55 protein-coding genes (2 of these 55 running past the window's edge) are annotated in these 56,953 nt (G+C 41.6%); 32 read left to right on the forward strand and 23 right to left on the reverse strand.

The features are described 5' to 3' along the window. Both ACFSTG_RS11800 and bshA read left to right on the forward strand, forming a co-directional pair. Nucleotides 1–1,196 carry the final stretch of a glycoside hydrolase family 3 N-terminal domain-containing protein gene (locus ACFSTG_RS11800; RefSeq protein WP_380752953.1) on the forward strand. Its footprint begins 1,729 nt before the window's first position, so only the last 1,196 of its 2,925 coding nucleotides appear in the window; its start codon lies off the left edge, out of view; its stop codon occupies nt 1,194–1,196. Nucleotides 1,197–1,199: 3 nt separating this feature from the next. Next, entirely contained in the window at nt 1,200–2,360 is a 1,161-nt protein-coding gene (gene bshA, locus ACFSTG_RS11805; RefSeq protein WP_380752956.1) for an N-acetyl-alpha-D-glucosaminyl L-malate synthase BshA, read from the forward strand. 27 nt (nt 2,361–2,387) lie between these two features. On the opposite strand, the gene ACFSTG_RS11810 is transcribed toward bshA, so the two are convergent. After that, nucleotides 2,388–2,873 carry a hypothetical protein gene (locus ACFSTG_RS11810; protein WP_380752958.1) on the reverse strand — a complete coding sequence of 162 codons (486 nt, stop codon included), beginning with the start codon at nt 2,871–2,873 and terminating at the stop codon, nt 2,388–2,390. Between the two features lie 133 nt (nt 2,874–3,006). On the opposite strand from ACFSTG_RS11810, the gene ACFSTG_RS11815 reads away from it, so the two are divergent. From ACFSTG_RS11815 to ACFSTG_RS11830, 4 genes are all read left to right on the forward strand, one after another. After that, on the forward strand, nt 3,007–5,919 hold the full coding sequence (locus ACFSTG_RS11815) for an FAD-binding and (Fe-S)-binding domain-containing protein (protein WP_380752960.1): 2,913 nt from the start codon (nt 3,007–3,009) through the stop codon (nt 5,917–5,919). A 57-nt stretch (nt 5,920–5,976) separates the two neighbouring features. Beyond that, entirely contained in the window at nt 5,977–7,041 is a 1,065-nt protein-coding gene (aroC, locus tag ACFSTG_RS11820) for a chorismate synthase (protein ID WP_380752963.1), read from the forward strand. A 21-nt stretch (nt 7,042–7,062) separates the two neighbouring features. After that, nucleotides 7,063–8,373, forward strand: a complete 1,311-nt coding sequence (locus tag ACFSTG_RS11825) for a dicarboxylate/amino acid:cation symporter (protein WP_380752965.1) — start codon at nt 7,063–7,065, stop codon at nt 8,371–8,373. 221 nt (nt 8,374–8,594) lie between these two features. After that, the gene (locus ACFSTG_RS11830) at nt 8,595–9,752 is read left to right on the forward strand and encodes a flavohemoglobin expression-modulating QEGLA motif protein (RefSeq protein WP_380752968.1); all 1,158 of its coding nucleotides are present in this window, start codon (nt 8,595–8,597) and stop codon (nt 9,750–9,752) included. Between the two features lie 15 nt (nt 9,753–9,767). Here ACFSTG_RS11830 and ACFSTG_RS11835 read toward each other — a convergent pair whose 3' ends face one another. Beyond that, nucleotides 9,768–10,181 carry a thiol-disulfide oxidoreductase DCC family protein gene (locus ACFSTG_RS11835; RefSeq protein ID WP_380752970.1) on the reverse strand — a complete coding sequence of 138 codons (414 nt, stop codon included), beginning with the start codon at nt 10,179–10,181 and terminating at the stop codon, nt 9,768–9,770. A 13-nt stretch (nt 10,182–10,194) separates the two neighbouring features. Beyond that, a complete protein-coding gene (locus ACFSTG_RS11840; RefSeq protein WP_380752973.1) occupies nt 10,195–12,366 on the reverse strand; it encodes an endonuclease MutS2 in 2,172 nt (723 codons plus the stop codon). A gap of 44 nt (nt 12,367–12,410) precedes the next feature. Between ACFSTG_RS11840 and ung the strand changes: the two genes are divergently transcribed. Continuing rightward, on the forward strand, nt 12,411–13,076 hold the full coding sequence (gene ung, locus ACFSTG_RS11845) for a uracil-DNA glycosylase (RefSeq protein ID WP_380752976.1): 666 nt from the start codon (nt 12,411–12,413) through the stop codon (nt 13,074–13,076). Here the strand turns inward: ung and ACFSTG_RS11850 are convergent, their stop codons facing one another. The 7 genes from ACFSTG_RS11850 to ACFSTG_RS11880 form a co-directional block, all read right to left on the reverse strand. Further along, complete coding sequence (locus tag ACFSTG_RS11850) at nt 13,077–13,679, reverse strand: hypothetical protein (protein WP_380752979.1); 603 nt, start codon at nt 13,677–13,679, stop codon at nt 13,077–13,079. A gap of 9 nt (nt 13,680–13,688) precedes the next feature. Beyond that, the gene (locus tag ACFSTG_RS11855) at nt 13,689–14,543 is read right to left on the reverse strand and encodes a substrate-binding domain-containing protein (protein ID WP_380752982.1); all 855 of its coding nucleotides are present in this window, start codon (nt 14,541–14,543) and stop codon (nt 13,689–13,691) included. Continuing rightward, nucleotides 14,540–16,591 (reverse strand): polyphosphate kinase 1, encoded by a 2,052-nt coding sequence (ppk1, locus tag ACFSTG_RS11860; RefSeq protein ID WP_380752985.1) that lies wholly within the window; start codon nt 16,589–16,591, stop codon nt 14,540–14,542. The genes ACFSTG_RS11855 and ppk1 overlap by 4 nt, the downstream gene beginning before the upstream one ends. 66 nt (nt 16,592–16,657) lie before the next feature. Beyond that, complete coding sequence (locus ACFSTG_RS11865) at nt 16,658–17,533, reverse strand: nucleoside phosphorylase (RefSeq protein WP_380752988.1); 876 nt, start codon at nt 17,531–17,533, stop codon at nt 16,658–16,660. A 1-nt stretch (nt 17,534) separates the two neighbouring features. After that, nucleotides 17,535–18,470, reverse strand: coding sequence for a DUF1835 domain-containing protein (locus ACFSTG_RS11870; RefSeq protein ID WP_380752991.1), 936 nt, complete (start codon nt 18,468–18,470; stop codon nt 17,535–17,537). A gap of 14 nt (nt 18,471–18,484) precedes the next feature. Then, nucleotides 18,485–18,841, reverse strand: a complete 357-nt coding sequence (locus tag ACFSTG_RS11875; RefSeq protein ID WP_380752994.1) for a translation initiation factor — start codon at nt 18,839–18,841, stop codon at nt 18,485–18,487. Between the two features lie 6 nt (nt 18,842–18,847). Beyond that, entirely contained in the window at nt 18,848–19,795 is a 948-nt protein-coding gene (locus tag ACFSTG_RS11880; RefSeq protein WP_380753766.1) for an isopenicillin N synthase family dioxygenase, read from the reverse strand. A 128-nt stretch (nt 19,796–19,923) separates the two neighbouring features. Between ACFSTG_RS11880 and ACFSTG_RS11885 the strand changes: the two genes are divergently transcribed. The 13 genes from ACFSTG_RS11885 (at nt 19,924) to ACFSTG_RS11945 (ending at nt 30,720) form a co-directional block, all read left to right on the forward strand. Continuing rightward, the gene (locus ACFSTG_RS11885; protein ID WP_380752997.1) at nt 19,924–21,933 is read left to right on the forward strand and encodes an alpha-ketoacid dehydrogenase subunit alpha/beta; all 2,010 of its coding nucleotides are present in this window, start codon (nt 19,924–19,926) and stop codon (nt 21,931–21,933) included. Nucleotides 21,934–22,062: 129 nt separating this feature from the next. Beyond that, a complete protein-coding gene (locus tag ACFSTG_RS11890; protein WP_029033028.1) occupies nt 22,063–22,224 on the forward strand; it encodes a DUF1328 family protein in 162 nt (53 codons plus the stop codon). Nucleotides 22,225–22,304: 80 nt separating this feature from the next. Further along, the gene (locus ACFSTG_RS11895; protein WP_380753000.1) at nt 22,305–22,784 is read left to right on the forward strand and encodes a lipocalin; all 480 of its coding nucleotides are present in this window, start codon (nt 22,305–22,307) and stop codon (nt 22,782–22,784) included. 11 nt (nt 22,785–22,795) lie between these two features. Then, nucleotides 22,796–23,488: an OmpA family protein gene (locus ACFSTG_RS11900; protein WP_380753003.1), complete on the forward strand. Its 693-nt coding sequence runs from the start codon at nt 22,796–22,798 to the stop codon at nt 23,486–23,488. A 59-nt stretch (nt 23,489–23,547) separates the two neighbouring features. After that, a complete protein-coding gene (locus ACFSTG_RS11905; RefSeq protein ID WP_380753006.1) occupies nt 23,548–24,669 on the forward strand; it encodes an NAD(P)/FAD-dependent oxidoreductase in 1,122 nt (373 codons plus the stop codon). After that, the gene (locus ACFSTG_RS11910) at nt 24,666–25,376 is read left to right on the forward strand and encodes a methyltransferase domain-containing protein (protein ID WP_380753009.1); all 711 of its coding nucleotides are present in this window, start codon (nt 24,666–24,668) and stop codon (nt 25,374–25,376) included. The genes ACFSTG_RS11905 and ACFSTG_RS11910 overlap by 4 nt, the downstream gene beginning before the upstream one ends. A 6-nt stretch (nt 25,377–25,382) precedes the next feature. Next, the gene (locus ACFSTG_RS11915; protein ID WP_380753012.1) at nt 25,383–26,435 is read left to right on the forward strand and encodes a type III polyketide synthase; all 1,053 of its coding nucleotides are present in this window, start codon (nt 25,383–25,385) and stop codon (nt 26,433–26,435) included. After that, the gene (locus tag ACFSTG_RS11920; RefSeq protein WP_380753015.1) at nt 26,429–27,223 is read left to right on the forward strand and encodes an enoyl-ACP reductase FabI; all 795 of its coding nucleotides are present in this window, start codon (nt 26,429–26,431) and stop codon (nt 27,221–27,223) included. Before ACFSTG_RS11915 ends, ACFSTG_RS11920 begins: the two co-directional genes overlap by 7 nt. A gap of 79 nt (nt 27,224–27,302) precedes the next feature. Beyond that, a complete protein-coding gene (locus ACFSTG_RS11925; protein WP_380753018.1) occupies nt 27,303–27,740 on the forward strand; it encodes a 3-hydroxyacyl-ACP dehydratase FabZ family protein in 438 nt (145 codons plus the stop codon). Beyond that, complete coding sequence (locus ACFSTG_RS11930; RefSeq protein WP_380753021.1) at nt 27,733–29,013, forward strand: beta-ketoacyl-[acyl-carrier-protein] synthase family protein; 1,281 nt, start codon at nt 27,733–27,735, stop codon at nt 29,011–29,013. The genes ACFSTG_RS11925 and ACFSTG_RS11930 overlap by 8 nt, the downstream gene beginning before the upstream one ends. A gap of 59 nt (nt 29,014–29,072) precedes the next feature. After that, nucleotides 29,073–29,327, forward strand: coding sequence for an acyl carrier protein (locus tag ACFSTG_RS11935; RefSeq protein WP_380753024.1), 255 nt, complete (start codon nt 29,073–29,075; stop codon nt 29,325–29,327). Continuing rightward, nucleotides 29,324–29,905, forward strand: a complete 582-nt coding sequence (locus ACFSTG_RS11940; RefSeq protein ID WP_380753027.1) for a 4'-phosphopantetheinyl transferase family protein — start codon at nt 29,324–29,326, stop codon at nt 29,903–29,905. Before ACFSTG_RS11935 ends, ACFSTG_RS11940 begins: the two co-directional genes overlap by 4 nt. Before the next feature lie 80 nt (nt 29,906–29,985). Further along, on the forward strand, nt 29,986–30,720 hold the full coding sequence (locus ACFSTG_RS11945) for a hypothetical protein (protein ID WP_380753029.1): 735 nt from the start codon (nt 29,986–29,988) through the stop codon (nt 30,718–30,720). A 200-nt stretch (nt 30,721–30,920) separates the two neighbouring features. Here the strand turns inward: ACFSTG_RS11945 and ACFSTG_RS11950 are convergent, their stop codons facing one another. From ACFSTG_RS11950 to ACFSTG_RS11960, 3 genes are all read right to left on the reverse strand, one after another. Then, nucleotides 30,921–31,508 carry a hypothetical protein gene (locus ACFSTG_RS11950; RefSeq protein WP_380753032.1) on the reverse strand — a complete coding sequence of 196 codons (588 nt, stop codon included), beginning with the start codon at nt 31,506–31,508 and terminating at the stop codon, nt 30,921–30,923. Nucleotides 31,509–31,597: 89 nt separating this feature from the next. Then, nucleotides 31,598–32,149 (reverse strand): hypothetical protein, encoded by a 552-nt coding sequence (locus ACFSTG_RS11955; protein WP_380753035.1) that lies wholly within the window; start codon nt 32,147–32,149, stop codon nt 31,598–31,600. 178 nt (nt 32,150–32,327) lie between these two features. After that, nucleotides 32,328–32,894 (reverse strand): 3-hydroxyacyl-CoA dehydrogenase NAD-binding domain-containing protein, encoded by a 567-nt coding sequence (locus ACFSTG_RS11960; RefSeq protein ID WP_380753037.1) that lies wholly within the window; start codon nt 32,892–32,894, stop codon nt 32,328–32,330. 298 nt (nt 32,895–33,192) lie between these two features. Between ACFSTG_RS11960 and ACFSTG_RS11965 the strand changes: the two genes are divergently transcribed. The 3 genes from ACFSTG_RS11965 to ACFSTG_RS11975 all read left to right on the forward strand — a co-directional run bounded on the left by ACFSTG_RS11965 (nt 33,193) and on the right by ACFSTG_RS11975 (nt 35,593). Then, complete coding sequence (locus ACFSTG_RS11965; protein ID WP_380753040.1) at nt 33,193–33,747, forward strand: DUF4251 domain-containing protein; 555 nt, start codon at nt 33,193–33,195, stop codon at nt 33,745–33,747. 398 nt (nt 33,748–34,145) lie between these two features. After that, nucleotides 34,146–34,793: a DUF2238 domain-containing protein gene (locus ACFSTG_RS11970; RefSeq protein WP_380753042.1), complete on the forward strand. Its 648-nt coding sequence runs from the start codon at nt 34,146–34,148 to the stop codon at nt 34,791–34,793. Between the two features lie 155 nt (nt 34,794–34,948). Continuing rightward, complete coding sequence (locus tag ACFSTG_RS11975; protein WP_380753044.1) at nt 34,949–35,593, forward strand: WG repeat-containing protein; 645 nt, start codon at nt 34,949–34,951, stop codon at nt 35,591–35,593. Nucleotides 35,594–35,607: 14 nt separating this feature from the next. Here ACFSTG_RS11975 and ACFSTG_RS11980 read toward each other — a convergent pair whose 3' ends face one another. Both ACFSTG_RS11980 and ACFSTG_RS11985 read right to left on the reverse strand, forming a co-directional pair. Beyond that, nucleotides 35,608–36,078, reverse strand: a complete 471-nt coding sequence (locus ACFSTG_RS11980; RefSeq protein WP_380753047.1) for a hypothetical protein — start codon at nt 36,076–36,078, stop codon at nt 35,608–35,610. 92 nt (nt 36,079–36,170) lie between these two features. Beyond that, complete coding sequence (locus ACFSTG_RS11985) at nt 36,171–38,288, reverse strand: elongation factor G (RefSeq protein ID WP_380753050.1); 2,118 nt, start codon at nt 38,286–38,288, stop codon at nt 36,171–36,173. Nucleotides 38,289–38,598: 310 nt separating this feature from the next. On the opposite strand from ACFSTG_RS11985, the gene ACFSTG_RS11990 reads away from it, so the two are divergent. After that, nucleotides 38,599–40,470, forward strand: a complete 1,872-nt coding sequence (locus ACFSTG_RS11990; RefSeq protein WP_380753053.1) for a M61 family metallopeptidase — start codon at nt 38,599–38,601, stop codon at nt 40,468–40,470. Between the two features lie 92 nt (nt 40,471–40,562). Here ACFSTG_RS11990 and ACFSTG_RS11995 read toward each other — a convergent pair whose 3' ends face one another. From ACFSTG_RS11995 to ACFSTG_RS12005, 3 genes are all read right to left on the reverse strand, one after another. After that, the gene (locus ACFSTG_RS11995; RefSeq protein WP_380753056.1) at nt 40,563–41,009 is read right to left on the reverse strand and encodes a cold-shock protein; all 447 of its coding nucleotides are present in this window, start codon (nt 41,007–41,009) and stop codon (nt 40,563–40,565) included. A 264-nt stretch (nt 41,010–41,273) separates the two neighbouring features. Next, nucleotides 41,274–41,747, reverse strand: coding sequence for a cupin domain-containing protein (locus ACFSTG_RS12000; protein WP_380753059.1), 474 nt, complete (start codon nt 41,745–41,747; stop codon nt 41,274–41,276). 119 nt (nt 41,748–41,866) lie between these two features. Continuing rightward, on the reverse strand, nt 41,867–42,325 hold the full coding sequence (locus ACFSTG_RS12005; RefSeq protein WP_380753061.1) for a universal stress protein: 459 nt from the start codon (nt 42,323–42,325) through the stop codon (nt 41,867–41,869). A 172-nt stretch (nt 42,326–42,497) separates the two neighbouring features. Here ACFSTG_RS12005 and ACFSTG_RS12010 point away from each other — a divergent pair, with 172 nt between their 5' ends. Then, the gene (locus ACFSTG_RS12010) at nt 42,498–42,971 is read left to right on the forward strand and encodes a ferritin-like domain-containing protein (RefSeq protein ID WP_380753064.1); all 474 of its coding nucleotides are present in this window, start codon (nt 42,498–42,500) and stop codon (nt 42,969–42,971) included. Nucleotides 42,972–43,088: 117 nt separating this feature from the next. Here ACFSTG_RS12010 and ACFSTG_RS12015 read toward each other — a convergent pair whose 3' ends face one another. Next, nucleotides 43,089–43,751 carry a hypothetical protein gene (locus ACFSTG_RS12015; RefSeq protein ID WP_380753067.1) on the reverse strand — a complete coding sequence of 221 codons (663 nt, stop codon included), beginning with the start codon at nt 43,749–43,751 and terminating at the stop codon, nt 43,089–43,091. A gap of 194 nt (nt 43,752–43,945) precedes the next feature. Between ACFSTG_RS12015 and ACFSTG_RS12020 the strand changes: the two genes are divergently transcribed. Then, nucleotides 43,946–44,326, forward strand: a complete 381-nt coding sequence (locus ACFSTG_RS12020; protein WP_380753070.1) for a hypothetical protein — start codon at nt 43,946–43,948, stop codon at nt 44,324–44,326. Between the two features lie 57 nt (nt 44,327–44,383). On the opposite strand, the gene ACFSTG_RS12025 is transcribed toward ACFSTG_RS12020, so the two are convergent. Beyond that, nucleotides 44,384–44,770 (reverse strand): nuclear transport factor 2 family protein, encoded by a 387-nt coding sequence (locus tag ACFSTG_RS12025; RefSeq protein ID WP_380753073.1) that lies wholly within the window; start codon nt 44,768–44,770, stop codon nt 44,384–44,386. A gap of 291 nt (nt 44,771–45,061) precedes the next feature. Between ACFSTG_RS12025 and upp the strand changes: the two genes are divergently transcribed. Then, nucleotides 45,062–45,721 carry a uracil phosphoribosyltransferase gene (upp, locus tag ACFSTG_RS12030; RefSeq protein ID WP_380753076.1) on the forward strand — a complete coding sequence of 220 codons (660 nt, stop codon included), beginning with the start codon at nt 45,062–45,064 and terminating at the stop codon, nt 45,719–45,721. Here the strand turns inward: upp and tamL are convergent. Together tamL and ACFSTG_RS12040 are read right to left on the reverse strand one after the other, a co-directional pair. Beyond that, nucleotides 45,718–47,991, reverse strand: a complete 2,274-nt coding sequence (gene tamL / locus ACFSTG_RS12035) for a translocation and assembly module lipoprotein TamL (protein ID WP_380753079.1) — start codon at nt 47,989–47,991, stop codon at nt 45,718–45,720. The two genes, upp and tamL, sit on opposite strands and share 4 nt — an antisense overlap. Nucleotides 47,992–48,004: 13 nt before the next feature. Beyond that, nucleotides 48,005–53,029: a translocation/assembly module TamB domain-containing protein gene (locus tag ACFSTG_RS12040; RefSeq protein ID WP_380753082.1), complete on the reverse strand. Its 5,025-nt coding sequence runs from the start codon at nt 53,027–53,029 to the stop codon at nt 48,005–48,007. 306 nt (nt 53,030–53,335) lie between these two features. Between ACFSTG_RS12040 and ACFSTG_RS12045 the strand changes: the two genes are divergently transcribed. Continuing rightward, nucleotides 53,336–54,187 carry an OmpA family protein gene (locus ACFSTG_RS12045; protein WP_380753085.1) on the forward strand — a complete coding sequence of 284 codons (852 nt, stop codon included), beginning with the start codon at nt 53,336–53,338 and terminating at the stop codon, nt 54,185–54,187. A gap of 50 nt (nt 54,188–54,237) precedes the next feature. Here the strand turns inward: ACFSTG_RS12045 and ACFSTG_RS12050 are convergent, their stop codons facing one another. Beyond that, complete coding sequence (locus tag ACFSTG_RS12050) at nt 54,238–54,657, reverse strand: DoxX family protein (protein ID WP_380753087.1); 420 nt, start codon at nt 54,655–54,657, stop codon at nt 54,238–54,240. A gap of 263 nt (nt 54,658–54,920) precedes the next feature. Here ACFSTG_RS12050 and ACFSTG_RS12055 point away from each other — a divergent pair, with 263 nt between their 5' ends. The 4 genes from ACFSTG_RS12055 to ACFSTG_RS12070 all read left to right on the forward strand — a co-directional run. Further along, entirely contained in the window at nt 54,921–55,424 is a 504-nt protein-coding gene (locus tag ACFSTG_RS12055; protein ID WP_380753090.1) for a DUF4402 domain-containing protein, read from the forward strand. A 165-nt stretch (nt 55,425–55,589) separates the two neighbouring features. Next, the gene (locus tag ACFSTG_RS12060) at nt 55,590–56,078 is read left to right on the forward strand and encodes a DUF4402 domain-containing protein (protein ID WP_380753092.1); all 489 of its coding nucleotides are present in this window, start codon (nt 55,590–55,592) and stop codon (nt 56,076–56,078) included. Nucleotides 56,079–56,160: 82 nt separating this feature from the next. Then, entirely contained in the window at nt 56,161–56,655 is a 495-nt protein-coding gene (locus ACFSTG_RS12065; RefSeq protein WP_380753095.1) for a DUF4402 domain-containing protein, read from the forward strand. Nucleotides 56,656–56,722: 67 nt separating this feature from the next. Continuing rightward, on the forward strand, nt 56,723–56,953 hold the beginning of the coding sequence (locus ACFSTG_RS12070) for a molecular chaperone (protein WP_380753097.1). The gene runs 567 nt beyond the window's last position; only the first 231 of its 798 coding nucleotides appear in the window; the start codon lies at nt 56,723–56,725; the stop codon falls past the right edge of the window.

Here is a 56,953-nt window from a genome sequence, read left to right on the forward strand (position 1 = left end):
GGTTGCCTGAAAGTGTAGGAATGAATTCCTATAAGCTTAGAAAGATCGATTCCCTGGTAAAACAGGCAATCGATAAAAAGATGACTCCCGGCGTGCAGGTGATTGTGGCAAGAAAAGGAAAAGTGATCTATGAACTTAACGAGGGGTATCATACTTATGAAAAAGAATCTCCTGTTAGGTCTTCAGATGTCTACGATATTGCATCGCTTACCAAAATACTCTCGACTTTGCCGCTGGTGATGGAACTGGTGGAAAAGAATGAACTTGATTTTGATTCCACTCTTGGGCAAATGTTCCCCGAATTTAGAAATACTGATAAAGCCAATATTACCCTGCTGGAAATGCTTTCGCATTACGGTCGCTTTAAATCATGGATCCCTTTTCACAGTGTCACGATAGACCCAAAAACCAAACGGGGGAATAAAAATTATGTACGCGATGTGGAATTTCCGGGCTTCAATACCAGGATCGCAGAAGGCATGTATGTCAGGAATGACATTAGGGATTCAATTGTAAAGGTGATCAGGCAAAGTGAACTTAATAAAAAGAAGGAATACAAATACAGTGACCTCCCCTATTACCTGCTGAAAGCATACCTGGAGAACTCATACGGTACCTCCCTTGATTATCTCATTCAGGACCACTTCCTGCAATCTTTGGGAGCTAATAACACTTCTTATTTGCCTTTAAATAAATTTCCGAAGGAAAGGATAGTTCCCACAGAAGAGGATAAGATATGGAGAAATCAACTGCTGCAGGGATATGTGCACGATCAGGGAGCTGCCATGCTTGGTGGTATTGGAGGGCAGGCCGGCTTGTTTTCAAATGCCAACGATGTAGCCAAGATCATGCAGATGTACCTTAATGGTGGGGAATACGGAGGGAAAAGATTTTTAAAGCAGGAAACGATCAACAAGTTCAATACCTGTTACTACTGTGATGACGAAGTGAGAAGAGGGGTAGGATTCGATAAACCACAGCTGAAGGAGGCAGGTCCCACCTGCGGCTGTGTTTCCATGACCAGTTTTGGACATAGCGGTTTTACCGGAACTTTTACATGGGCAGACCCGGAGGAAGAAATAGTTTACGTATTTTTATCGAATCGTGTACATCCCTCTGCAATCAATAATGACCTGCTGAAAGAGGGGATTCGTACAAGGATACAGGAAGTTATTTACGAAGCCATAGATCAATAATAGATGAAAATCGCCATTGTTTGCTACCCAACCTTCGGAGGAAGTGGTGTGGTGGCCACAGAGCTGGGGATGGCTCTTTCAAAGAGAGGCCATGAAGTACATTTCATTACCTATAAACAACCCGTACGTCTGGAACAGTTATCCTCAAACATCCATTTCCATGAGGTAAATGTTCCCGAATATCCGCTTTTTCACTATCAGCCCTATGAACTGGCTCTTAGTAGTAAACTGGTTGATATGGTGAAATTGCACAAGATTGAAATGCTGCATGTACACTATGCCATTCCTCATGCCTACGCCGGATATATGGCTAAGAAAATGCTTGAAGAAGAGGGGATCTTTCTTCCCATGGTCACCACCCTGCATGGTACAGATATCACTTTGGTAGGGAACCATCCTTTTTACAAACCTGCGGTAACATTCAGTATCAATAACAGTGATGTGGTAACTGCCGTTTCCCAGAGTCTCAAAACAGATACTATGAGATTATTCAGGGTGAAAAAGGAGATCGAAGTAGTTCCTAATTTTATTGATACTTCTAAATACATCAATTCCCTGGATAGATGTCATCGTAACATGCTGGCAGCGGGAGATGAAAAGATCATTACCCATGTGAGTAACTTCAGAAAGGTGAAAAGGATCGATGATGTGGTCATGATCTTTTACAACATTCAAAAGGAGATAAAATCTAAATTGATCATGGTAGGGAATGGCCCTGAACGCGAAATGGCCGAAGACCTCGTAGCCGAATTGGGGATAGAGGACAAGGTACTTTTCCTGGGGGAATCCCATGAAATTGATAAAGTATTGAGCCTGTCAGATCTTTTCCTGCTTCCTTCAGAAAGCGAAAGCTTTGGCTTAGCCGCCCTGGAAGCTATGGTGAATGGGGTTCCCGTGATCTCCACCAATACAGGAGGTCTTCCGGAAGTGAACAAAGAGGCTTTTTCAGGATTTTTGAGCGGGGTTGGAAATGTGAAAGAAATGGCTGAAAATGGCATCTCTATTCTCAGGGACGAGGAGAACCTGAAGCGTTTTAAAGACAATGCCCGTAACCAGGCCTTTAATTTTGATATACTTTCTGTTGTGCCTTTATATGAAAACCTGTATAAAAAGGCATTAGACAAAACAGAAGGGCAAAAAAAGGCCGCTAAAAATATTTTTTAGCGGCCCTGTAATTTTTCTTTTTCTTATCTAGAATTGATAACGCAGCCCAAGTGCGATATCGAAACCAAGATCATCGTTATAATCATCGAAACCAATTTCAGGCCTGAAATCTAGCGAAATCAATAAAGGAAAATCGAAATTATATTCAATCCCTATATCTCCCGCAAGCAAAGCGAAGAAATCATCATCATTAGCATGGTCGTGTTCGTCATCAAAACTTCTTGTTCCAACTCCTGCACCGGCACCAACGTACCAGTTGAACCCGCCTTCAATATTCCATACCCACTGGTATAGTCCGGTCAATTTAAAACCGTCATAGTGATTACTGTCTCTCCAACCCAAATCCAATTCCAGCCTGTTATTTTCTCCAAGACCATGTTGGTAGGAGATCTCTGTTCCAAAACCATCATTATCACCTAAACGAAGACCAAGGGCATGGTCAGCGATTGTTTGGGCTTGTGAACTCAAAGCAAATCCGAATAAACATAAGGTTAGTGCAAGTAATTTTTTCATATCTTTTCTTTTATTAGTTTCCGGCAAAATTAGGCTTTCTCGACTCCCACTAGTTAGCTACCTTCGCCAATAAATTGTTAATTTTATTAAATGGCGTGTTAAGGGTGCTGTGTATTAATCGATTATCTATTGAATGCAAGATAAATTAAGAGAATTATCCGGAAAACTCGAAGGAGAACTTCATTTTAACTCCCTGTGGCGCAGTATTTTCGCGACAGATGCTTCTGTGTACCGCACTTTACCCCTTGCTGTTTCTTACCCAAAAACAAGGGAAGATATCGTCAGCCTTATCAAATTTGCAGGCAGGAACAAGGTATCACTTATTCCGCGTACGGCAGGTACTTCGTTGGCCGGTCAGTGTGTGGGGGAGGGGATTGTGGTAGACGTATCCAAATATTTTAACGCTATTCTTGAGCTGGATGAAAAATCAAGGACGGTTCGTGTGCAGCCGGGGGTGATTCGTGATGACCTTAATCGTTACCTGGAGCCCTACGGACTTTTCTTTGGACCAAACACCTCTACCTCAAATCGTTGTATGATAGGAGGGATGGTGGGCAACAATTCCAGCGGAACCACCTCGATAAAATACGGCGTCACCCGTGATAAGGTTGTAGAACTCAAGGTGCTTCTCTCAGATGGTTCAGAAGGTGTTTTCTCCAATATTTCTTCGGAAGGGTTCACGGAAAAAATGAATCTCGGGAATAGGGAAGGTGACATTTACAAAGGTCTTTGGGGCCTGTTGAAGGAAGATAGTGTGCGGGAAGAGATAAGGAAGAATTTCCCGAAACCCGAAATTCACCGGCGAAACACCGGTTATGCTATAGATGCTCTGGCTGCTTCGGAAGTTTTTACCCCTTCAGGACCAAAATTCACGATTACTGACCTTCTCTGCGGAAGTGAAGGTACCCTCGCCTTTACCACAGAGATCACTCTGCAGCTGGATGAACTGCCGCCAAATAAGGCCGTGATGGTAGCTGCCCATTTTGACTCGGTGGAGAAATGCCTGGAAGCGGTCGTTCCTGCGATGCAACATTCTTTGTTTACCTGTGAAATGATGGACAAGGTGATCCTTGACTGCACCAGGAACAGCCTGAAGTACCGGGATAACCGGTTTTTTATAGAAGGGGATCCGGCAGCCATTCTCATGCTCGAACTGCGTTCAAATGATGAAGACGAACTTACAAAACTAACAGCAGACCTTCTAAAGACCATTTCTCAAAGTGAACTTGCCTATGCCTTACCTGTTTTAAAAGGGGATTCTATTGATCTTGCTCTTGAACTTCGCAAGGCGGGGCTCGGTTTGCTGGGGAATATTGTAGGTGACCGTAAAGCGGTAGCCTGCATTGAAGATACGGCAGTGGCCGTAGAAGATCTTGCAGATTACATCACAGAATTTTCTGCATTAATGAAAAATTACGGACAAGAAGCTGTGTATTATGCACATGCCGGCGCGGGAGAACTCCATCTGCGACCCATCCTGAATCTAAAGAAGAAGGAGGATGTCGAATTGTTTCGAAAGATCACGATGGAAGTGGCTGCCCTGGTCAAAAAATACGGTGGCTCCCTTAGCGGGGAACACGGTGACGGGCGTGTACGTGCTGAGTTTATTGAATTCATGATAGGTTCGAAAAATTATGAAGTTCTAAAAAGGGTAAAAACAATCTTCGATCCCCACAACATTTTTAATCCCGGAAAGATCATTGATTCTCCACCCATGGATGAAGGCTTGCGTTATGAACCCGGCAGAAAGGAGCCCGAAATTGAGACCCTTATGGATTTTTCAGATTCTTTAGGTATCCTTCGGGGGGCAGAGAATTGTAATGGCAGTGGCGATTGCCGTAAACCGGTAGAAGCGGGAGGCACCATGTGTCCCAGTTACCGGGCTACCCGAAATGAAAAGGATACTACCCGTGCCCGTGCGAATGCGTTGCGGGAATTCCTTACCACTTCAGAAAAAGAGAATAAATTCGATCACAAGGAATTGAAAGAGGTACTGGACCTTTGTATCAGCTGTAAGGGCTGTAAGAGCGAATGTCCTTCCAACGTAGATATGGCAGCCTATAAAGCCGAATTTGAATACCAGTACCAGCAGGCCAACGGTAGCTCTTTCCGAAGTAAAGCCTTTGCGTACAACACCAGACTGAACAAAATGGCATCCCGGTTCCCGAAAATTTCAAATGCGGTTTTCTCCAACAGCACTACCTCGGGAATGATCAAAAGTGTTCTAAAAATCGCACCACAAAGACAAATGCCGCTTGTTTCTTCGGAAACCCTTTCTGAGTTCTATGAAAAAAATAAACGTGAAACTCCAGCTCCAAAAAAGAAGGTTTATCTGTTCAATGATGAATTCACCAATTATCTGGAATCGGAAATTGGCAAGGCAACACTTGATCTCCTGCATGGCCTGAACTATGAAGTGGAGATCGTAAAACATCCGGAAAGCGGTCGCACCTTCATCTCTAAGGGTTTCCTGGAACAGGCTAAAAAAATTGCCAATAAGAACGTTTCGATTTTCAGGGATATCATTTCCGAAGAAACTCCTCTTCTGGGAATTGAACCCTCGGCGATCCTAACCTTCAGGGATGAATATTTAAGACTCGCAGATGACCGGCAGGCGGCAGAAAAGCTATCAAAAAACACCTTTTTGATCGAAGAATTCTTTAAGAAGGAGATCATTACCGGGAACATTACTGCTTCGGCTTTCACTTCAGAAAAGAAAAAGATAAAACTGCATGGACATTGTCATCAAAAGGCTCTTTCGGCTATAGAAAACACCTTTTTCATGCTTAACCTTCCGAAGCAATATGAAGTAACAATTATAGCATCGGGTTGTTGCGGAATGGCCGGATCTTTCGGTTACGAAAAGGAGCATTACGATATTAGTATGCAGATTGGGGAACAAAGCCTGTTTCCGGCTGTAAGGAAGGCTTCCGCAGAAACAATTATTGCAGCTCCCGGTACGTCCTGCAGGCACCAGATATTTGACGGAACAGGTAAAAAAGCGCTGCATCCTGTACAAATAATGGCAAATGCGCTGCTGAGCTGAGAAATAACATTTTTAAATCTTACCTTAAAAAATTACATTTGCTCAAATTCAAACCCTATGGCCGGTAATTCCTTTGGAACCCTGTTTAAACTTACCACTTTTGGAGAATCCCACGGGGAGGCTATTGGAGGAATTATCGACGGATGTCCTGCCGGGCTGGAACTGGATCTCAATCTTGTTCAGCGGGAACTGGAAAGAAGGAAGCCGGGACAGTCGGCCATCGTGACCCAGCGAAAAGAACCTGATATGGTAAAATTCCTTTCGGGGATATTCGAGGGCAAAACAACAGGGACACCCATCGGGTTTGTCATTGAGAACGCCAACCAGAAGTCGGGTGATTATTCACATATAAAAGATGTGTACCGTCCTTCTCACGCTGATTACACTTACGATCAAAAATACGGCAACCGTGACTACAGGGGTGGCGGGCGTTCTTCTGCCCGGGAAACTGCCTGCAGGGTAGCGGCCGGTGCTGTCGCTAAACAACTCCTGCACGGTATGACCTTTACGGCATACACTGCTGCAGTGGGGGAAATAAGCCTTAATAAAAAACCCGGAGAACTAAATTTTGGGGAGATAGAAAATAATCCGGTAAGATGTCCTGATTCTGAAACTGCCGGGAAAATGGAAGCCTATATTAAAGAGATAAGGTCACAGGGCGATACCGTAGGTGGGGTGGTCGAGTGTATCATAGGAAATGTTCCCGCCGGACTCGGAGAGCCGGTTTTTGACAAACTGCACGCTCGATTGGGCCAAGCCATGCTTTCGATTAATGCCGTAAAAGGATTCGAATACGGTAGCGGATTCAGTGGCTCTGCCATGAAAGGAAGTCAGCACAATGACCTTTTCAATGAGGACGGAAGCACCCGCACCAACTTTAGCGGGGGGGTACAGGGCGGAATTTCAAACGGCATGGAAATTACATTCCGGGTGGCCTTTAAGCCGGTAGCCACTTTAATGCAAAAGCAGGAAACCATCAATTCTGAAGGGGAAAAGATAGAGATGCAGGGAAAAGGCAGGCATGATCCCTGTGTGGTACCAAGGGCCGTAGCTATTGTAGAAGCCATGGCAGCCCTGGTGATGGCCGATTTCTATTTACTGAATAAAACCTCAAAAATCTAAAACTACAGACAACTTTAAATTATGAAAAAACTTGCACTGCACTGGCAGATCTTATTGGGAATGGCTGCCGGGGTTCTTTTTGCCCTTCTGATGACAAATTTTTCCTGGGGATCTGAATTTATTAGTGACTGGATAAAACCATTTGGGAATATTTTCATCAATGCTTTAAAATTGATCGCAGTGCCATTGATCCTGGCATCCCTCATCAAAGGGATCTCAGACTTAAAAGATATTTCAAAGCTTTCCAAAATGGGTACCCGCACCATTTTGATCTATATTGTTACCACGGTGATCGCTGTTTCTATTGGACTGGGAATGGTAAACCTTATAAAACCGGGAAGTACAATTACTGAAGAAACCCGTAATGAACTTATTGCGAGCTATGAAGGTGACGCTTCAACACGAATCGCAGATGCTGAAAGACAAAAGGAAGCCGGCCCCCTGCAAGCTCTGGAAGACCTTGTGCCCAGTAACATTTTTGCCGCCGCGGGAGATAATGCCAACATGCTGCAGGTGATCTTCTTTGCCATTTTCTTCGGAATTGGCCTGATCCTTATCCCCGAAGAGACGGCCAAACCCGTTAAATCCTTTTTTGATGGCTTTAATGAGGTGATTCTGAAACTTATTGACCTTATTATGTTAGCGGCCCCTTACGGGGTGTTTGCCTTGTTGGCAGCTTTGGTCGTAGAATCACCCAGCACAGACCTGTTTGCGGCCCTGGCAATGTATGCAGTTACCGTTATTATTGGGCTGCTCCTTATGATTGGAGTTTACCTGTTGATCGTCTGGATATTTACCGGAAGGAATCCTGCATTTTTTGAGAATGGGATAGCACCTGCCCAGCTACTCGGTTTCTCTACCAGTTCAAGTGCAGCAACCTTACCTGTTACCATGGAAAGGGTCGAAGAACATTTGGGTGTACATGAAGAAGTAACCAGTTTTGTTCTACCTATTGGTGCAACAATTAATATGGACGGTACAAGTCTTTACCAGGCTGTGGCCGCGGTCTTTATCGCACAGGCCTTCGGAATGGACCTAAGCTTTGGCGCACAGCTGGGGATCATCGCTACAGCTACCCTTGCTTCCATAGGATCTGCCGCTGTTCCCGGTGCGGGTATGGTAATGCTGGTCATCGTGCTGGCCCAGGCGGGAATACCTGAAGCAGGTCTGGCCCTTATCTTTGCTGTTGACCGGCCTCTTGATATGTGCCGAACAACGGTAAACATCACAGGAGATGCCGCGGTATCTATGATAGTAGCAAAATCTATAGATAAACTGGGGGAACCCCATGCAAGGAATTGGAATGACAACCTTCCTAAAGGGCAGAAATAACATAATTTTTTCAGCGTACGAATGAAGGTTTTGCATTGAATTGATCAATGCTGCCGGAAGGATTTTCTTTTTTCATAATGTTTTCAGCTTATGGAAAATGTAGGAGAAGATAATTCAGGGACTTTTAACTGAAAAGATCCTGAAATATATTTGGCAGACAGATTTAATTTTCTTGTATTTGCCCCTATTTTTTAAATTTCACTACCTGAATCTGTGATAAGATGAATGCAAAGGACCAAAATACTTATTCCAACCTGTTTGAAATAGACAGGAATCTTGACCGATTGGTGCGGGAGATCGATGTTTTAAACTATTTGAATCCGCTAAACATCGAGCAGGAGAAGAAGAAGTTCTTTGCTTCTAAATTTTCAGAAGATCCTTCTTTCAATTACCGGAAGGTAAAATTCAATCCGTTTCAGCTTCAGCGTGAATTCTTCAGTCAACGGCTCGAGGATATTCCCGATGAGGGGATTAGGAAACTTTACCACGATACCATCTATGAATACTCAGGCCTGGTTCAGTGTATTGCTTCTGTGGGGCAGGAAAAGAAGTTTTTTTATAACTCCCTTCGGGTGTTTGGAACTCCGCAGGAGAAAGATGTCAAAAATGCCAAATTCATCCTGCATTTCCACAAGGAAGAAGATGCCGAAGAAATGGTACCGCGCTATAATGCAGACCAGGCACAGGCTTATTTTCAGGCTTTCGGGGAAAAATATCCGTTCCAGTTCAGAATAAAGCAAAGCAACAGTATTACCGCTGCGGCCATGGCTTTGGACACTACCAAGACCCTGGTGGTGAAAAAGAACCGTAAATTCAGCGACAATGACCTCAAGATCCTGTCTAACCACGAGATAGGGGTGAATATGCTCACCACCTTCAATGGACTCAATCAACCCTTACGGATATTTTCCCATGGACTCTCCAATAACAACATCACGCAGGCAGGGCTTGCTGTCTTCAGTGAATACATGAGCGACAGCCTTACTTTAAAAAGAATGAAAGAACTGGCTTACCGGGTTTTGGCGGCAGACAGTCTTATAAAGGGATATTCCTTTAGTGATACTTTTGACCTGTTGTACAGCCAGTATAAGCTGGACAAGGAAACAGCGTGGTCTATTACCATACGGGTACACAGGGGAGGAGGCTTTACCAAGGATTACCAGTATCTCTCCGGATTAAAAAAGGTGTACGATTATTACTCTTCAGGAAAAGATATGGGAATCCTGTTAACCGGAAAGGTTGCCATAGAACACGCCCCGTTGGTCAAAGAGCTTCAGAAGAAAGGCCTGGCAGAAAAGAACAAATTCTACACCCATTCTTTTGAGAAGAACAGGAACACCAATGAAAAGCTGGAATTCCTGTTAAGCAACCTTAAATAACACTCCAGGAGTTTCTTATTTCAGAAATAAAGACTGGAGTTCAGGGGTTGGGGTCATACAGGTTTCCTGTTTTCCAAACCAACTATAACGGTTATTGGCGATCAATCTATAGACGCCGTCCCTGAATCCTTCGGGAAGGGGTTTAAAAAACCGCAACCAGCGATAACCTTTAAGATGCTTCGCTATTTCAATGGCTGCAGTAGATTGATGATAATAGGCCACCCCGGGGTCAATAAGGATCACCGAGTCCAGATTTTCAGTATCAATACCACGTTCATTAACGATCTGTAAGCCAATATCGCTTTGCAAAGGGGCAAACCGAAACACATCCTTCTCATCATTCTTAATGATGGTTTGAACCGTTTTGTTGCACAAATTACATACCCCGTCAAACAGGATGATCTTTTTATTTTCGGGAAAATTCACCATAATTTTTCTTTTTCTATTTTTTTCGTTGTACCAGCTCCAATTGATCAACAGATACCGAGGTAGTAAAAATGCCGTAGTTCACCTTAGCATTTCCTTTCTCAATACTATCAATACTGCCTACGGCTTTCCCGTCCTGCATTCTCACCCGGTCACCAACATTCAAAACCGGTTTTGGTTTGGCTAATTCTTCTTTTTTTTGTTCTTCCTGTTTAACTTTTTTCTTTTTCCTTATTTCTTCTACCTTCTTTTCAGCTTCCTGGAGCACCTTCTTTTCTTTGGCTTTTTCAACCTTTTTCTCTTTAACGGTAACTTTTTTGCGCCTGGAATTCTCCATTTCCACGATCTTCATGAATTCTCCTATCAGCTCTTTTTTACGTTTATTGTTAAAGTATTTTTCACTTATATCATTGATCTTGTTCCCAAGGTATATAAGGCGTTGATTACTGTCATACAATTCCTGAAAATCCTCGAGTTTCTGCCTGATGCGAAGATTGGTCTCCTCCAGTTTCTTTTTCTCAGATTCAGTTTTTTGTTCTTTGTTTTGAAGGGAAGTGGTTGTTTTCTGCAATTTGGAACGTTCCTTTTGCAGATCGGCAATACTCTTGTCAAACCTGATCTTTCCCCGTTCCACTTTTTTCTTGGAGCGGTTGATCAGGCTGTAAGGAATTCCATTCTTTTGGGCAACCTCAAAAGTAAAGGAACTACCGGCTTCCCCCATATGGAGCTTGTAAAGCGGTTCAAGGGTGCGGGCATCAAACAACATGTTCGCATTGACCATGTTTGGCAGTTCATTTGCCAGCATTTTCAAGTTTGCATAGTGGGTGGTGAGTATTCCGAAGGATTCTTTTTCATAGAATACTTCCAGGAAGGTTTCAGCAAGGGCTCCTCCCAGTTCGGGATCACTTCCGGTCCCAAATTCATCTATCAGAAAAAGGGTCTTGTCGTCACATTTCCTGAGAAAATAATTCATGTTCTTAAGCCGGTAACTATAGGTGCTTAAATGATTCTCAATGCTCTGGTTATCTCCAATATCGGTCAATATTTTATTGAACAGGCAAACCCTGCTATACTCATGGACAGGAATAAGCATTCCGCTTTGCAGCATTAACTGCAGTAGACCAATTGTTTTAAGGGTGATACTCTTACCGCCGGCATTGGGACCTGAGATCACTATGATCCGCTTTTCCTTGTTCAACTCTATGGTCTGCGGAAACGTTTTTTCTTTTTTTCTGCGGTTACTTAGCAGGAGCAAAGGGTGATAAGCATCGATCATTTCCAACTCCCGTTCCCTGGATACTTTGGGAAGCACCGCATTCATATCCATAGCATATTTTGCTTTTGCTGCAATTACATCTATGTCACTTAACAGCTCCTGGTATTCCTTTAAAAGCGGACGAAAAGGACGAATGAAATTTGTAAGTTCCTTAAGGATCCTTTTGATCTCCTCTTTCTCCTCATACTCGAGATTGTTCAATTCACGGGTATAAATGTAAGTCGCCTCAGGTTGAATATAAACAATACTACCCGTTTTGGAGTTCCCAAGGATACCTCCCTTGACCTTTCGCCTGTGCATGGCAGAAACAGCCAGCACCCGAATATTCTCTACTACGGTTTCCCGGATATCATCGAGATACCCTAAATTATTATAATGGGTAAGGGCACTTCCAAAACTGCTGTTTATTTGCCCTTTTACCTTGTTTATCTTTCTTCTGATCTCCTGAAGTAGGGGAGAGGCATCATCTTTTACTTCTCCAAACCTGTCGATCACCCTATTGATCTTTTCAATAATGATCGGGGTGTATTCTATTTCCGAAGTGGTCTTATGAAGGGTGGGGTAAAGCTCACTGTATTTTTCAAAAAATTTTATCTGGGTATTCGCAGATTCTGAAATAGCACTTATCTTTCTCAAGCCGGCGGCTTCCAACATGGTATCTTCAATCCCCAGGTATTTTATTTCCTGGTCAATGGCATCAAACCCATGATTGGGTATCCTGCTTTCCTGTTGATAAGAAGAAACATATTCATTAGTTTGGTGAAGGGAGAAGAGTGTTTTATCGTAACTGGGAAAAGGCACAATTTCAAGTGCTTTTTCTTTTCCAGGTGCTGTAACTGTAAACTGGCTCACCTGTTGGCAAACGGTAGGGAATTCAAGATCGGAAAGTGTTTTCGCCGTGATTTTAATCATAGATAAATTCCCTATTTTTGGGATGCCGCAATTTAATTAATATTATGAAGGCCTACCTACCGCCAAGTTGGAAAAAAAAGTTAAATGACGAGCTTGAAAAGCCCTATTTTAAGGAACTTCTAAGCTTTGTACAAAAAGAGTACCACGAAAATATATGTTTCCCTGAAGAGGAGAATATCTTCAAGGCTTTTGAACATACTTCTTTTGAAGATACCCGGGTAGTTATAATAGGGCAGGACCCTTATCACGGATACGGACAGGCACATGGCCTCTGCTTCTCTGTACAACCTGAAACAAAAATTCCGCCCTCCCTGCTGAATATCTATCGTGAGATCGAAAAAGACCTGGGAAAACCCTTACCATCAAATGGACATCTTTCACACTGGGCAGAACAGGGCGTTCTTATGCTCAATGCTACTCTTACTGTTAGGGCAGGGGAAGCAGGGTCTCATACGGGTAAAGGATGGGAAAAATTTACAGATGCCGTGATCAAAGTCCTTTCTCAAGAACGGGAGAATCTTGTTTTTCTTCTTTGGGGAGGTCCCGCAAAAAAGAAAGGTAAAAAGATCGACACCTCAAAACACCTGGTCCTTACGAGTGGCCATCCCTCACCACTGGCTGCAAATAGGGGCTACTGGTTTGGGAACCGGCATTTTTCCACGACGAATGAATATCTTAAGACGGTGGGGAAAGAACCTGTCGACTGGTAATTAAAATCTGTACCCCACATTCACGGCAGGTAGAATAACAATATCGGGGGAATCCTTGTGGAAGAGGTTCCTCCCTAATCCAAAAGAAACATCTATCAGGAAACCTTGTTTGGCTACAAATTTCCCACCAATTCCAAAACCAAGGGCAAAATCTGTATACTCCAGTTCTTCATCAAGGTAAATAGTTCCTCCCGTGCCATCAACCTTTTCTACCTCCTTTTCATTGACCCCGTCTGAAAGCATTCCGAAGCCTTCAGCGTAAAACCCCCAGGCGCTATTCTCTTCTTTATAAAAGTATTTGAAGCCGGTGGTGACCGAAAAATCTTTTGCATAAACTTCAGAAAGATCTACATCATCATCCTCATTCTTATTGAATACCTTAGAGAAAACATCAATCCCAATAGTACTGTGATCATTGAGGACATATTCATAGGAGGCGTCCAGGGCACCAAAGATGAGTACATTCAGCACATTCAGGCTAAGTTCGTGTTTTGCAACATCCCTGGAATGAATACCTACTTCGGGTTCCTGTACCTGAGCCTTTGATTTGTTTGGAAAAATTAGTAAAAGGATTAAAAGGGTAGTAAAACTTAGATATTTCATATTGGTCTTTTAGAGTTCATTGTTGAGGAAAACAGCATTTTCTCTCTTTTCTTTGATAAGTCCAAGTTCCAGAAGCTGGTCCTGCACTTTTTCTAATTCGGTGACAGAGATCTGTTTCTGGCTCCAGGAAGTTATTTCCAGCCATTGTTTAATATCTTCCGGTTCCTGGGAATACTTTTTTGCCAGGGCTGACTGTATCCCTGGTATACTTTTAAATCTTCGGGTAACCCCATTCAGGGTCTTCAGCATATTTTGGACCGCTGCCGACTCCTGTTCCAGGAATTCTTCCCTTACAGCGATTACAAAACAGGACCAGGGCGTGGGGCAATCTCCAAGTCTTCGGAAAATACCATTATCCACCAGGGGTTTTGTAGTAAAATGTTCCCACATAAAATATCCCGCTTTTCCACTTTTTAAAGCGGCTACGGCACCGTCTATATCACCAACTATTTCAAATTCCAGTTCATGGGGATCCCAACCCAGATTCCTGGCATTGACATAAGCCATTAGATGAGATCCCGATCCCAGCCGACTTATAGCCACCTTTTGATGACGGAGGTCTTCCAGATTGCGAAAAGAAGATCCTGCGGCCACGTGGATCCCCCAAATGAGAGGGGAAGCAATATATTCCTGCACGATCTTTACACGGTTGCCGTAGAGGATATCCTTTACAATCCCTTCTGTAAGAATCACGGCAGCATCAATTTCTTTGCGGCGTAAAGCCATTGTCATAGCACCGGTACCATCAGGGAAATCCCGCCAAACCACATTAACTCCCTCTTTATCAAAGGTGCCGTCATCAATGCAAAGGTGCCAGGGTAGGTTAAAATGCTCAGGCACCCCTCCAACTTTTACTGTTTTCATACAGAATGTTTTTTCTTTAAGTATTGGTAGATCTCATATTGTGATCTTATGGGCTTTTCGTCAGGAAGTCTTTGAACAAATTGATTGGATTCCGTCTCATCCTGGATCCTTGCCTTTACATTATCTTTTAGTTGAATATCCAGAATGTCTTTGAACTCCCTGGCGATCTCGGGGTCATATATGGGGGCGATCACTTCGATTCTTCTATCGAGGTTTCTGCTCATCCAGTCAGCACTTCCGAAGTAGATCTCTTCGTCACCTTCATTCTCAAAAATATAAATACGGCCATGTTCCAGGAAGCGATCAACAATGCTGGTCATGTAAATGTTCTCACTAAGATTTTCTACACCAGGAATGAGACAGGTGAACCCTCTTACCAGTAACCTTATCTTAACCCCGGCATTACTGGCCTTGTATAACAGTTCGATGATCTCCTTGTCTTCCAGACTGTTCATTTTGGCGGTAATGCCTGCTTTTTTTCCTAAGAGTGCATTCTCAGTCTCTCTGTTGATCATATCAGTAAATGCTTTCCGGGTCGAAAAAGGGGAGATTAGCAAATGTTTGGACCTGGGAATGATCAATTCGCCTTCCAGCACCTCAAAAACCCGCGAAAGTTCAGTAGTGATCTTTTCTTGAGCAGTAAAAATGGCATGATCACAATAGATCTTTGAAGTTTTGCTGTTGAAATTTCCGGTACCTATATAAGCATAGCTCTTAATTTCTCCATCTTCTTGCCGGTTTATCAAAAGTATCTTCGAATGGACTTTAATTTTAGGATAGCTGTAAATGACCTTGGCACCTTCTTCTTCAAATTTTCTACCCCAGTCAATATTGTTCTTTTCATCAAAACGGGCTTTTGCTTCAATAAATACGGTAACGTTTTTTCCGTTTTTGAGAGCTGTAAGAAGGGCAGAGGTAACCACAGACTCATCTGCGATCCTGTAGATGGACATTTTAATATCCTTTACCTCTTTGTCAACCGCAGCCTGCTGTAAGAACCTTTCCACATAATCAAATGCCATGTAGGGAAAATGAACCGAAATATCCTTTTTTAAGATCTCTTTGAAGTAATCCTGTGACTTCTCCAGGATCTTATGTTTGACGGGCGGTAGGTTTTCGTAATGAAGCTCAGGATTATTCGTGGGATCCGGGAAGGAAAAGAAATCACTGAAGTTGTGATATCTTCCTCCGGGCATCATATCAATTTTTCCCAGTTTAAGGGTCTTTCTTATGATCTTTTTATCCTTTTGGGGCATATTGGAATCATAAAGGAGCCGGGTAGGCTGTCCTTCTGATCGTTGCTCCAGGGAATCATAGATTTTTTCTGCAAGGATCCCGTCCAGGTCGTCATCAATATAGAGTTCGGCATCACGGGATAGTTTGATCTCATACATGCCATCAACCTCTCGTCCCTTAAAAACTTCAGAAATACGGGCCTTGATGATATCATCCAAAAACGTGATCTTATGTTCTTTAGTTTCAGAAGAAAAATAGATGAACCTTCCGCATTCTTCCACTGGAATATTTACGATACCAAAATCGTCCTGCCCCTTAAAAGTGACATATAAATAAAGGGTGTTGTTCTCCAGGAAAAGGTCTCCGTCTTTTTCAGATTCAACCACCACGGGTTTAATGCATGAAGAGATCTTGTAGAAATACTTTTTGGCAAACTCTTTCTGCTCATCATTGTACTGATCATAATGCACCAGGAAAATATTTTTTTCCTCCAGAAGCGGGATGATCTCTTCCCTGTAAACTTTTCCGAATTTTTCCTGCTGCTTTTTTACTTCTCTCAGGATCTCCTTAACTGTTTGATTGGGACGTAGAGCAAGTTTCTTACGAATACTTTTCTCCACCCGTTTCATTTGCCGAAGTTGCGATACCCTAACCCTGAAATATTCATCCAGGTTCATGGAGAATATTGCAAGAAATTTCAGGCGTTCGTAAAGGGGAGTGGCAGGATCTTCTGCCTCCTGGAGTACTCTGTTATTAAAACTTAACCAATTTAGATCACGGTGCCTTATTTGTATATCATCAGGCTTCAGCATATATGGGGTATTTACTCAAAAATACAAATATGCTGTACCCTTGGTTTTAATTTTCTGTTAAATGACCTATGAGCCCGCGAGCCGCTCTAAAGTGTACCTTATCGTGGTATCAATAGCTTTTGCGCCGTCTTTGGTAAAATCTCCCGTTGCTCTGTTGGCAATGATCGCGTTAAGGGAAACCGCCCGGTGGCCCAGGAGTTTTGAAAGACCAAAAATGGCCGAGGTTTCCATCTCCAGATTGGTGATCTTTTTACCTTTAAAATTGAAAGAAGCGATCTTTTCACGCATTTGGGTTTCCCGTAAAGGAAGTCTTAGAACCCTTCCCTGGGGTGCATAAAACCCGGCGTTGGAACCGGTGAATCCGTCATAGGTATTGGGACCGTCAAAAATCTCTGCCAGATCTGTATCACAAGCAACTACATAGGGTTTGCTGTGTTGCGGACTCATTTCCAGGTGATCTGCAAGGGCCTCATTGAAGTCGGTTAACTGGACGTCATCACTTTGATAGAAATGAAGGACCGTATCAAAACCCACTGCCAGCTTACTTACCACAATGGAATCTACAGGAATATCAGCCTGTACAGACCCCGAAGTGCCTATTCGTATGATGTCAAGCTGTGTTTTTTCCTCCCTGATCTGTCTGGATTCAAAATCAATATTTACAAGAGCATCCAGTTCATTGAGAACGATATCTATATTGTCAGTCCCAATCCCCGTAGATATTACGCTGATTTGTTTGCCTTTGTAGGTGCCAGTCTGCGTATGAAATTCCCTTTTTTGAACAGTATGTTCTATAGTATCGAAGTATTTTGTGACTTTGCCCACCCTGTCCTGGTCACCAACCACGATAACGGTTGGGGCTATTTGTTCGGGACGAAGATTAAGGTGATATATACTTCCGTCCTGGTTCAGAATTAATTCTGAAGCTGCTAAATGATTCATATTATAATTTTAGGAGGTCATGGGTGTCGGGGTCATAGAGGAAGTCATATTTTCTCACCCCGCCGTAACATTCATTGTCTTTTAATATTTGGTAGTAGTTTTTGGAGGCTTCCAGAGCTTTTTGTCCATCTTCATTGAGCTGTACGCCGGTTTCTGAAGCGGTGTAAAAAGGCGCCATTTTGTCGATCACACGTTGCATCTGAACGTCCACATACCCGTAATAACCCTGGTATTTAAGGGCGTAACCCAACAGATGATTAAGAGATTTGATCTCATGACGTTTAATTAGCTTGAGCACATTAACTTCAAGGGTATTAAGGCCGGTCTTTGCACTTGGGAAGCGTTCAATATGAGCTCTTATACTACTGGAGAGATACTCGAAATTGGTGGACTTTTTGATCTCAGATATGAGCCTTTTAGGATTGGTGCTGCAGTATAGTTCCCAAATGAGTTCGGCATTACTAATATCGTCCTCTGTCAATGGGATGCGATGTTCGTAATGTTGTTCCAATTGCTCTTCGGAAAGTTCTGACAGGGGAATCATTTCTTCTTCTCCTTCCAGTTTTCGACTACAAACAAGTGATAAAGGATCCATTTTTTTGTTCTGAAGCAGAAAAGAAATAACCCCAAGCATATTCATATGGGAAAAAAGGTCGAATTCGAACCATAGAACTATTTCGTCATAATTATTGACAGCAGCCAGTTTCTCGAGCTCACAAACAAATTTTTCCCGGTAATCCTGTTTTGAGATCCCGTAATTTTCCTTTAAGAACTTCTGGCGCAGCTTAATGAATTCATGATCCCCTACATCCTGCGAAGCAGGACCTTCACATAACATTTCCCGCCAGGTAATAATATCCCCCGGCAGATCAAGAGCCGTAATCTTTTCTGAAATGTCATCCCCGTGAGCGATGTGCAAGAAACTCTTCTCCTCCATAGATTCTTTGTTTTTTAACCGCCAACCCGCTTCACATTGAAGCCTTTTTCACGGAGATGATCGATTATCTTATCTCTTACGTCTCCTTGTATGATGATCTCACCGTCCTTTACAGAACCGCCAACTCCACACTTCTTTTTAAGTTCCTTTCCAAGATCTGTAAGATCTTCCGGGGTTCCCTCAAAACCTTTTATTACCGTCACGGTTTTCCCGCCACGGCCTTTGGAGCTGTAATGAGCTTCCAATCGTTGATCAGAGGGCTTCAGAGTTTCCCGGTTCTCGTCTTCAGAATTCAGGTTCGGATCGAAATTATTATCTGTAGAAAAAACAAATCCTCCAAGATCTTCCAGCCCCAGTTTTTTCTTAGCCATAAATTCCTATTTTTTAAGACCTATTTCCACCAGGCGTTGGTGTAAAAATTCTCCTGCTGTAATATCAGGATACGCCTTTGGGTGATCTTCATCAATACATTCCTGCAAGCAGTTTAAAGGCATCTCACTGCGGGGATGCATAAAAAATGGAATGGAATATCGTGGGGTTCCCCATTGCTCTTTAGGAGGATTAACTACCCTGTGAATAGTAGAACGGAGTTTATTGTTGGTGTGTCTTTCAAGCATATCACCAACATTGATAACCAGTTCATCTTCCTGCGGAATGGCATCGATCCATTGTCCGTCTTTTCTTTTCACCTGAAGACCACCGGTTGATGCTCCCATTAAAAGGGTAATAAGGTTGATGTCTCCATGGGCTCCCGCACGTTCAGCACCTTTTGGTTCTTCCGTGATAGGAGGGTAGTGAATAGGTCGCAGAATACTGTTTCCGTTACTGGCCCAATGATCAAAATAATGTTCATCAATACCAATATAAAGAGCAAGAGCCCTCAAAACATATATTCCGGTTTTTTCAAGCATGCGATAGGCTTCCATTCCGGTGTGATTGAAATCCTTCAGTTCTTCAACATGCACGTTGGGGGGATATTCCTCAGTAAGTTCAGCGTCCTTGGTAGGTTCCTGTCCAAAATGCCAGAATTCCTTAAGGTCACCTTCCTTTTTACCTTTTGCGTGCTCTTTTCCGAAGGAAATATATCCACGTTGCCCTGCCAGGCCTTCTATTTCATATTTCTTCTTGGTTTCCAGAGGCAGGTCAAAGAAAGATTTAACTTCCTTATAAAGTTCCTCTACCAGGTCATCACTCAAGAAGTGGTTCTTGAGGGCCACAAAACCAATCTCTTCATAGGCTTTCCCTATCTCATTCACAAATTTTTGCTTTCGCTGTGGATCATCAGATAGAAAGTCGGCCAAATCAACGCTGGGAATGTTGTTCATTTCCATAAAGTTCTTTATTTATTACTTCACAAAGTTAAATAATTTCTCAAGAGTTATGAGTGGATTATATAATTCTTAATACTCAGGAAGCCTATTTTAAGTACATTTGGGGAAGCAATTCATTTTTTATGGAAACCAAAATGTCCCCGACAAAACAGAATATAGAGTACAATAAAAAAGAACTTTCTTCAGAAGAATTGATAAGATTGTATAGGGCAATGCTTAAGCCCAGGATGATCGAAGAAAAGATGCTGGTGCTGCTGCGCCAGGGCAAGATTTCCAAATGGTTCAGCGGAATAGGCCAGGAAGCTATCTCGGTGGGGGTCACCCTTGCCTTGCAGGAAGATGAATATATTTTGCCCATGCACAGGAACCTGGGTGTCTTTACTTCCCGAAATATCCCTCTTTACAGGCTTTTCAGCCAATGGCAGGGAAAAGCCGATGGTTTCACCAAGGGTAGGGACCGTAGTTTCCATTTTGGAACCCAGGAATACAGGATCGTGGGAATGATCTCTCATTTAGGACCACAGCTTGGAGTTGCAGACGGGATCGCCCTGGCGCATAAACTAAGGAGAGAAAAAAAGGTAACCGCAGTTTTTTCGGGAGAAGGAGGAACCAGTGAAGGAGACTTCCATGAGGCCCTGAACATTGCTTCGGTATGGGACCTGCCGGTAATCTTCTGTATTGAGAATAACGGATACGGACTTTCAACTCCAACCTCAGAGCAATTCAAGTGTGAACATATCGCCGACCGTGCCATAGGTTACGGAATGGAAACCATAATTGTGGACGGAAATAATATCCTTGAAGTAAACACCCGTATGCGGGAACTGGCTCAAAGTCTTCGGGAGAATCCCAGACCAGTCCTTGTAGAGTTCAAAACTTTCAGGATGCGTGGTCATGAAGAGGCCAGTGGCACCAAATACGTTCCCTCTGAACTAATGGATGAATGGGCCAAAAAAGATCCGTTGCACAATTATCGTGAATTCCTTATTTCTGAAGGAGAGCTTTCCGAGGAACTTGACGACCAATTCCGTGAAGAAATAAAGACCGAGATCAATGATGCCCTTAAAAAAGCAAATGCTGAAGAAGTTGTTGAATTTGATGAAGCAACAGAATTAAAAGACGTTTTCAAGACCTATGAACATGAAGTTGTCCAGGTTGGTCCCGTAAAGGAAGAGATACGTTTTATAGATGCTGTTTCTCAGGGGCTGCGGCAGTCAATGCAGCGACATGAGAACCTGATCCTTATGGGGCAGGACATTGCCGAATACGGTGGTGTTTTTAAGATCACAGAAGGTTTCCTCGAAGAATTCGGGAAAGAACGCGTTAGAAATACTCCTATTTGCGAATCAGGGATCATTGAAACGGCCATGGGATTATCTATTAACGGTTTGAAAGCCATGGTGGAAATGCAGTTTGCCGATTTTGTGAGCTCAGGATTCAATCCTATTGTTAATTATCTTGCAAAATCCCATTATCGATGGAACGAAAAGGCAGATGTTGTGGTGCGAATGCCATGTGGAGCAGGTGTTGGTGCCGGTCCTTTTCACAGTCAGACCAATGAAGCCTGGTTCACCAAGACGCCGGGACTAAAGGTGGTGTATCCCGCATTTCCCTATGATGCAAAAGGATTGCTTTGTACTGCAATCAATGATCCTAATCCTGTGTTGTTCTTCGAACACAAAGCCCTGTATCGTAGTGTAAGGCAGGAGGTGCCGGTTGATTACTACACTATTCCTTTTGGAAAAGCAGCAAGGTTGAAAGAAGGAGAAGACGTTACCATCATAAGTTTTGGGGCAGCGGTTCACTGGGCACTGGAAACTTTGGAAAATAATCCCGGGGTGAACGCAGATCTTCTGGATCTGCGCAGCCTTCAGCCTTTAGATAAAGAAGCTATTTTCGCCTCAGTCAAAAAGACCGGAAAAGTGATCATCCTTCAGGAGGATTCGGTATTTGGTGGAGTTGGTTCAGACATTGCGGCTATGATAAGCGAGGAGTGTTTCGAATACCTGGATGCACCGGTAAAAAGAGTGGGTAGTCTTGAAACCCCAATTCCGTTTTCCAAGGCCCTCGAAGAAGGATATCTTCCAAGGACAAAATTTGAGGCACAATTAATGCAGTTGTTGCAATATTAGGAAAGTTTTAGGTTCTATGCTTTCATATTGTTGTTTCTTTACAAAAGGTTTGTTAAAATATTAATAATCTTTTGTTTAGCGGAAGCGCGAAATGTAATTTTAGAGGAACTAATCACTAAAACTTTTATTATGATACGACTGATCGTTATCTTTCTGATCATTGCAATTATTGCGGCTATCTTCGGATTCGGAGGAATAGCTGAGGGCGCTGCCGATATTGCACAGATTATTTTCTACATTTTCCTTGTCTTACTGGTGATCGCATTAATAAGCCGCTTATTCAGAAGATAATTGTAGAACGTACCATCCAGTGTCAATATTCGGTTTATTTGAAGTTGGCATTGGATTTTTTTATTAACTAAAATGAACTTATGAAAAAGATTGCAATTTTATTTATGGCGTTTGGTTTTCTGGTATCCTGCAAGTCAAGTGCAGTTGTAAATGAAGCCAGGAAAACCATGAGAGGGGATTGGACCCTTAACAGTATCGAATATCCTGAAGGACAGGAAAATCTGGAAGTAACCCTTTTTAACGATACCTCTGCCGAATGTCTTGAAAACAGCGTTTGGAACTTTGTTTCAAACAACAACCGCGGAAGTTATGTTCCTTCAAATATGGGATGTAGTAATGAACCGCGATATTTCATCTGGTCTGTAGCTGAAATGGATGCCTCAGGAGGTAACTATGACATGATGCTGAAGCCTACTAACGAAGATTATAAATCTACTACCGGTAACCAAGGGTTCAGGATCAATCTAACCACTCTGACCACTGATGTAATGGTTTGGGAACAGACTATAAATTTTGAAGGAAGGCCCTTTACTATACGAATGAACTTTAATAAACAGTAATAAATAAAAAGATGAAAACAACGATAAACAGAATATTTGCCGTTCTATTTGCCGCCACCCTGCTTATTGGGTGTGATGCGACAAGAAATGCGAGTAACAAACAAAAAGGAACCGTAATTGGAGCCACAGGAGGTGCCGTACTTGGTGGTGTTGTGGGTAACCAGGTAGGGGAAGGTAATACCGCTTTGGGAGCCATTATTGGTGGAGTTGTAGGTGGTGCAGCCGGTGCTTATATTGGAGATCGAATGGATAAACAAGCCCAGCGAATTGAAGAGGAGATTCCGGGAGCTGAAGTAGAAAGAGTAGGTGAGGGTATCAATGTGACCTTTGACGAAACCAGTGGTGTTTATTTCGCCACAGATAAATATAATATTGAAGGACAATCCCGTGAAGCCTTGTTGAAATTGGCTAATATCTTTAAAGAGTATCCTAAAACCAATATTTTAGTAGAAGGTCATACAGACAGTACCGGTAGTGATGCCTACAACCTAACCCTTTCCAAGAACAGGGCACAGGCTGTAACTAATTTCCTTGTTAACCAGGGGATCACAGCGGGAAGGATTGATACCAAATGGTATGGTGAAAGCCAGCCAAAATACGATAACTCTACTGTTGAAGGGCGTTCTAAAAACCGTAGGGTTGAGCTAGCCATCGTTGCTAATGAAGAGCTTAAGGAAGAAGCAAAAAGAAATGCTGAAAACTAGTTCAGAAATATATTAAAATTAAACCCGGTTCGCCGGGTTTTTTTGTTTCCGGGTGAAAAATGAATAAAAGGGAGGTCATAATTGTAGGAGGTGGTATCGCCGGCCTAACTGCAGGGATCCATCTTGCCGACAGGGGGGTGGAGGTACTTCTTTTTGAAAAGGAGAGTTTTCCGCAGCATAAGGTATGTGGGGAATATCTTTCCAGGGAAGTATTGCCTTATTTTGATGAACTGGAAATTCCTTTATTGGAGGCAGGCCCAAAAAAAATCTCCCGGTTAATTTACAGTACAAAAAAAGGTAATTTTCTTGAAACCTCTTTGGAGCCGGGCGGCCTTGGGATAAGCAGGTATGCACTTGATGAATTGTTGTACAGGACCGCGCTTGAAAGAGGAGTGGAGGTGAAGCAGGAGAAAGTGAAAGACATACATTTTGGGGAAGGTCATTTTAGTGTGGAAACCTCTTCTGATTCGTACCAGTCGAAGCATGTATTAGGAGCTTTTGGAAAAAGATCGAACCTGGATAAGGAACTGAACCGTGAGTTCTTCAAAAACCCGGCCCCGTGGGTGGGTATTAAAAGCCATTATTATCTTCCCGATTTCCCTGATGATCTGGTTGGACTACATAATTTCAAGGGTGGATATTGCGGCTTGTCCAAAACCGAAACCGGAGCGGTCAACGTTTGTTTCCTGGCAACCTATAAAAGTTTTAAGGATTATAAGAATCCGCAGGTTTTCACTGAAAAAGAACTTCGGAAAAACCCTTTTTTGAATACCTTCTTTACCGAAGCGACTCCGTTGTTTGAACAGCCCTTAAGCATTGCCCAGATCTCCTTTAGTTCAAAAGAAATAGTGAAGGATCACATCCTGATGGTTGGCGACTCTGCAGGCTTGATCCATCCACTTTGTGGAAACGGGATGGCCATGGCAGTGCAAGGAGCAAAAATCGCATCAGAAGTTTTGCTTTCAGCATTTAATAAGGCTTATGCCGGCAGGGAACAAATGGAAACCGATTACAGGAAAAAGTGGGAGAAGGAATTCCGTAGCCGTTTAAATACCGGCAAATGGCTTCAGAAGATCCTTTTAAAAGAGAACCTGGCAGAAGTTTCCCAGGCACTCCTTTCTAAAATGCCATTTTTGCTCCCAGAAATAATTAAAAGAACCCATGGAAGAGCGATAGGATGAAAAATATTGATACCCGCAAACGAAGTACCCGCCATGAGATCATGGACGATTTTGACCTTCAGGGACCTGAATTGGAGAAGACCCTGAAAGATCTTGACAAAGTTAATAAATGGCTGGGAGGCAACAAATTGACTCTTGAAGGGATAGAGCAGGTACTTGAAAATTATACATTAGAACGACCTGTAAAAATAGTAGATGTTGGCTGCGGAAATGGGAGCGTATTGATGGAAGTTGCGCAATTGGGAAGAAGAAAAAAAATTCCCATGGAACTTGTGGGGATAGATGGTAATCGACACACTATTGCAATTGCACAACGGTTAAATGAATATCCTGAAATAAGCTTCCAAAGCACAGATGTCTTTTCCCGTAATTTCAAAAATGAGGAAGCAGACATATTTTTATGTACCTTAACCTTGCATCACTTTAAAGATGATGAAATAGAGGACCTTTTAAGGATATTCGTAAAGAACAGTTCTATGGGCGTAGTCATCAATGACCTCCACAGGAGCCGGATAGCTTATTATCTTTTTGAAGCATTTTGTGCGGTCTTCATTAAAAATGAAATTGCAAGAAGGGATGGTCTAATATCAATTTTAAGGGGATTTAAGGAAGATGAACTGGAATGGTTCGGGAGGAACTTAAAGGTAAGGGCCCAGAAAATTAAATGGAAATGGGCTTTTCGCTACCAGTGGATATTGTTCAAATAAATTTTTATGAGTGTAAAGGTTACAACAGTTGCGACAGAGTTACCCGAATTTTCCCGAAAAACCACAGAGGTTATCCCATTTGTTGAGACCTGGCTTGAAAGCCAGGAGGAAAGGTTCCGTCGCAAGGTCATTAAGATTTTCGAGAGTGCCGCGGTAGATAAACGTTATTCGATCATGGATCCTGCGGAAGTTTTTACGGCTACCTCATTTGAAGACAAGAACAATATTTATTGCCGCGAAGTTAAAAAATTAGGTTCCCGGGTCCTTCAAAAGGCCCTTACAAATGCTGGATGGGAAGCTGATTCCCTTGACTATATCATTACGGTAAGTTGTACCGGCATCATGATCCCTTCTCTGGATGCCTATCTCATAAACGAGCTGGAAATGAGACAGGATGTAGTACGCCTGCCGGTTACCGAAATGGGATGTGCTGCAGGGATCTCAGGTATGATCTATGCCGGGAATTTTCTGAAGGCTGAAAAAGGGAAACGTGCGGCAGTGGTGGCAGTTGAAAGTCCCACCGCGACTTTACAGCTGGATGACTTCTCGATGGCAAACATGGTAAGTGCGGCAATATTCGGAGATGGAGCAGCCTGTGTTTTACTTTCTTCAGAAGATGAGGCCGAAGGTCCCGAGATCATTGGAAACGGAATGTATCATTTCTTTGATACTACCTATCTCATGGGATTCGACCTGACTAACCATGGGCTAAAAATGATACTTGACCCTGAAGTTCCCGGTGCAATAGCCAGGCATTTTACAAACATCATTTATCCTTTTCTGGAAAAATACAACAGCAGCATTGAACAGGTAGACCATCTTATCTTCCATCCCGGTGGAAAAAAGATCGTGCAGGTGGTTGAAGATCTTTTTGGTAACTTAGGAAAGGATATTGAGGACACTAAGGAAGTATTGAGGTTGTATGGAAATATGAGCAGTGCAACAGTACTTTATGTCTTAAAGAGATTTATGGATAAACCGCTTTCCCCGGGAGAGCAGGGACTCATGTTAAGTTTTGGCCCCGGTTTTTCGGCACAAAAAATACTCTTACAATGGTAAAAGAATTCGAAGACAAAGATTATTGGGCCCTGATCCTGGGTGGAAGTAGTGGCCTTGGTTTTGCATCTGCAAAAAAACTTGCCGCACATGGCATGAACATTATCATTATCCATCGCGACCGCAGAGATGACCTTCCCGAGATAAAAGAATCGTTTGGAGAGATCAAAAAACTGGGGGTGGCCATCCATACTTTCAATGTAGATGCCACACGGCGTGAGAAAAGGGAGGAAATGGCAGAGGAGATCAAAACAATTCTGGGAGAGAATGGCAAAATAAGGACCCTGCTGCATAGCATTTCCAAAGGGAATCTAAAATCCATGTTGGGAGAGGAACCAACGTTAAAGAATGATGATTTCCAGCAAACTATAGATGCAATGGCCATTAGCCTTTACGACTGGACAAAGATCATCTTCAACAGCGGACTTTTTGCCAAAGATGCCCGAATTCTTTCTTTTACCAGCGAAGGAAACACCAAGGCCTGGAAAAATTACGCTGCAGTTTCTGCCGCAAAGGTGGCTTTGGAAGCAATAACCCGAAGTATTGCCCTGGAATTTGCCCCAAAAGGGATCAGGGCCAACTGTATTCAGGCTGGGGTGACAGTTACCCGGTCTTTCCAGATGATCCCGGGTTATGAAACTTTAAGGGAACACGCGGTGAAAAGAAATCCATTTAAACGGCTTACTACCCCTGCAGATGTAGCGAATTCGGTTTATCTGCTAAGTAAGGATGAAGCTAGCTGGATCACCGGCACTGTGATCCCGGTTAATGGAGGCGAACATCTAAAATGAAAATTTTTAATTGATCCTGAACAGAAGTAAATCCACAAAATGATAAAAAAATGACTATTCCCACCCGTAGAATCAGACTATGGAAAGAAATGAGATCATAAAATATCTTCCGTATTCCTACCCGTTTTTATTTGTAGATGAATTAGAAGAGATCAATGAAGACGGAGTTAAGGGAAATTACACCTTTGCTGAAAGTTCCTTTTTCTATCAGGGACATTTTAAGGATAATCCCGTAACACCCGGAGTAATCCTCACCGAATGTATGGCTCAGATAGGGGTTGTAAGCCTGGGTATTTATTTACTTCGGAATAAAGATCTTTCCAGGTTAAAAGTAGCGCTTAGCAATATTGATATTGATTTTTATATACCTGTTTTACCCGGTCAAAAAGTGATGGTGAATTCCCAAAAGGAATATTTTAGGTTTCAGAAGTTAAAATGCAAGGTAGAGATGCGTAATAAAGAAGGTAAACTGGTATGCAGGGGAGAGATCTCCGGGATGATCATAGAAGATGAATAGGAGGGTAGTAATAACGGGAATGGGGGTGGTAGCTCCCAATGCGGTAGGTCTAAAGAACTTTGAGCAGGCTATCAGGAAAGGGGTAAGCGGTATCAGGTTCATCCCCAAACTGGAAGAACTTCAATTTAGCTGTCAGATAGCCGGGCAGCCGGAAATTTCTCCCGAAATGTTACAGGATTATTTCACACCCCTTGAACTGCGCGGACTCAACAGCAGCGGGATCGTCTATGGGGTCATCGCCGGAACAGATGCCTGGAAAGATGCAGGTCTGGCTTTCGAAGAGGATGAAGGAACACGGTGGGATACTGGGATCATTTTTGGAACGGGAATTCTTGGAGTGGATAAATTCAGGGAGGCCATTCATTTGATAGATGAAGGCAAAACCCGGAGGTTAGGCAGTACCAGCGTGGTACAAACCATGGCCAGCGGTATAAGCGCCTATCTAAACAGTAAATTGCATTGTGGGAATATGGTTAGCACCAACTCCTCTGCCTGCACTACCGGTACAGAGGCCATTTTGATGGCTTATGACAGGATAAGAACGGGCCAGGCCAGGAGAATGCTGGCAGGAAGTTGTGGTGACAGCGGTCCTTATATATGGGGCGGGTTCGACGCAATGAGGATACTTCCGCAGAAATACAATAACAAACCAACCTCAGGATCACGCCCTATGAGTGCAACCGCATCTGGGTTTGTACCGGGAAGTGGGGCCGGGGCACTGCTCCTTGAAGATCTGGATTCTGCTTTAGAAAGAGGTGCTAAGATCTATGCCGAAGTTTTGGGTGGCCACATTAACAGCGGTGGTCAAATAAATGGAGGCAGTATGACCGCACCAAACCCTGAAGGAGTTAAAAGATGCATTTCACATGCTCTTGAAGATGCAGGGGTGATCGCCAGAGAGATAGACACTATAAATGGTCATTTAACAGCCACAGGAATGGATACCGCAGAGATCTGCAACTGGAGTAAGACTTTAGGACTTTCAGGTAAAGATTTTCCTTATGTAAACAGTCTGAAAGGTATGACAGGTCATTGTTTAAGCGCGTCTGGAAGTATTGAGAGCGTAGCATCTGTCCTGCAGATCACCAATAACTTTATTTTTGGAAATGTGAATTCTGAAGACCTTCACCCTGGGATCGAAAGTGTGATAGACAGGGAAAAGGTCCCTGTGGATACCATTGAGAAAAAGGTCAACACCGTGGTAAAAGCGAGTTTTGGATTCGGGGATGTGAATGCTGTAGTGGTGTTCAGAGGAATGTCAAAATCTGGTTAAAGGCATAAGCAGTAAAAGGAAAAAACAATACCTTAAGAACTATAACAAATTGTAAAGGAATGGAAACGAAGGAAATAGTTTACTGCTTAAAAAAGATCGTGGAACCGTATGTTCAAAATGATCCTGCATTTCAGAGTTTTAACCTGCAGACAGATTTTATTAAGGACCTGGAGATAAATTCTGCTAACCTGGTGGATATTGTACTTGATGTGGAAGATGAATTTAATATCGCCATTGATAATGACTCCATGGATAATATGATGACTGTACAGGATGCAGTGGCGATCATAAGAAACAAGCAAACAGCGGCATGATTGGTAATGATGTGGTAGACCTGCAGGTGGCTGCATTGCAAAGCAACTGGAGGAGGAAAGGCTTTCTTGAAAAGGTATTCACCCCTTCAGAACAAGCTATAATAAAATCTACTTCCCGGCAAGACTTAATGGTATGGTTGCTCTGGAGTATGAAAGAGGCCGCTTATAAAGCCCATCAGCGCAGAATTTCCCTTCCGCGCAGACTCAACTGGAAAGTTCAGCAATGTAACATTCTTTCTATGGATCACCGGGCCGCTTCAGGCGAAGTAAAGATTGGAAATCTCACCTATTTCACCACATCAGAAATACTTGAGTCTTATATACATACTTCAGCGGGAACAAGTTATTATCCGGCTCTGAAAAGATCTGTTTTTGAAGCTCCTTCAAAAACAGCAAAAAACCGGCTTCTTATGGAAATTGCAAATCATTTTTCAATTCCTTCCGAAGAACTTGAGATTGGAAAAAATACTCAGGGAGTGCCTGTTATACTTCAAAAGAACCATATTGTCTTCACCCATTTTTCATTGAGTTCTCATGGAAAATTTTCAGCCTTTACCTCGTCGTTAATAAACTGCTAAATGCCAGTTAAACACTCCTAAATGACTTGCTCCAATTTTAGTGGGGTTGTATATTTAATTTCACTCAAAAACAAAACTCCATGAAGGAAGTAGATAAAAAGGAAGTAATAAGCAGCCAGTCGGCTGAGTTTATTCAACAGGCAGAGGAAGGAAAGTTTTTAAAACTTGTTTCTGACACCTTTATCATTAAAACCGCAGACGGTACCCAGGGTTATGCGATAAGACATTTGAATATGAAAGACATGCTTCTTATTGATACAACGGGAAAAGGAGCAAAAGACGCCGTAAAACATCTGGTAGAGGAAGGGTATAAGATCAAAGGTATTATTGTTACCCATAAGGATGCCCTTCGCAATTCTTACGATTCCTTAAAGACCATTTCTGAAGATGCCGGCGGTGCACCCATTTTCAGTCATCCCGTTAATAATACAGATTCCTCCTTCGAGGTAAAAGACATTAATTCCAAAAACAAGGTTTTTGAACATTTCTCTGTTACGGTAGACGATTTCCCATCAGCTTCAGGAGAGAGTGCGGTAGTTCATTCTGAGATCAACGAAGGAATGGTTTTCGCCGGAAACAGTGCACAAGGGGCACCTTATGATCAAGAAGGGGATGAATTGATAAGACCTGATATTGGCAGTGAGAACAAAAATCTAAGTCTTGCCGAAAGTTGGAGAACCTACATTAAAGATTTCATGTATTTTTTCCCATATAAAGGCAAGCCTAAATTTAATATTCCGGAAGGGAGCTCAACAGATATTATTCAGAAACTGGGAAATGCTAACTCCCGCGGTGGACAAAACCCAAATCTTTAGAAGATTAAAGTAAAAATTAAGCTTCCAGGCCGCCGGAAAAAAATTTTCTGCTTTTTTTGCGGTTTATATTAATTGCTTTGAAAAAGAAGATCAGGACTATTCCTGAAGTGGTTTCACGTTAATCTCGATTTTTTGCATTCTGCAAGGATCCAAAAAGTTCCGGTTAGCGTAACAGAAATCAATTCTCGGGTAGTCCTTTTTTATTCTATTTCTTTTTCCGCCTTTTTCACCTTCTCTTTTCTTTCTTCTTTTTTCCCGCCTGAAGGTCCATCTTCGTCATCCTGTTCTACCAATGGATGATCTGTCATACGAAAACCAACGATCTGGATAACATTTGCAATAGTACCGTACAACATGGTTATCACTGCGATAAAACCGCCACCAAGAAGGGCTGCCATAGCAAGACTTATATAGTAAATGATCGAGAACCAGGAGGAGGGAAGTTGATCTGACTCTGTTATGGGGAGGTTTAGGAGCAGGAATGCAATGACTGCCGCAATTATTAAAACGGTATCTGCCTTGGCTACGATCAATACATGCTCATAATGAGAATGGGTGAGTTTAGACTTTGCGGCCCGGCTAAGGCTTATTAAGGTTAACATCAATGCCAGAATGGTTGAGGAACCAAGGATCACCGTGTTGCACAGCATATTGATCCCGTTAAGGGAGCTGGATAACAATTCTTTTGCCTGGTAGCCCGATACCTCCCCCAAAATATATGTACCGGCACCCATAATTACAGTAGAAACAGCTCCACCAAAGATGGCACGTTTTACAATATCGTTCATGAAAGTTTATATTTTTACAAACTTTCTCAAATTAAAGAATCAAAATTTAATTCCTTCTAAGATATTGTTAAACAGCAGAAGCAGAAATTCTATACCGGATTTTCTTCGGAAGGAGAGGTTTGGTTCATTTTTATTTTCCGGTTTCTCTTTCTTCTTTTAGAGCCATCTACTTTCTGGTTAATAATTGTCCTGATAGTGTGGTATATCATCGTAATGACCGAAATAAACCCACCTGCAATGATTGAGGCGACTCCCAGGATAACATAATAGATCTTCAGGTAATGGGAGTCAGCTACTCCTCTAATTCGGGTAAAGGGAATATTAAGCAATAACAGGACAGTCACTGCAGAGATAATGAGTAGCGTTGAAAAACGGGCTATATTCAGTAAGAGATGGTAATGTCTCAATCTTAATTTGGTAACCCTCGGAATAGGAACGCTCAATAGGTGAAGGATGATCACCAGAATATATATTGTCCCTATCACTACAACGTAACAAAGAGATATTATACCAGATACAGAAGTTTCCAGCAGTTCTTTGGCTTGTATTCCAGTTATTTCCCCAAAAGTAAAGATGGATATACCCATCGCAACAGCGAATACAAAACCACCCATAATAGGACGTCGTACACTTAAATGCATTTCTCCAATTTTAAGAAACTCACTGAATTGACCTATTAAATTAATTGATTTTGAGGGAATTATCGTTTTACAGGTGTTAAAAATTCAGAAGCAGAATATTAAAAAATTCATAGGTGTATATACCCGGATAATCCCCCTAAGCATAAGAGACAAATTAGTACTCTGCAAGAAATAATTTTTAAATTTCTGAGGTCATTTTAATGGTCGTGACTTCCATCCCGGCTTCTTGAATAAAAGCAGCGACCTTTTCAAGAATTTGGGGATCAGTAGAGGAGAGGCCAATAACTTCGGCAGAATCGGTTTTGTCTTTTTGGCCGGTTAGATGAAAGACCACGAATTTATCAGGTCTGCCCAGGGCTCTGGACAGCTCTTCAGGATCAAGGCTGGTTGTAGTTGTGGCAAAAAGGGCATTTTGAGGGGCGGTTTGACGAAGCTGGTTATATATTTTCTTTTTTACTCCCAGGTCTTCGGTTACCGCTTCAATAACCAACTGAGCATTTCCTACAGCTTCGGTAAGGTCCATGGAGTATGCTATATGGGCCATTGCGGCTTCAACATTTTCGCTTGTAGTATTGAACTGTTCCAAATATCGATCACCCATTTCCCTGAATTTGGTCCGTGCTTCTTCCAGGAGTCCGTAATCCCGGTCATATACCGTAACGTCCACCTTGTTAAAGGCGAGATGGAAGGCTATCCTGGCTCCAAAGGAGCCGGTGCCGAAGACGGTTATCTTTTTAAATATCATAGCAGCTTTTTATATCAAGATCAGATTTTATTGGTGTACTGCTTGTGAACATAATCCTAAATTTCACGACCTGGCTCAAGAATTATAACCGCTTTAACCTTAAAGAATGAAATTTCACATTTAATTTTATAACCATCTTATTAAATCCATAATAGGTTAAAACCCTGGACGGTATGAAACTGATTTTCAATTTATAAGATCAATTAAAACCCGGTAGGGAATATGATGTTGACGTAAATTTTTGTAAATTAATGTGGTGATCATTTTTATGGAAAAATGGTCTTAAAAAGAACTTCCTATGAAAGCAACAAATAATCGAAGTGGTAATGTGGTGTTTCAGGATCATTTAAGGATTTTCCTGGTTCTTATGATCCTGGGGATATTTTTGGGCTGCGCAGGAGGTAAGGAAATTGAAAGTGCAGAAGAACTTCAGAAATATGAGGACCTGAGGGAAAAGATCATCAGTCGGGAATTTGAAATTGAAAGTGATTGGGCCATGCCTCAGTCGGGTAACAGGGTTAATTTACTTGGTAACGCTAATTTCATAAGATTTAAAGGGGACAGCGTAAATTTGTTCCTGCCATATTTCGGAGTACGACATTATGGAGGAGGATTTGGCACTGAGGGTGGTATTACCTATGAGGGTCTTGCAGAAGATCTCCGGATTGAAGAAAACAAAAGGAGAAGTAGAATTGAACTTAGGTTTAAAGGTGAAAGTGGCAGCGAAGACCTGACTTTCTATATCACATTATTTCCAAACGGAAATGCGAATACCTCAGTGACCAGTTCACAACGGAGTTCTATTTCTTACCAGGGAAAACTTAGGGAACCTAAAGGATCCCGTACAGATTAAAAAGTACTTGTATAACCGGTAGGGTAACCTAATATAATGGTGAGATAGGAGTTGTGGCATTTCTGTGTCTCCTTTCTTATATTTCCTATTTTACATAATATAAATTATAGTGCAAAAGTATATATTGAGAATATTACCTGATTAGGCTTAATTTGTTCCTGAGGGCTATTTCTTTATGAATTGCCCAATCTTATTCAGAAATCATTTTTTTAGCACTATTCAATCTACCCCTATATCAAACCTATAATGTTACAAAATTATTTAGAACGTCGGGGGTTTAGATCCATTATTCTCCCTGAATAGTATAAACACGACAAAAATCATTTTTCGTGTGCAGAAATAATCTTAATTTAATTCTTTGAGCATGATCTGGTTTTCGCAACTTTATTTTTTATAAAATGATTTTCACACTTGCAATATCTGAGACCAGGATTCCTTTTCGAAAGAATATCTGGCTTCTCAGCTTTTCCTTGATATTCCTGCTCGTATGGATCAATTCCCTGGTTGGCACAACAGATATTTACAACTGGATGTTGGAAAATGCACTATCCTTTCTTTTCCTGATTTTTCTGATTTCTACTTATAAGAAGCACCAGTTCAGCGATCTGAGTTATTTTCTTATATGTATTTACCTGTGCCTGCATGTGTATGGATCGAAATATACCTATGCTGAAAATCCATTCGGTTACTGGCTTATGGATGTCTTTGATACTTCAAGGAATCATTATGACCGTATTGTTCACTTTGGCTTCGGTTTTCTTCTTGCGTATCCCATGCGGGAAATGTTCCTCAAATGGCTTAACTTTCCCAATTGGGTTGCATGGGTGCTTCCCATTGAGATCACTCTTTCCATTAGCGCCTTCTATGAACTCATTGAATGGGCAGTTGCCGATCTTTTCTTTAGTGATCTGGGAGATGCCTACCTTGGTACTCAGGGCGACATCTGGGATGCTCAAAAGGATGTTTTTCTTGCTTTTTTAGGAGCCATTGTTGCTACCAGTCTGGTTTCTGTAATCAAAAAGACCTTCAATAATTCTGAGACCTGATTAATTTTAAGCAGCTTTCCCCCTACTCTTCTATCCCTTATCTACGTGAAGATCACCACGGAATAAAAATGATTTATTCAACAAGCATGATGTTTATCATGGGAAAGATGCCTTATAAATAATAGATTTAATATTCAGCTTAAATTAAATAAGAGATGAGACGTCTACTTATAACCATAGTTGCCATTTTACTCCCATGGCTATCATTTACACAGGTCATAAAGGACCTGGAGCTTATTGGCCCCGAAAACGAAGGGTATATTCCTGTATATAAGAATCAGCAATGGGGATTTATCAATACCAATGGAGACCTGGTGGTAGATTTCCGGAAGGACCTGTTTTCCAATAAGGAAGTGACCCGGGAAACAGATTTAGGTATTGCCTCCCAAAAATATCCGGCAATTTATGATGATCGAGGCATTATAAGAAAGACCATTAATAAAATACCTTATTATGGCTTTATTGATACCACAGGGAAGGTTGTGATCGAACCCGAATTTCTCAATGTTTCCCCTTTTCGAAATGGATATGCTCTGGCCCTTAAAATTGAAGAAAAATTTATAGGTCGTAATGACCTGCTCGATATCAAGATCAAATCTTATGCTTATGATGTGGTGTTGATCGATAAGAATGGTGACGTAATGCAATATCTTGCAGGTCCGTTCCCTGTAGGTGTTTCAAGGGAAAAGTTAAGGACTGCTCCTAAAATAGAGGCTAAATACCTTAGTGATGATTTAATAGGTGTACGTACTCCCGAAAAAAAATGGGAAGTCATTAAATTAGATCCTTCAGGAATTTAGGCAAACTAAATCTTTCATGTTTTTAAAATATCCCTAACGATCTTCAGGTGGTGTTCTGTATGGATCACTACAAAACGTATTGCCTCTTTCTTTTTGAGATGACTAAAATATGGATGGTCAAAATAAGCTTTTTGGGGCAAGGAATCCATTTTCTCCACATGATGACGTGCAAGGGAGATCTGTAATTCAAGATCTTCGATGTTGAGATTATCAGGCGGTAGAACTACTGAAGGCGACCGGGCCTTTCCTCGGGGAATTTTTCCGGACAGGAATACCAGGCTTTTTCTGAAACTGAATTTTTTCTGATATTTCATCTGGTCCGATTCCTCCATGGCTGAGACCGTTTTGATAATGACCCTGAGACTATGATCTATGTGCCAGGCTACCGGAGCAGCAGAAACAGCAGGAGAGAATTCATCCAGAAGGGGTACATATTTTTCTATTTCCAATAGTTGTTCTCCAATAGTTACCGTACCAATTCCCATATGAGTAATTAATTTTGATTGCGTAAGATACTATATAGGGTTCAGAATGAATAATAAAATTAAGCCCCTAAAGCTTTTAGAGGCTTAATTATTTATTTAACCAATTCCTTTTTATTCACCAGTTCATTCTGGATGTTTGGTGGAACGGGCTGATAGGAAGAAAATGCCGTGGTAAAAGTGGCCCTTCCCTTGGTGAGTGAACGTAATTCCGTAGAAAATCCATAAAGTGCTGCTTCAGGAGCAATACATTTAAGGATCTGGTAATTTTCTGCACTTTCAACGCCCTGAATGATCGAACGGCGAGTCTGAAGCTCGGTCATGACATTCCCTACCATATCCTCAGGTACTTTGACGGTCAACTCCATAGCAGGCTCCAGTAATTTTGGATTTGCATTAAGAAACGCTTCTTTAAAAGCATGAGCTCCGGCAATTTTGAAAGAGATATCATTAGAGTCGACCGAGTGCATTTTACCGTCGTAGACCATCACCCTGACATCCCTGATATAGGAACCGGTAAGTGGCCCATTCTCCATCACTTCGAGTATTCCTTTCATAATGGAAGGCAGGTAACGCTGGTCTATAACCCCACCCACAATACAGTTGTAAAAAACGAGTTTGCCACCCCATGGCAGGTCAACTTCCTCTTTTCCGCGGATGTTGAAACCATCAGGCTCCTCCATTCCTTCCTGCCAGGGCTCTATTTTCATATGTACCTCTGCGAACTGACCTGACCCACCAGATTGTTTTTTGTGGCGGTAGTTAGAAGCTGAAGATCTTTGAATGGTTTCCCTGAAAGCTATCTTTGGGTTCTCAAAGCGTGCTTCAACCCCATAAATATTCTTCAGGATCCAGTCAATGGTAGACAGGTGAAGTTCGCCCTGGCAGGAAAGGATAAGCTGCCGGGTCTCGTTCGAAAAAGAAACCTCTACAGTGGGATCCTGACTTCGGATCTTCTTAAGCGATTCACTGAGTTTCTCTTCATCTTTTGTATTTACCGCAAATACTGCTCTTCTTATACGTGGCGGAGGATAAAGAGTGGGTTTGAGGGTAACTTCGTTTGAAGGATCGCAAAGTGTATCATTCGTCTCAGTATATTTAAGTTTTAATGTTGCACCAATATCACCGGTAGTTAATTTCTGCACAGCATGTCGCTCTTTTCCATCCATAATGAACAGCTGGTTCAGTACCTCAATCTCCCCGTTCCTGGGATTCAGTAACTTATCGTTCACTTTGACCTCCCCTCTTTTCACCTTGAAGAAGGTGATCTGACCCAGGTTGGGCTGGTGTACAGTCTTAAAAACAAAGAGTGCTGCGGGAGCATCCTTTTCGGGAGAAATGATCTGACCTCCCAGACTCTGCTCAGGATTAAGATCTGAGGCTGCCGGGGCCACATTATCAATAAAGCCCATTAACCTTCCGCTTCCCATATCATTGAGGGCAGACATGCAAAAGACCGGGAAAAGGTCGTAATTCAACATTCCTGCTTTTATTCCCTTTCGCATTTCATCTTCATTAAGACTTCCTTTTTCGAAATACAGCTCCATTAATTCTTCGTCATTTTCGGCTGCCTTCTCTACTAATTCGTTATGCAGGGCTATGGCTGTTACCTTCTGATCATCAGGGATCTCAAGTTTTTGAGGCTTCCCTCCTTCCGGAGAAAATTTATACATCTTCATCTTCAGTACATCTATGATACATTGAGCCCCTTCCCTCACAAGAGGATATTGGATCTTTACCGCATTATTACCCACAAGGTTCTTTATCGTTTTAAAGCTGTTTTCAAAGTTAAGACCCGGGTGATCTATCTGGTTAATGACAAAAAGTGTGGGTTTATGGTACTTGTCTATATAATTCCAAATGATCTCGGTTCCTACTTCCACCCCGTGCTGGCCATTTAGCACAGTCACGACGGTATCTGCCACCCTTATAGAGGAGATTAATTCACCAATAAAGTCATCGAGACCCGGGGTATCAATGATATTGATCTTATAATTTCGCCATTCTGTATGCAGGGGCGTTGCAAAAACTGAATTTCCTTTTTCATGTTCGATGTCGTGATAATCTGAAACGGTGTTCTTCGTTTCTACCGTTCCCCGCCTGTTGAGGAGTCCGGCCTCAAAAAGCATTGTTTCAGCCAGGGTTGTCTTTCCGGAGTTATGAGCGCCTACAAAAACGACGTTCTTGATGTGTTTGTCGTCATAAATTTTCATTGGAGTGAAGTTTTAATTGCACATTTGATGAGAGATAAGCAGCAAAAGCCTGGAAAGGAAATTTGGGAAAAAGAAGCTAAAGAAAACATTCAAAGAGGTTTTTGCGCCTCTTAAATTTAGCGATTTTCAATAAAAAACTGAAGATATTTCAGCCCATATTTTAATGATTTGTCTAAAAATTCATCAAAATATGAGCAGCGTCATAAATTCTCCTGTTTGAGGAGATCATGAACTTATTTTTAAACTGTCGATGGATAAAGTGTAACTTTTTCAAAAAAAACCAGTCTTACTATAAATCAAGTATTTCAAAATGAAGAAAATAATTTACACACTGGTGGCATCTGTCCTGTTGATTAGTTGCAAAACCACGAAAGAAACAATTTCCGAAGAGAAGACGGTGGTTACTTCCCTTGACCTCATAAATATTCAGAATGACCGGGTAATGGTCTCTATTGATCCCCCCTCTTTCAGTACAGATCAAGTAGGTTTTTACCTGCCCAAAACAGTTCCCGGCACCTACTCTACTTCAGATTTCGGACAATACGCAGATGATATCAAAGCCTATGATCATGAAGGGAATGAGCTGGAAGTCGTCAAACTCGACGATAACAGCTGGAGCATCGCCAATGCAAAAGAGCTCGACAAGGTAACTTACTGGGTGAATGATACATTTGACGTAAAAGGAGAAGGAGGAATTTATTCCATGGCTGGCACAAACATTCTTGAAGATCAGAATTTCCTGCTCAACCTTCATGGTTTTGTGGGTTATTTTGATAACCTGAAAGAGGAAAAATATAGACTGGAGATAAAAAGGCCTACCACCCTCATTCCCGGCAGCGCCCTTGATGTTAACCAAACAATTGCCTCGGAAGAAGCAGATTTCACTACAGATGTTTTTTTACTTGACCGGTATTTCGAAGTGGTAGATAATCCTATCATGTATGCCACACCAGATACCACCGGATTCATGGTTGAGGATATGAAAGTCCTTTTGAATGTTTATTCCCCCAATAAAGTTCATTCAGCTGAAACCATTAAACCAAATATGGAGAGAATGGTCACTGCCCAGAAGAAATTTTTAGGGGAGATCGACAATACAGATAAGTATGCGATCCTGCTTTATCTTTCGGCCACACCGGGGGACAATGATGCCGGAAATTTCGGTGCTCTTGAACATCACACTTCAACAGTTGTGGTTTTGCCAGAGTCTATGGATGAACAGTCCCTGAACCAGACCATGACAGACATCGTAGCCCATGAGTTTTTTCACATTATCACACCTTTGAACATTCATAGTAAGGAGATCCATTATTTTGATTACAACGATCCAAAAATGTCTAAACATTTATGGCTTTATGAAGGAGTGACAGAGTATTTCGCCAACCTGTTCCAGGTGAACCAGGGGTTGATCAATGAGCAGGAATTCTATGACAGGATAAATGAAAAGATTACTGTTGCGAGCAATTTTGATGATACCATGCCTTTCACAGTAATGAGCGAAAATATTCTGGAAGATAAATATAAAGACAGCTATTATAACGTGTATCAAAAAGGTGCTTTAATAGGAATGGCTTTGGATATTCGTCTGCGGGAATTGAGTGAAGGGAAAATGGGAATCCTCGACCTTATGAAAAAGCTTACCACCAAATATGGTAAAGACAGGCCTTTTAACGATGATGAATTGATATCAGATATCGTAGATCTTACTTATCCCGAAATACAGGAATTTTTTGATCTATATGTTGCGGGCTCTACTCCTATCCCCTATTCAGATTTCTTCGAAAAAGTGGGACTTGAGTTAAAAGAGGACAGGATACCTGTAGGATATTTCCTAAAAGATCAATCTACTCCTTATATTACCGTAAATGAATCAGGAATCATCCTTGTAAGGAATGATATTGAGCTAAATTCATTTATGAGGGAGCTGGGAATGCAGGGAGATGATGTCATAAAAAGCATCAATGGAACTGAATACAGCGTTCAAAACGTATATGACCTTGTGACTACCTCAATGAAATGGAAAGAGGGTGAAAAGGTCTCTGTTGTGGTTGTAAGAGATAATGAAGAGATCACCCTGGAAGGGATTCTGGCACAACCCACTGCAATGGGAGTGCGGCTTTCTGAGAAACCTGATGCAGATACCCAACAGAAAGAACTGAGACATGCATGGCTTAAATCATAATTTGTAAAAATACAGGTACAAAAAAAAGCGGTGAAGATCTCACCGCTTTTTTTCGTACTGCCCGCAGGCAGCAAATATTTGAAACTATATGTTTAAAGCTTTTTAACCCTTACGGCATTCATTCCTTTCTGGCCGCGCTCAAGTTCAAAGGTAACTTTATCGTTCTCCTCGATCTCATCAATGAGCCCGCTTACGTGAACAAAATACTTTTCCTGGGTTTGACTGTCAAGGATAAAACCGAAACCTTTGGAATGATCAAAGAATGAAACTTTTCCTTCTTTTCCAAAGTTGTTGTCTTCCTCTTCTGAATCTTCTTTCTTTGGAATCCCTATTTCAATACTTTCGGCATCCACTTCAACTTTCTTCGAGGGATCTGGCGGGGTATCTGAAAGATTTCCAAATTGATCGACGTAAGCAAATTCGGAAGCTGTTTCTCCACTTGCTTTACGCTCCTCTTTCTTCTTTTTCTTTTCCTCGCGCTTCTTTAACTTCTTTTTTTCCTTTTCAGTTTTGTTGTATGTCTGCTGTGATTTAGCCATTCGGTTCTTTTGTTCGTTTTAATGAATATATAAAAAAATTTGCTGAAATACCAAACACCTTATTGGAAATATGACCCGGAAAGAGAGTATGCCTAAAAATTTATTCAGTAAATGCAATGCGGACAAAGTTAAGATTTCTTTTCCATGTTTTTATGCATGGAAGAAATATTTAAGAACTTAATTAATATTCTTTTTCAGATCCCGGCGGAAAGGTGTTCATAAAAAGAGCTGTTATGGGCAGATCTTTTAATTTGATATAGGGGATCATTCCTTTTCCACAGCGTAAGCATCCAGGGGTTCCTCGAAGGCGATAAATAGCACGCACGGTCCTTTGTCTCCACACCTGGCCTTGTGAGGTTTAGCGGCCGGTCCATAGGCGTAAGATCCTTTGGTAAGGAGTTGTGTTTCCTCTCCCTCATAGGTAACCTCCATCTCCCCTGCAACCAGGATCATCCTTTCTGCCGAAGTATGCCAGTGCTCAGGAATATCTGAATTAGGCTCTACCTTGAAAAAGACATCTACATTATTTTTCGTTGGATCTCCATGCAGGATAGCTATATTACAACCGGCGGGCATGAAATCAGGGCAAGGGCCCCATTCAAGGGCACTGTCCTCCCATGAGCTCGTCTTTGACAGCTCTGTAATTTCTGTATCCTGGGCAATTAGAGGAAACGTAATAAATGTCAGTAATAAAACCAGCCAATGGTTTCGGTACGGTGGTGAGATCTTCTTTTTCATAGCGCTGCTTTTTTATAGTTATTCATAAAAATTTCTCCTTCAAAAATGCATTCTAATACGTTTAATTTCAGCCTTTTGAATTTACGTATATATCTTCGGAAAATATTGGTTTGCAAATTTTATTTCTTAACCGGCACCATATAAACAGGAATGGTAGTCTTTTCCAAAACCTTTTGGGCTACAGTACCCATTAGAAGTTTCTCAAGTTTTGAATGACTGTGGGTTCCCATCACGATCATATCTGCACCCCATTCCCCGGCATATTCAAGAAGGACATCGGCAGTTTCCCCTTCTGCCAAATGGGTTGTGACTTTGGGATCATTCAGATGTTCTGCTGCTTTTTGAAGGAATTCTTTAGCCACATTCCTCATTTCCAGCGCCATGTCAAGATCGGGGCCTAGATTTGTATACCCGTCATACCCCATAAAGGTGGGGAATTGGGTTCCGTAGTAAGCAACATCGGCCAGGACATGTATCAGGCAAATCTCGGCATCCAGTTTGTTTGCCAGTTCATAACCTGCATGGGCCACTTGTTCAGATACCGGATGGTAATCAATTGCGATCAAAACTTTTTTCATAAAGGTTGGTTTTCCATCTAATTTACAAAAAAAGATAGTAACAGAGATTTCTCTCAAAGGAGAGATATCATCTATAAATCAGTGCATTACATAACGAAAAAATGACCGACATCATTTAAAGATCCATAATTTCATCGTATATTAAGGGAAAGAATTTTAAAGACAGGGAACCATGAAAACTACAAGAGAATCTGTCCACGAAGACAGCCACAAGAAGCTGGTAAATGCTTTACAAGAACTTCTCGAGAAGAATTATGATTCCGAGAAAGCCTACAAGACTGCTATGGAGCGCACTGAAAATGCTCATTTGAAGAACTTTTTCAAAACCCAGGCAGCTAAAAAAAATCATAACGCTACCCAAATTGACAGGCATATACATTCCCTTAATGAAAAGCCTAAAGAAAGTGGAAGCGCACTGGGGACTATTCACAGGACCTGGATAAACCTTAGATCTTCCATTGGAGGTAATAAGGATAAAGTTTTGTTGGAAGAATGCATGAGGGGGGAAAAGAACAGTATCAGGGAATATGAGGAAAAGCTGAAGAAAAACCGTTTCCCGAATAAGATCGAGGGAGAATTACACGAACACCTGGAAGAAATGAGAACTACTCATACAAGTGTGAAATCTATTGATGATCTGAAATAGGTATTTCTTTTGTATTGCTTTTTAGAGACTTTCTGAACCCGGGTATTGTCTGTAAACTGCTGTGGTTGAAAAATTGTTTTGATAAACCATTACTAATCCCGTTTTCGGGTTCAAACCTTATTGTTTAACTACGATCAAACTCGCTTTTGCGCCTGTAAGAAGGTTCCATTCCTTTTTGGCCACTTCAAGACCTTTGTCATCAAAAACTTTTAATTCAGCCGTATTTGGACCGGAGGTTCCCTGGTTCAATGCTTCAAATTCAATCTGGTTGAATCCGCGGTTTAACCTCACAAGAATTGGATGATATCCTGAACTCAAAGTGACGCTATTATGGACAATTTCCCCGTTCAGGTAGACCCTTACAATATCCCCGTCAACATATTCATGGTCCCGGCAATACAGTTCTACATATTCCCCTCCTGTTTTGATGTCTCCCAGGTATTGATCCTTACGATACTCTGCTTTTATATCTTTATCTTTAAAAGCCTTAGGGGCAAAATCTTCTTCCTTGTATTTCATCAAGCCATTATCTGTGGTCATGTTTAATGGCTTCTTCTCCTCCACTCCCAGCCCCACAGGCTCTTTGGTAGTACTAAAGATCCCTTTTTTGTTGCTCAGGCTATGATTACCGGGTTTTCTCAACAGGGAAGAATTCTCACTGCCCGTCTGGGGGCTCTTCAATCCTTCCGGGGCTTTCACTGTTGTGGTAGGATTATCGATCTGAGCCATGGCGGCATGTGAAAAAAAGATAATACATATCAGAAAAAATACGTTTTTCATTTTAACTGTTTCTGAAGTTTAATGACTGGAATGTATATTAATCAAAAACCTGACCTAATTTACTAAAATCTAAACTTACCATCTATAATTTTTAAAAAGGCTAATCTTCTTGCAGGATATTTAACCGGATTTTAACCCGTAAAACATTGTGATTCGTGAAGTTAATCCTTAAATTAAAAATAAAAACAATTGCTATGTCAAAGAAAGAAGAACAACCGAAAAAGAATCATAAAGACCGGGAAGATAATCAGGAAGGGCTTTCTTATGATCCCAAAATCACTTCTGAAGATAAGGAGATCCTGAACAACCAAAGTCACGAAAAAAAGGGAGATTATTTTAAGGAACGCGAAGAGCCTATTGATTATGCCGGGGCAGATCTCGACCTTCCGGAAATGGATGACAAGCAATTTAATCCTACCAAAAATAAGGCAGATGATTCCGAAAAGGAAAAGCGACCAAAGGAATCAGCCAATTCTAATGAAAAAAAAGAACCGGGAGCTGAGACAGTATATAAGGGTAAAAAAGCTGAACAATACAAGGATCCATCCCGGAAGAACAAGAAAGACCGCAGCTAATTTATTTTTTTACAACAAAGAAAAAGGGATCTACGAGATCCCTTTTTTCGTGCTTTTCTAGCAGCTTTCCTTGTATAATTTATGTTTACTTAAATCAATCACGAAAGAGGTCATTTCTGAGATCTTTGGCGCTGCGGGATTTGTCACCCTGTACAGATCACAGAAGCCAAAATGTTTCTTTTGCCCGTTTTTGTTCTTTCCGGTTACTTTCCCTTCCACCGAAGCAGAATTTCCCTCCATAATGATGTTATCGATCTCTATTTTCATAGGAGGCAGTTGTCTCATTTGTTCCAGGGCTTCAGAAAATTCAGTTTTTCCACTTACCGTCTTCTCTCCCACTATGAACCAGCAGAAATCATCAGTGACATTTTCCAATAGATACTGAGTATCCCCTTCAGAAAAAGCCCGGTTAATTTCCCTGAGAAATTTTTCGAATTCGTTCATACTGTAATATTTTTTTGGAAGATCCAAAGTAAATGAAGAAAAGGGGCTTGCGTTCAATGGTTTGTACAATAAACACTTAGCCTTCTAAATTTAAATATTAAATCCTCATATTCCTAATTTATTTCGGGAATTTAATACCCGTCGCTACTTCTCCGAAATAATCCTTCATATTTTTAAGACGTAAAAAACAGCTGTTTTTAGAAAGGAAGCCCCAATTATTTTTACCTTTGAACTACCCGGCAGGCTGCCGATAACCTGCTTCGGTTTAATTTCTATCAAGACCATAATATCATGCACATTCATCACCTTTTAGAACAAAATTCTGTCGCTAATAAATTCATTTCCCAACTGCGGGATGTAAATATTCAAAATGACAGAATGCGCTTCCGAAGAAATATTGAAAGACTTGGAGAGATCATGGGTTATGAACTGAGCAAGAATTTTTCTTATGAAGCTAAGGATATTCAAACCCCATTAGGGACTGCCTCCTTAGGACTTCCCACAGAAGAGATCGTAGTGTGTTCCATTTTAAGAGCAGGTTTACCTTTACATACAGGATTGCTCAATTATTTTGACGATGCTGAAAACTCTTTTATATCGGCTTACCGTCATCACCCGAACAATGACGAAGAATTCGAGATCCTGGTAGAATACCTGGCTTCCCCTTCCCTTGAAGGTAAGACCCTTGTCCTGGCAGACCCTATGTTGGCAACGGGAAGATCTTTTGTGAACGTGATGAAAGCGCTGGAGCGAATGGGTACCCCTAAACACATTCATCTTGTTTCGGTGATTGGTGCTACAGAAGGGATCGAATATATCAAAGAATACTTCCCTCAGGATTCACATTTATGGATCGCTACTATTGATAATAAACTAGATGAAAGGGGTTATATAGTGCCCGGTCTGGGCGATGCCGGTGACCTTTGCTTTGGAACAAAATTGCAACACTAAAAAGGATAACCTATAGCAAAATTCAGAACAGGATCCTTAAATCTGAAATCCCAGCGTTCTCCTGCAGGTTTCCACGGAGTTCTTACCGGGAAAGCCAGATCCAGCCTTATGACAAAACTTTGAATGTCCACCCGGAGCCCCGTTCCTACTCCTACTCCGAATTCCTGTAGAAAATCACCACTGAACTTCCCTTTAGGATTATTCTGCTCATCACTATTCCAAACGTTTCCCGCGTCTGCAAAAACCGCCCCTTTCAGGAACTGGTATATTGGAAAGCGGTATTCCACATTTGTCTCCAGTCTAATATTCCCGGTTTGATCGTAATAGGAAAGATTTTCCTCCCCTTCGGGCCTGTAAGTACCCGGTCCCAGAGATCTTATTTTGAATGCCCTCACACTGTAAGGACCTCCCGCAAAATATTGACGGCTGAATGGCATGATCTCAGAATTTCCATAAGGAATACCATACCCGGCAAAGAGCCTTGTCGCTATCTTTTGTTGTCTGCCAATTTTAAAATGGTATCTAAAGTCGGCATCTATTTTGGCATATTGCGCAAATTCCAGCCCAATGAACTCCCGGGGCCGATCGCCGCTGCTAAGAAGGTTCAGGATATTACCTGCCAGGTCAAGGTTGGCATTGATAAAAAACTGGTGTTTTTTATTCACATCAACCATCCCGTTGTACAGGAAGGAATAGGTTATCCCAGCAATGAATTGTTGATCAAAACTAGATCTTAAATAAGGGTTGTTTTCCAGTATCTCCTCAAATTGGGTAGTAGTCTTACTCAATTTAACGTAGTTTACAGAAAATGGATTTAGTTCATGGGTTATATACCGGTTCGCTCTCCAGATATACCCGAAACTTCCCGACACAGAGAACAGGCTAAAAAGTTCACTTCGGTTTAAGTACTCGAATCCTAAAGCTATTCTTGTCTTAGGAATGGAATATTTAAACCAGTCATTGTTCACCGCGATGGGGAATAACATGCGGGGAAAGATTAGATCTGTATCTACTCCAAACTGGGTACTGCTCAACCCCGGTTCATCCTTGCCCGAAAGTTGCTTTTCATATCCCACTTTTCCCGTAATATTCAAAATTTCCCCTCCATGGAAAAGGTTCCTGTTGGAATAGGTTATAGCCAAATGAGGTCCGGCGAAATTATTGGATTTTGTAACCGCCTGCAGTTCTGCTCTTATGGCACGCTTATTTAAAGGAGAGAGGAAAATGTTGGCATCCAGATAGCCTAAGCTATCGGTAGCCAGTGAATCGAGTTCATCATACCTTACATTCACGAATTTATAGGCTCCTATAGAGGTTAACCTCCTGCTGGTTGCTGCTGAAGCTTCAGGGTCATACAGCTCCCCTTCCTCCAAAAGGACATAAGGATCCAATCTTTTAGGTTTGAAAAATTCTTCGTTCTGTATATAGTTTTTTCCGTCATAGCGAACAGAATCACGGGCAAGGGAGTCTGAGCCAACCACGTAATTAGGATAAATATTGATATTTTTTACTCTATAGGGTTTGATTCCCTCTTCGGGTACGTCTTTTTTAAGCCTTAAATAAAGATCGAACTTCTTACGCTCGTATTGATTGGTGTCTGCCTCAAAAAGAAGAAAATTGGAACTGAAATTATAATAACCCCGATTTTTAAGTTTCCGGTCAATTCGTTCCCTCTCCAGTTTCATTAGGGCAAGATTGAAGGGATCACCTTCTTTTAACAATGCATCGGGTAAAGTTTCATTTATTTCCTGAAAAACCTGGAGGGAATCATTATCAAGTATGTAGTTCTCTAATACATAGGGTTCCTCAGGGATCTCTATTTTATAAAATATTCTCGCAGTTTTTTTCTTTTCATATTCTTCGATAATATGATCCAGGCGGTTAAAAAAATATCCCCGGTTTTCCAACCTGTTATTGAGGATATCCTTGGTAAGGCCTGGATCTGTATCTGAAAGATAAACCGGTTCTTCCCCGAATTTTTTATTGAAAAATTTATTAATAAAGCCCGGGTTCTCTTTCTGGGCCTTATAATGAAAATAAAGTCCAAAGTGGCTTCCCAGAAATTTTGAATTTGGTTCAGGACGAATAAGCCCTTCCAGCTGTGACTGCAGGGACTTTTTATTCTCAATTTCGTCCTGTGAGGTGAGTTCAAGTTCAGCACCGGTATACAGGAACTCATCTTCGGGAATAAATTTTTTCACGCTGCAACTCTGGAGCAAGACCAGGATCATTCCAGTGATAAAAATTTGTTTCCGTAATTCTTTTCGCATGCCTGTCGCTGTTTTATTTATCTTGTTCTTCCTCTTGTTTTTTCTCCCGCTGTTGGTTTTGCTCATCCCTTAAAATAGCATTCCAAAGTTCCCTGAACCTGTTAAATTCCTGGGTAAAGATCAGCGCAAGCCCGCTTACCACCAGCTGTCCATCTATCACATTCTCATAGGAATTTCTCCGGAAAGCTTTAAGTCTGAACCGGCCATCTTCGGTCATTAAGTATTCAATGCTAACATTTCCTATGACAGGACTGCTCTCTCCTGATCTTGGACTGCCCTGCAAATCTACTTCACTGCCCACACTTACGATCAACCTGTCATCCATTAGTGTTTTGCGGGCGGTTATGTCAAGCTGTGTCCTTTCCTCAGGGTTCTCCCCCTGATAATCTGTATAACTGTCTAAACCGAAATTAAGATCGATCCCGGTTTCTCCCATTAATTTGTCTGAAAACAGGTTCATTTGATCAGATAAGGCTTCATTGAGGTTATCGCGGGCGAAAGAAATAGTTCCTCCGGCACTACCGTCACTTCCACTGTCCGGGAAGAACCGGTTAAGTACCAGAAGGGAAAAAACCTGCTTATTCAGTTCATTCTCCTGGGTATTGATCTGTTGAACCCTTCCATACACCTGTCCCCCTATTGCCCCTTGTTCACTTTCGGGCATATCCAGTCCAAAAGAGAGTATTGGCTGGGTGATCTGTCCGTCAATATTAAGATATACCAGGAAAGGAAGTTCTTGCCGGTAGCGATTCCTTACATTGACATCTGCCCCGGTGATTTGAGGAGCCATTAGAGCTGAAGCCGAAGCATCAACCCGGTAAATGGCAGTTATATTAAGATCTGCATCAAAAGGATCACCGGCCCAGGTTATACTGCTTCCCTCCATTAGGTCAAATCTTCGGGTGACAAGATCATATAGGTTCATTTCATAATACCCGTCGTTTACCACATACCTCCCCGCAAGGGTGGTGCGCCCGTTAGGATATACATTGAATAACATATCTCCCTCACCCGAGGCTTGAAAATGATCTCCAGTTTCTTCATCGAGAACTACTGTAAAGGTGGCATCCTCTTCCACAGATATTGTAGCATCGAGGGAAATTCCGGAGAAATCAAACCCCCTTTCAATTTCCGAAGTTTGAGTGAGTATCCTGTCCGGATTCTGCTTGTTCACGAAAACGACTACTCCTTCCCGCTCTTCAAGTTCAATACTGGCAGCGGGAATTATATAAGTTACATTGGTGTTGGAACCAACATCCAGATCCACGTCAAGTATAGGGAGTTCGAGATCGCCTTTTAAAGTGGCGGTAGCATCAAAAATTGCAGTTCCGTAGAACAAATCATTATCCTCTTCGGTAGAATTCAAAGCCATAAAATCATTTGCTCTCAAACTCAGATCGAAACCGGGATTCAAAAGGGTTTCAGTGGTGATACTTCCGTCCAGGACCAGGGAATTCCGGTTTTGATCAAGAATTTCAAAATCATTTAAGGTAATACCTTCATTGTTTACCTGCAGGGTCTCATCAGCGATCACAAAATGGGCATTGAGGGTAGCAATCGTAAAGCCGGCATTATCAAAATTGAGGCTACCTTCATACACCGGTTCAAGAGTAGTACCCGTAACTTTCACCTGGCCTGAAAAACTGCCTTCTCCTGAATTTAAGGCTCCCTGAGAAAAACTTTCAACGGCGGTCATTTTTATCTCGTTAAGATCCAGGTCAAGGTCCAGGTTTGCACCTTTTTCCGTTGCCAGGTAATTCCCCGTAAGATCGAGATCGACGTCCCCTCCTTTCACGGCCATGTCGAAATCGTAAGACCTGGTTCCCACAGCCTCTCCCTCAAGGGTGAGGGTACCCATGGGAACTTCCATAATCCCAAATTCATTGATCGTCAAATTCGCCAGCATACCGGTACTGCCAAACGGTTCTTCAATAATGAAATCGCCATTAAGCCTGCCTTCTGCCAGGACTCGTTCAGGATTGAGATATGAAAATAAGGCCCCAAGGGTGAAGTTCTCAAATTGGAATGCAATATGCTCTTTCTGAACACGGGCCAGATCGTTCCTTATCCGCATTAACTGGGTGTTTCTCCTAAGTTCAAAATTATTGAAGATCCATGCCTTCTCGCCTATGATGATCTCATTTGAGGTATCAATTTCCCATGCCGCCTTATTGAGAATAAGGTCATCTGGTACTATATGTATGGTGTAAGACCCATCTGGTTTAGAAATATGTGATTGAACATGGATCAACTTCTCCTCTTCATGGTTTGAAATGAAATCCAGAATAAGTTTTTCTTCTTCAAGCCTTCCTTCCATAATTGTTTCCTTGATGGCCAGGGGTCCAGCATCAAGGGATTTAAGTCCGAAATCAAATGCAAGATCCTCTTTGTTAGAATTAAGATTGAGCCTTAAACTGTCTATCTCACTGCCCATATATTTCAGGTGGGGTAAATTCACACTTCCTGTCAGTTTCCGTTCCCGTTCCCTGAAATCAACCTGAATTTGGACTGTATCCATTTCTTCAAGACTGGGCAGGATCACCTCATTTAAAATAGGTGCAGGACTTATGGTGGCATATAGTTCCAGGTTTACAGGATGTTGAATGGTATCTGTTCTTTTAATTTCTGAAAAATAGCTTTCATAATGCCTGTTAAGACCTTTGATAAATTCTTGTGGATCGGTATTAGATCTAAGGCGCAGGTCAAGCATCCGGTTCTTAATTTCCATTGAAGTTGTATCGGGCCTTACGTGGGCAAGAATATCAAGATCGCCGAGGAGATAGGCATCATTGCTGTATACTGCTATACCATTACTAATATTGGCAGTGATATCATATTCTGTAGCACTTCCTTCAAAGGTTCCCTTTAGTTCGAGGGCAGCGTTGACTGGTCTTTTTGACAAGCCAAGAGCCTGCAGATCTGCGCCAATAAGATCCAATTGTACAGCCAGTTTTGGAGCTATAGAATCCAGTTGCACAAAACCTTCCAGCTTCATATTGAGGTGCTCATCCCTGTAATTAAGATTTGTATAACCTTCGCCATTTTCAAGTTCTGTTTCCAAATTGATATTTTTGAAGGTATAGTTATTGAAATCCAGACTACTTATATTGGCCTGTACAACCGCGTCCAGCTCATTTACGTTAGATCCAGATCCCGTCCCGTCAAGAGTAAGGCTAACAGATCCCAGCTGCTCATTCTGTAGCAGCTGCCCCAGCTGTAATTCGACCACCTCCAGATTTGTTTCAAAAGCTATCGAAGGTGTGGTCATGAACCTTCCGTCAACCTCAATGTTTCCCGAAGAGGAGGTTAAAGTAGCATCCACTTCAATATCCTCGGGGGTTCCCTTAAAATTCCCCGAAAGTCTGACCTCTTGCGGAAGCCGGATTCCAAGTTCCTCTTCCTTCACAAACTGCTGCAGATCTCCGCGACCGGAATTCATTATAAAATGAGGAAAATCAAACCAGATATTATCAGGATCTGTGGCATTGAGAACAGTTCCCCTGGCTGCAATATTGGTGGTTGCACCCCAGTTGATCTTCGCCTCTTTGATTTCTATGGCAGACATTTTACCTTCCGCAGAAAGATTACCATGTACTGGTTTTTCACTGAGTGCCCTTAAATATTCATTTTGTTTTAGATCAGGTTGAAGCAAAAAAAGATCCTTTATGTCAACTCTGAAGCCGGGCAAGTTGGCTGCCATAGTTGCATTTTCAGGAGAATCAATAAAATTAGAAAGCGAAGTATACTTTATAAGTAGATTTCCGGAAACGCTGTTTTGATTAAGGCTAAGTTGTAGATCGTCGAGTTTCAGATTTTCTTCCGAAACCATTAAATTAAAAGTCAGTTCATGCAGATCGATACCTGAAGCTTCGGCGAAATTCAGTTTTTCAACCTGTGCTTCCGCCACTCCCTCTCTGAGAACCAGATCGCGGGCAACGAGATCAAAGTTGTTAAGGTCTATAGCGTTAGGATCGAATTTTCCCTTCTGCGGAAGGTTGCCGTTTACGAGGTATTGAAAATGATTATTTTCAAGGTTTATTTCTTTCACCCGGATGTTCCATGGGGGCCATTGAAAACCTTCAGATTCTGCAGAGGCTTCCGAAGAAACCACATCACCCTCATCGGAAATTGAGGAGGTGTGAATTAAGATAACTGAATTAAGAAGGTCCAGCCGGTCTGCATGTATGGTATTTTCCGAAAGATCGGCCAGCGGAAGATTTAGTAAAAGATCATCAATAGTAACATCGGCCAGAATGCCGTCGGGAATGGACTCATAGGTTCCGGCAACATTGTTCAAAGTCAATGATCCGACTGTAAAGGAAGGTAAGGGAACTTCTTCAGCATTGGGATCCTGGGGAAAAGGTTTGGTTTGGGAATAACTGAACCTGGTATTTTCAAGAGAAGCATCGGCTACATTGAATTTCATACTGTCTAAGGAGAACTCCTCTACCCCGGCTAAAAATTTTCCAACTTCAAACCGACTTTCGATCCCTGCAACATCGTCATTGAAATCTATATTAAAATCCTGCAGGTCCAGATCCCCAAGGGAGAACTGCATTGCAGAAGCGGTGGTATCTGTAGGTGTAGTGTTAGTAGTATCTGTAGCGGCAAAGGCTTCCATAAGGAATTCATAATTAAAGCCCTGGACGGTGTCCTGCCGGTTGATCTTCGCACGAACTCCTTGCCATTGAAGGTCATCTATAGCAATTCCCCTCCCCCTGATTATGGGCCATAAAGGAATGTCTGCTTCCAGCAAACGCGAATAAACCAGGGTATCCCCACTTTCGTCCTCCATATAAAGTCCTTTCAGGCTAATATCTCCTGAAAAGGTTACAAAGAGTCGGTCTACCCGCACTTCAGTATTTGTTTTGCCCGAAATATAGGAAACCACCTTATCCACAATGATTCCTTGTCCCCAGGGACTGCGGATGAACAGTAACAACAGAAAAAGAAAAATGAAAATTCCCAATAGTATTTTTCCAAAAAGACCCAGGAGGGACTTTTTCTTTTTCTTCTTCTTTTTTTTATTTTCTTCCAACTTAGATTTTCAGGATTTAAATGTACAGAAAGCACAGCAATATTCTGTAATCTTCTATTGCATAGAGACTTTGGTCCGCCTCGGTTCTGGGAAGCCTGACTACGTCCGATTTTTCTCAAAAAGATAAAACTTTCAGAGGAAGAAGCTCAGTAATTAAGAGATTTTTAGCAAAGTGCAGGAGGAACTAATAATCTTCAGTTAAAATTAAACCTCGGAGAATTGCTTTTATATAATTTCGGCATGATTAACACGTTAGACACCTCAATAAACCCAAATTAATATTGAGCCTAACAAAAATTTAAAATTATGAAACGAATTCTTACCGTTACGGTACTGGCAGCAACAATGTTTACTTCATGTGTGTCAAAAAAGAAATATGTAGCACTTGAAGAAGATTACAATAACACAAGAAGCAACCTGCAACAAACACAAGTTGAAAAAGAAGAACTTGAGGCAAGGTTGACGGCTATTGAAGAAAGAGTGTCTGACTATAATGCGAAGATCAATTCCCTTAAGGATGAGAACGACCAGAAACTCGAAATGAACGAGATCACTGCACTTTCTAATGCCAATAAGGCAAACATGAGAGAAACTTTAAAGAATGTTGATCCTGCGTTACTTGCAGAAGCAAAGACACTTGAGGATTCTATCAATGTGGCGGTTTCACATAATCTTAAAAGCAAAATAAGCAGTGGAGATTCAGAAGACGTAGATATTTCTGTAGACAAAACAGTGGTTATGATCAATGTATCTGATAAGCTTTTGTTTAGAAGCGGAAGCCACCGTGTGAGCAGGGATGCTTATCCACTTCTTGAGAAACTGGCTGAGGTGATCAATTCTGAGCCAAGCATGGAAGTAATGGTTGAAGGACATACAGATTCTCAAACCATGGTTGAGAACTCTTACCTGGTTGATAACTGGGATCTAAGTGTAAGAAGATCTACCGCCATCGTACGTTTGTTACAGGACAGGTTTGACGTTGCCCCTGAGAAACTGATCGCGGCAGGACGAAGCAGTTATAAGCCATTAGTTGAAAATGACAATGCTGAGAACCGTGCGAAGAACAGAAGGACAAGAATAGTTATTATTCCTAACCTTGATAAATTCCTTGCACTTTTGGAAGCCGATAACGAGGCAATTCAGTCCAACGATATGTAGTCGAAATTCCAATTTGTATTATTAAGGCTGTTCTTTCGGACAGCCTTTTTTTATGCTTTCTTTTTCAGCCAGTAATAATCAAGAGCGTATTTCCCGGCGCCTGTGATCAATAAAGTAATATAGATCAACAGATACATTAGGGCCAGTTCTTTTCTCTGGAAGGGATCTGCTGCGTGAATTACAAAAAAGGCGGTAAGCATGGTTATTATTGGAGGGATTACTGCCAATCTGGTACCCAGGCCAAGGATGACCAGGATAGAACAAATAAACTCGGCTATCACAGCAAAGACCAGTGTAGTAGCCTGTCCTAACCCAAAAGGATCTGCAAACTGGATCTCCTCGCTGGTAAAGAGATTTATGAGTTTAGGAGTTCCATGGGTAAGCATAAGACCTCCTACCCCTATTCTTAAAACCAGGAGGGCAATATCAATGCTGGCGAGATCAAAATTAGTGGTGTATGTTTTCTTCATAAAGAAACGGTTTGATATGAAAGATACTATTTTTTCTTTCAGTTGGAAAAGATTTCCCTTTGTAGGAAAAAATTCCTACGCTTAATCACTACTCCTGGTGGATAAAAAAATAAATATCAGGAAATTGTATTTTTCTTAGTCAGCATTGACGGGGCAAATGCCCACAATCTCTTTTCTAAAACAGGTATTTTATCCGATTTTTAGGTATTTCATCGATTGTTATTAATATTTTCTTTAGATTTGATTTAGAAAATATTAACGCTATGAGATCATTTTTATTCCTTTCCCTGATGTCATTCTTCTGCGTCTATATTCCTGCCGGTGCCCAAACTACAGCAACGGCCACTTTTACAGCTTCGGTAACGGTGATCGAACCTATAAGTATCACCACTGTTTCCCATATGAACTTTGCATCACTCGATGCCGGCATGGGCGGGGAAATTATACTTACCCCTCAAAATACCAGAACAACCAAGGGAGATGTTAGACTCGCAGAGGAAACAAATGTTTCTGCAGCGGCTTTTATAGTAAACGGGGATAAAGGACACTCCTATTCCATTACGCTTCCTCAGGAAGGATTTATTCTTTCGAACGGATCACAGAATATAAGAATAAAAGACTTTACCAGCGACATAGGTCGATCTGCTGTTCTTACTAAGGGAAGTTCTGAAATAAGAGTTGGCGCCACCCTGGAAATTGATCCTCAACAGATCCCCGGCAACTACAGAAGTATAGGGTCAATCCCGATAACAGTCAATTACAATTAGTTAAATCGACATACATCTGCTCACTTCCCCCCTACTTTATCAAAAATTTTTCTTAAGTAGTGCCTTTCATCGAGTAAACATCACCTTCATCGAATAATTTTGTAGGATTCTTCTGGTTAGTACATCTTTGCGTCGATTTAAAATCAACCCCCAATCACACTAACCATGAAAAAAATTACCTTTATTTTATTTGCTCTTATCGCAGGAACTGCTTTTGGACAGACTGATGCTACAGCCACTGCTTCAGCAGAGATAATAACCGCCTTGAAAATTGAAAATACTGCTGATCTTAATTTTGGAAAGATTGCTCCATTGTCCGATGGTACGAGTACGTACGTTTTAGATAATACTGGAGCTTCACTTGGAAGCACCGCTACTTTGATCGATGCAACTGCACAAACGGTTGCAGCTTTTACCATTACTGCCGAAACAGATCAGGCTTTTTCCGTAACTGTTGATCCTACTGTAACTTTAACTGGAGGAACTGGAACAGATATCACATTGACTACTGACAAAAATCTATTAGCAGCCGGTAATAAAATTACTAGTGGCACAACAACCACTTTGAACGTAGGAGGATCTCTAGCACTTGCTTCTGGTCAAGGATCTGGCACTTATTCAGGAACAATTAATGTTTCTGTAGCTTACGAATAGTAAGAATCCTTTTTAGGTTACTATACATATAAAGCCGCCAAATGTGGCGGCTTTTTTCTATAATTTTTAATCCTTAATAAGTATGAAAAGTCTTGTAATTCCGGTGGGGATTTTAATTTCAACTATTTCTAGTTTTGGTCAAACTTCGGCAACGGCAACGGTTGATTCTCGAGTTACAGTAATAGAACCTATAAATATTACCAAAACTGTAGATCTAGACTTTGGAAATGTAATTAGTGCTTATAATCCTGGAACAGTCGTGCTTTCTCCGGATGGATCCAGAATTGCAAATGGAGTACAAATTTCAAATACTTTTCCCGGTAATGTTTCCCCTGCAGAAGCACAGGTAAATCACGGCAACAATAAATATTCCATCACTTTACCTGACTCCTTCAGTTTGTATAGCCGGGAAGATCCAAACCAGACCATAGTAATTGATGATTTTCAAGTTAGTCCTAATACAGGAGAAATAATGGATATTTTAAAAATTGGAGCGACCCTAAATTTGAAAGCAAATCAACCAGCAGGATTTTATACCAATACCGCCGGATTCAATGTCACGGTTTCTTACAATTAATTTTTACAAATCTTTAACATTAAGTGGTTAATAATTACCTTTGAAGGAGATTTGAAAAATTGTTCCCATGAAAAATATCTTACTTCTCCTCCTGCTTTTTATTTTGGATATCCCCCACTCTTCAGCTCAGGGTGACTTGATGATCATGCCCAAGCGAGTAGTGTTTGATGGTTCGCAGCGCTCCCAGGAGATCAACCTGGCCAATACCGGGCAGGATACCGCCATATATGCCATTTCCTTCATCAATTACAAAATGACCCAAAACGGAAATTTTGAACAGGTAGAAGCTCCGGAAGAG

The sequence above is a fragment of the Salinimicrobium flavum genome (genome assembly GCF_042684505.1).
Taxonomy (GTDB): Bacteria; Bacteroidota; Bacteroidia; order Flavobacteriales; family Flavobacteriaceae; genus Salinimicrobium; species Salinimicrobium flavum.

Excerpts from the sequence above, each read along its gene's own strand:
- ACFSTG_RS12005 (WP_380753061.1), bottom strand. The coding sequence starts at position 42,325 with ATGAAAAAAGTTTTGATCGCAATTGATTACCATCCGGTATCTGAACAA.
- ACFSTG_RS11985 (WP_380753050.1), bottom strand. The coding sequence starts at position 38,288 with ATGAAAATTTATGACGACAAACACATCAAGAACGTCGTTTTTGTAGGC.
- ACFSTG_RS11945 (WP_380753029.1), top strand. The coding sequence starts at position 29,986 with ATGAAGGAAGTAGATAAAAAGGAAGTAATAAGCAGCCAGTCGGCTGAG.
- ACFSTG_RS11850 (WP_380752979.1), bottom strand. The coding sequence starts at position 13,679 with ATGAAATATCTAAGTTTTACTACCCTTTTAATCCTTTTACTAATTTTT.
- ACFSTG_RS11970 (WP_380753042.1), top strand. The coding sequence starts at position 34,146 with ATGATTTTCACACTTGCAATATCTGAGACCAGGATTCCTTTTCGAAAG.
- ACFSTG_RS11815 (WP_380752960.1), top strand. The coding sequence starts at position 3,007 with ATGCAAGATAAATTAAGAGAATTATCCGGAAAACTCGAAGGAGAACTT.
- ACFSTG_RS11905 (WP_380753006.1), top strand. The coding sequence starts at position 23,548 with ATGAATAAAAGGGAGGTCATAATTGTAGGAGGTGGTATCGCCGGCCTA.
- ACFSTG_RS11825 (WP_380752965.1), top strand. The coding sequence starts at position 7,063 with ATGAAAAAACTTGCACTGCACTGGCAGATCTTATTGGGAATGGCTGCC.
- ACFSTG_RS12055 (WP_380753090.1), top strand. The coding sequence starts at position 54,921 with ATGAGATCATTTTTATTCCTTTCCCTGATGTCATTCTTCTGCGTCTAT.
- ACFSTG_RS11940 (WP_380753027.1), top strand. The coding sequence starts at position 29,324 with ATGATTGGTAATGATGTGGTAGACCTGCAGGTGGCTGCATTGCAAAGC.
- ACFSTG_RS11880 (WP_380753766.1), bottom strand. The coding sequence starts at position 19,795 with ATGAACAACATTCCCAGCGTTGATTTGGCCGACTTTCTATCTGATGAT.
- ACFSTG_RS11895 (WP_380753000.1), top strand. The coding sequence starts at position 22,305 with ATGAAAAAGATTGCAATTTTATTTATGGCGTTTGGTTTTCTGGTATCC.
- ung (WP_380752976.1), top strand. The coding sequence starts at position 12,411 with ATGAAGGCCTACCTACCGCCAAGTTGGAAAAAAAAGTTAAATGACGAG.
- ACFSTG_RS11855 (WP_380752982.1), bottom strand. The coding sequence starts at position 14,543 with ATGAAAACAGTAAAAGTTGGAGGGGTGCCTGAGCATTTTAACCTACCC.
- ACFSTG_RS12050 (WP_380753087.1), bottom strand. The coding sequence starts at position 54,657 with ATGAAGAAAACATACACCACTAATTTTGATCTCGCCAGCATTGATATT.
- ACFSTG_RS11955 (WP_380753035.1), bottom strand. The coding sequence starts at position 32,149 with ATGCATTTAAGTGTACGACGTCCTATTATGGGTGGTTTTGTATTCGCT.
- ACFSTG_RS12025 (WP_380753073.1), bottom strand. The coding sequence starts at position 44,770 with ATGAACGAATTCGAAAAATTTCTCAGGGAAATTAACCGGGCTTTTTCT.
- ACFSTG_RS11935 (WP_380753024.1), top strand. The coding sequence starts at position 29,073 with ATGGAAACGAAGGAAATAGTTTACTGCTTAAAAAAGATCGTGGAACCG.
- ACFSTG_RS11950 (WP_380753032.1), bottom strand. The coding sequence starts at position 31,508 with ATGAACGATATTGTAAAACGTGCCATCTTTGGTGGAGCTGTTTCTACT.
- ACFSTG_RS12020 (WP_380753070.1), top strand. The coding sequence starts at position 43,946 with ATGTCAAAGAAAGAAGAACAACCGAAAAAGAATCATAAAGACCGGGAA.
- ACFSTG_RS12045 (WP_380753085.1), top strand. The coding sequence starts at position 53,336 with ATGAAACGAATTCTTACCGTTACGGTACTGGCAGCAACAATGTTTACT.
- ACFSTG_RS11915 (WP_380753012.1), top strand. The coding sequence starts at position 25,383 with ATGAGTGTAAAGGTTACAACAGTTGCGACAGAGTTACCCGAATTTTCC.
- ACFSTG_RS11975 (WP_380753044.1), top strand. The coding sequence starts at position 34,949 with ATGAGACGTCTACTTATAACCATAGTTGCCATTTTACTCCCATGGCTA.
- ACFSTG_RS11890 (WP_029033028.1), top strand. The coding sequence starts at position 22,063 with ATGATACGACTGATCGTTATCTTTCTGATCATTGCAATTATTGCGGCT.
- ACFSTG_RS11835 (WP_380752970.1), bottom strand. The coding sequence starts at position 10,181 with ATGGTGAATTTTCCCGAAAATAAAAAGATCATCCTGTTTGACGGGGTA.
- ACFSTG_RS11840 (WP_380752973.1), bottom strand. The coding sequence starts at position 12,366 with ATGATTAAAATCACGGCGAAAACACTTTCCGATCTTGAATTCCCTACC.
- ACFSTG_RS11990 (WP_380753053.1), top strand. The coding sequence starts at position 38,599 with ATGAAGAAAATAATTTACACACTGGTGGCATCTGTCCTGTTGATTAGT.
- ACFSTG_RS11960 (WP_380753037.1), bottom strand. The coding sequence starts at position 32,894 with ATGATATTTAAAAAGATAACCGTCTTCGGCACCGGCTCCTTTGGAGCC.
- ACFSTG_RS11920 (WP_380753015.1), top strand. The coding sequence starts at position 26,429 with ATGGTAAAAGAATTCGAAGACAAAGATTATTGGGCCCTGATCCTGGGT.
- aroC (WP_380752963.1), top strand. The coding sequence starts at position 5,977 with ATGGCCGGTAATTCCTTTGGAACCCTGTTTAAACTTACCACTTTTGGA.
- ACFSTG_RS11925 (WP_380753018.1), top strand. The coding sequence starts at position 27,303 with ATGGAAAGAAATGAGATCATAAAATATCTTCCGTATTCCTACCCGTTT.
- ACFSTG_RS11910 (WP_380753009.1), top strand. The coding sequence starts at position 24,666 with ATGAAAAATATTGATACCCGCAAACGAAGTACCCGCCATGAGATCATG.
- ACFSTG_RS12010 (WP_380753064.1), top strand. The coding sequence starts at position 42,498 with ATGAAAACTACAAGAGAATCTGTCCACGAAGACAGCCACAAGAAGCTG.
- ACFSTG_RS11810 (WP_380752958.1), bottom strand. The coding sequence starts at position 2,873 with ATGAAAAAATTACTTGCACTAACCTTATGTTTATTCGGATTTGCTTTG.
- ACFSTG_RS12000 (WP_380753059.1), bottom strand. The coding sequence starts at position 41,747 with ATGAAAAAGAAGATCTCACCACCGTACCGAAACCATTGGCTGGTTTTA.
- upp (WP_380753076.1), top strand. The coding sequence starts at position 45,062 with ATGCACATTCATCACCTTTTAGAACAAAATTCTGTCGCTAATAAATTC.
- ppk1 (WP_380752985.1), bottom strand. The coding sequence starts at position 16,591 with ATGCTGAAGCCTGATGATATACAAATAAGGCACCGTGATCTAAATTGG.
- ACFSTG_RS11830 (WP_380752968.1), top strand. The coding sequence starts at position 8,595 with ATGAATGCAAAGGACCAAAATACTTATTCCAACCTGTTTGAAATAGAC.
- ACFSTG_RS12015 (WP_380753067.1), bottom strand. The coding sequence starts at position 43,751 with ATGAAAAACGTATTTTTTCTGATATGTATTATCTTTTTTTCACATGCC.
- bshA (WP_380752956.1), top strand. The coding sequence starts at position 1,200 with ATGAAAATCGCCATTGTTTGCTACCCAACCTTCGGAGGAAGTGGTGTG.
- tamL (WP_380753079.1), bottom strand. The coding sequence starts at position 47,991 with ATGCGAAAAGAATTACGGAAACAAATTTTTATCACTGGAATGATCCTG.
- ACFSTG_RS11900 (WP_380753003.1), top strand. The coding sequence starts at position 22,796 with ATGAAAACAACGATAAACAGAATATTTGCCGTTCTATTTGCCGCCACC.
- ACFSTG_RS11870 (WP_380752991.1), bottom strand. The coding sequence starts at position 18,470 with ATGGAGGAGAAGAGTTTCTTGCACATCGCTCACGGGGATGACATTTCA.
- ACFSTG_RS11930 (WP_380753021.1), top strand. The coding sequence starts at position 27,733 with ATGAATAGGAGGGTAGTAATAACGGGAATGGGGGTGGTAGCTCCCAAT.
- ACFSTG_RS11875 (WP_380752994.1), bottom strand. The coding sequence starts at position 18,841 with ATGGCTAAGAAAAAACTGGGGCTGGAAGATCTTGGAGGATTTGTTTTT.
- ACFSTG_RS11965 (WP_380753040.1), top strand. The coding sequence starts at position 33,193 with ATGAAAGCAACAAATAATCGAAGTGGTAATGTGGTGTTTCAGGATCAT.
- ACFSTG_RS11980 (WP_380753047.1), bottom strand. The coding sequence starts at position 36,078 with ATGGGAATTGGTACGGTAACTATTGGAGAACAACTATTGGAAATAGAA.
- ACFSTG_RS11995 (WP_380753056.1), bottom strand. The coding sequence starts at position 41,009 with ATGGCTAAATCACAGCAGACATACAACAAAACTGAAAAGGAAAAAAAG.
- ACFSTG_RS11885 (WP_380752997.1), top strand. The coding sequence starts at position 19,924 with ATGGAAACCAAAATGTCCCCGACAAAACAGAATATAGAGTACAATAAA.
- ACFSTG_RS12060 (WP_380753092.1), top strand. The coding sequence starts at position 55,590 with ATGAAAAAAATTACCTTTATTTTATTTGCTCTTATCGCAGGAACTGCT.
- ACFSTG_RS11865 (WP_380752988.1), bottom strand. The coding sequence starts at position 17,533 with ATGAATCATTTAGCAGCTTCAGAATTAATTCTGAACCAGGACGGAAGT.
- ACFSTG_RS12065 (WP_380753095.1), top strand. The coding sequence starts at position 56,161 with ATGAAAAGTCTTGTAATTCCGGTGGGGATTTTAATTTCAACTATTTCT.